Source organism: Halomonas sp. HAL1, assembly GCF_030544485.1.
In the GTDB taxonomy this organism is placed as follows: domain Bacteria; phylum Pseudomonadota; class Gammaproteobacteria; order Pseudomonadales; family Halomonadaceae; genus Vreelandella; species Vreelandella arctica.
Genome location: NZ_CP130610.1, coordinates 2,293,568 through 2,351,238 on the forward strand (window position 1 = coordinate 2,293,568; position 57,671 = coordinate 2,351,238).

Here is a 57,671-nt window from a genome sequence, read left to right on the forward strand (position 1 = left end):
ATCGGCTCTCCGGTGAGCGCGGCACAGTTTAGAGCGCTGGCCCCGGTCGATTTAGTGGTCGGCGATTCCACCAACGCCCCCATGCCAGGCCACTCCGGCAGTGAAGGTGATGTGGCGAGAGCATTGGTAAAAACCCTCGCTAACTGCCAGGGCCGTGTAGTTGTCTCTTGTTTTGCCAGTAACCTTGCGCGGGTATTGGCTATCGGGCGCGCAGCGCATCAGTGTGGCCGTCGCATCAGCTTAATGGGGCGCTCAATGGAGCGAATGGTTAGCGTTGCGCGTGGGCTTGGCTATATGGATGACTTACCGCCGCTGGTACCCAATCACGACCTGGGTTATCTCCCCCCGGATGAAGTGGTCATTATCGCCACCGGTAGCCAGGGTGAGGCGCGTGCCGCGCTTCAGCGCCTTGCTCAGGGCCGCCATCCCTTTGTTGATCTTCAGCCCGGCGATAATGTCATCTTCTCGGCTAAGGCCATTCCAGGCAACGAACGCCCTATTGAACAGCTAAAAAAACGTTTAGCGCAGTTAGGTGTTCGTATTTACGACGAAATCAACCATCCCGAGTTACATGCTACTGGGCACCCCGCGCATGATGAGCTAATCAAACTCTATCAATGGATTAAGCCGAAGCATCTGATGCCCGTCCACGGCGAAGCAAGGCATCAGCAGGCGCATCAGGCAATTGCCAGTCAATTAGGGATTAGCGCACCTTTGTCGCCAGTTAATGGCGATTTAATCAGCTTTGATAACCAAGGGCTGCGCTGCGAGGCACGCTATCCCCAGCCGCCCTGCATCGTCAGTCAAAACAGTGTGGTTCCTCACCCAGGGTTGGAAGTAAAAGACGCCAGTACGGCACGTCGTGGCAGTTTGTACCTAGCACTACCAGTGACCGCGACTGATACGGGCTGGGCGCGCATTGGACGTTTGATGCTGGATGCGACGGGTGCCAGCCCGCTGGATGAAGATAGCTTTAGTGATTGGCTGGATGATCAGCTTGATGAGATTGCCGCCGACACACTGGCCGACCTTCGCCAAGCACTGCAGCCTCGCTTGGTACACTGGCTGGCGGAGCATATGCAGCACCTGCCCGATGTGCATCTTCAGATTATGGCCGCCGAAATGCCAGAGGCCATCACCCTAGACAATGCTGCCAATCGTTAGTGGTGCATCATTGCGGAGTAGCAAGACGTGGCAAACTCACTCCCAGCGTGCCGCGTCTTCTTGATCAGAGTGGCGTTCTTTGACCCAATATTCTCCCTGAGTGGAGTGCTCTTTCTTCCAGAAAGGCGCCTGGGTTTTTAAAAAATCCATAATAAAATCGCAGGCTTCAAACGCCTCCCGGCGGTGGGCGCTAGCCACTAGCACTCTCACGATGGGGTCGCCAGGGCCCAGGTAACCGACGCGATGAATTATCCGCACCGCTTGTAGCGACCAACGCTGCCAAGCCTGCTCGCCAATCTCCGTTAGCGTGCGCTCGGTCATACCGGGGTAATGTTCCAGTGTTAACCCCGTCACATCGGGCGTTTCATTGAAATCACGCACCAGTCCGGTAAAGCTCACCACCGCGCCAATATTGCTGCGCCCGGCTAATGCATCGCTATAGCCGTAGTCCATTGAGAATGGCGCTGCTTGCACCGCTACCTTAATATCCACCGTTACCCCCCTGTGACCGGTGGGAAAAACGCCACTTCGTCATCATCGGTCACTAGCGCATCATCGTTTGCCATTACCTGATTAATGGCGCATAACGTACGCTGATCAGTAAGCAATTTAAACCGATCATCGCGCTCGGCCAGCGCTGCTTTTAAACCACTGATATCGCGACTAGCAAGCTGGTCCAGCCCGACAGTCGCCTCGCTTTCACCTACCCGCTCGCGCAGTTCAGCCAGAAATTTAACCCGCACACAGGGGGAGGGACAGCGCTCACCCAGGCTTACTTCTCCTGACGTGCCTTCGCCCGTCACGATAGGCGACTGCCTATTCACACGCTGATAATCCCCGCGTTGGCCGCCCTGCTTGCTATCGAGCTGGATCGCGTCAATACGCATGCCCTTATCGACCGCTTTGCACATATCGTAGAGGGTTAAGCAGGCGACTGAAACGGCCGTCAGCGCTTCCATCTCAACACCGGTGCGACCATTTAAACGACACAGCGACGTTACATGCACACAGGACTCGGCCATGTCGATCTCGAATTCAACCGACACCTTTGATAGCGCCAAGGCATGGCAGAGCGGAATCAATTCATGGGTGCGTTTTGCCGCCTGAATACCCGCGATACGGGCGGTGGCCAGGACATCTCCTTTCGGTAATCCCCCCTCGCTGAGCAACGTCAGCGTTTCAGGCAGCATTACAATGCGCCCCGAGGCGACGGCTTCGCGGCGCGTTTCTTGTTTATCGCCGACATCCACCATGTTGGCTTCGCCCCGGGTGTTGAGGTGGGTTAGATGCATGTTGGTCACCTTTCCTTTTTTGAAGCCACGGTTTGCTTTTTTGCGTTTATCCAGGTCACTATCCAGCGCGCGATTGCGTCGCTATCATCAAGATTTAACTGCGCTACGCAAGAAGTTAAATCAATAGGCGATGGCGCGCTTAATGCAACCGCCTCGACCCATGGGTCAGTTAAAATGGCCGAGTCACCCACGCCATCGCGATAAAGCACCAGCTTAGGGATCGGCCAGGCTTTAAAGCCTTCGACAATCACTAAGTCGGGATGGTGCGGCACCATCATGGTTATTAACTCGGCTAAATCGGGCTCTTCCTGGTCGGGCGTTTCCTGCATCAGTGCAAATCGTTGCCGTGAAGCGACTAGTACAGGCGCCGCGCCCGCACTGCGCAGTTTATAGCTATCCTTTCCAGGCTGGTCTACTTCAAACGAGTGGTGAGCATGTTTAATCACGGCTACTTTCAAACCGTGCGCAGCTAATAGAGGCAGCAGCTTCTCTAACAGCGTCGTTTTGCCGGTACCGCTCCAGGCAGCAATCCCTAGAATGGGGAAGGATGCGGTTAGTTCGTTACTCATACAGCCTACCCTCCTACTTGCCACTCATACGATGCTCACAGCGTTAAAGAGGATGACTTTACTCGCCCTCTTGCGCCTTGGGTAATAGCCAGTTCAACGCAATACCTACCAGTGCAGCCAAGCTCACGCCTTGCAGGGTAAATTGGCCGCCCCCAAACTGCATACCACCTATTCCAAATACCAGGATGAGCGAGACCACCACTAAATTACGAGGTGCCGTCAGCGACTGCCCTGCTCGCACTAGCGTGTTCATACCCACGACCGCAATAGAACCAAACAGCAACGTCATAATACCGCCCATGACCGGGCCGGGTATGGTTTGCAGCAGCGCACCAAGCTTGGACACAAACGCCAGCACGATGGCAAAAATCGCAGCAACAATCATGTACTTGGGGTTAAACGCCCGAGTCAGCGTTACAGCCCCTGTCACTTCCGAGTAGGTAGTATTCGGGGGGCCGCCTAATAGCGCTGCCACACTAGTCGCCAACCCATCGCCTAGCAGGGTGCGATGCAGGCCGGGTTTTTCCAAATAGTTTTTGCGGGTCACCGAGCCAATAGCGACCATGTCACCAATGTGCTCAACCGCCGGAGCGATAGCGACTGGGATCATAAACAGAATAGCGGCCCAGTGAAAACTGGGGGCGGTAAAGCTGGGCACCGAGAGCCACGCCGCTTCGTGTACCGGGGTAAAATCTACCAACCCCATTAATAACGCCAAACAATAGCCCGTGACGATACCCCCCATAATCGGCACCAGGCGGAGCAGACCACGGCCAAAGACGGCCAGCAACAGAGTCACCAATAAGCTGGTCATTGAGAGAAAAATGGCCGGACCATAGCCGATATTGTCACTGGTTTCACCGGTTGCCATGCTGACAGCCACAGGCGCCAGCGCCAAGCCAATGACCATGATTACCGGCCCGACTACTACGGCAGGCAGTAAGCGGTGCAGCCAAGCGGTTCCCTTTAATCGCACCGCTTGGGAGATCGCGACATATACCAGCCCTGAGGCCATCAGACCGCCCATCGTGGCCGGCACACCAAAGCTTGCTACCGACCCTTGAATAGGCGCGATAAAAGCAAACGAAGAGGCCAAAAAAACGGGCACACTTTGCTTCGTCACTGCATGAAATATCAACGTGCCAGCCCCAGCAGTAAACAATGCAACACTCGGGTCAAGTCCAGTTAAAAGCGGTACTAACACCAAGGCACCAAAAGCCACAAATAGCATTTGTGCACCGGTTAAGACTACTTTTGGCCACGACTCTGCTTGGCTGTTAGCTTCACGCATTAGAGAATTCCTAGTGATTATTAGAGAGTAGCTATGCAAAAAAATGCCCCTAACGCGAAGCGTGAGGGGCTAGTTTAAAAAAGGCGCTTAGCGCGTTCCGAAAATCTTATCGCCTGCGTCACCTAGTCCAGGGACGATATAGCCATTTTCATCGAGCCGGTCATCGACCGAAGCAGTGTAAATTTCGATGTCGGGATACGCTTCCTGCACCCGTTTAATGCCTTCAGGGGCAGCGACGAGCACAATCACCTTCATATGCACACAGCCACGCTCACGCAGCATGTCCAACGTAGCCACCATTGAACCACCGGTGGCCAGCATGGGGTCAATTACGATTGCCATACGCTCTTCGATATCGTTAGCGAATTTGGCGAAATACGGGACCGGCTCAAGCGTCTCTTCATCGCGGTAAAGACCGACAACACTGACTCGAGCACTGGGAATTAAGTCTGTTACTCCTTCTAACATACCCAAGCCTGCGCGCAGAATCGGTACCACAGTAACTTTTTTACCCTTAAGCCGTCGTGTTGCAATCGGCTCGCCGTTCCATCCTTGGATTTCGTGATCTTCCAGCTCAAGACCTTTGGTTGCTTCATAGGTCAATAGCTTAGCGACTTCACCTGCCAGCTCACGAAAGCTCTTAGTGCTCAGATCAACTTCGCGCATCAGTCCCAGCTTATGTTGAACAAGCGGATGGTTAATGGCGTAAACACTCATGGGACTTCCTCACAGCTGGGGATTCAAAATGACAATCTGGGTATGTCACTAGACGCAAAATTGCGCACATTCTACCCGCAACCTAATAGGAGGTTAAGGGGTTTCCGGCAATTGCCACTCGATAGGCGTGCGCCCCTGCGCTTGCAGGAATTGATTTGCTTGCGAAAAATGCCGGGTGCCAAAAAAACCTCGGTGCGCGGAGAGCGGCGACGGGTGCGGGGCTTCAAGTACCAAATGGCGACGCTGGTCAATTAACGCCTTCTTCTGGCGCGCATGGCTGCCCCATAACAAAAACACACATGGCGACGCATGCTGGCTAACGGTTTCAATGGCGCGGTCAGTAAATACCTCCCATCCCTTGCCGCGATGAGAGGCCGCATTGCCCTGCTCCACGGTCAGCGATGTGTTGAGCAATAACACGCCCTGTTTAGCCCATGCTTCGAGATGGCCATGGCGAACAGGCGTAAACCCTACATCGCTAGCCAGCTCTTTATAGATATTAACCAGCGATGGCGGCACGGGAACACCCGCCTGCACGGAAAAGCAGAGGCCATGAGCCTGGTTGGGGCCGTGGTAAGGATCTTGCCCCAAGATAACGACTTTCACTTCATGCAGAGGGGTTAACTCAAAGGCGCGAAACCATTGCGTTGAGTGGGGGTAAATGGTTTTTTTAGCCGCCTTCTGCTGCGCCAAAAACTCCTTTAGCGCGAGCATGTAGTCAGCCTTAAACTCATCACCCAGCCACTGACTCCAATCGTCAGGAAGTGGATTGGCCATCATTACCTCTTCATTTGATCGACGAGTGGTTCAACGTAAGCAACACCCATGTCCCAAGGAAACTGAATCCAGCACTGCTGGGCTACTTCCGTTAGGTATTGGTCCACCAACGGACGACCGTCCGGCTTGGCATAAATGGTCACAAAGTGTGCCTTAGGCAACATTTTGCGAACTGCGCGTGCGGTTTTGCCAGTGTCCACTAAATCATCGACTAGCAGCCAGCCGTCACCGTCATGGTCGACACCCTTCATAATATCCAGGCCACCCTGGTCCATATGGTCGTAGCTCTTAATACACACGGTATCGATCAGACGGATATTAAGCTCACGGGCGATTAGTGCGGCCGGAATTAAGCCGCCGCGGGTAATCGCCACAATGCCCTTAAAATCACGCTCGATCATCTGATGACAAAGCGTACGCACATCACGATGAAGCTGATCCCAGGAGACAGTGAAGTGTTGGTGATAACGATCGCTGCTCATGGGGGTTACTCGTTTTCGTTGAATGAACAAACTGCGAATACGCTGTAACCAGCATCGCGAATTTTCTGTGACCCACCCAGCTCGGGAAGATCAATAATTGTAGCCGTTTCCACTACATGACCACCGCTGCGCTGGATAAGGTTAGCGGCTGCCAGCATAGTGCCACCGGTGGCGATCAAATCATCCATCAGCAGAATACGGTCGTCTTTCTGAAAAGCATCGGAGTGCAGCTCAACTTCCGAATGACCGTACTCCAGCGTATAAGTCTCACTGATGGTTTTAAACGGTAGCTTGCCCTTCTTACGCACCGGCACAAAGCTACACCCCAACTCATAAGCGAGCGGTGCGCCAATAATGAAACCGCGCGCATCGATTGCCGCGATAGCATCCAGGTTCATTTCCTGATAGCGATGTACGAAGCTATCAATCAGCTTGCGAAAGGCCGCGCTATTTTGCAGCAAAGGAGTGATGTCGCGAAAATTCACGCCTTTCTCAGGCCAATCCGGAACCGTGCGAATAACGGACTTAATGTAGTCGCCGTAGATGCTCATCGCGCCTCTCATTGAGTAGTAAAATTAAGTAGTTAGAAAGCGGAAAAGGCCGATCAAACCAAGAAGAGATACCTTACCGCAAACAGCAGCGCCAAAATAATAACGGCCGGATTCAAGTCGCTAAATCGGCCTGATAGCGTTTTGATCGCTACATAGCTGATGAAGCCGAGTGCAATCCCTTCGGCAATCGAGAACGTCAGCGGCATTGCCAGTGCAGCAATCAGTACCGGCGCGGCATCAGTTGGATCTTCCCAATTAGCATGCGCCAAGCTGCCCGCCATTAATACCGCCACATACAGCAGCGCGCCAGCGGTAGCGTAGGCCGGAATGGAGCCCGCCAACGGTGCGAAGAACAGGCTGATCAGGAATAGGCCACCAACGACCACCGCCGTCAAACCAGTCCGGCCACCGGATGCGATGCCCGCTGTTGATTCAATATAGCTAGTGGTAGTGGAAGTACCCAGTGCGGCACCCGCCATAGACGCTGTACTGTCCGCCATCATGGCACGACCAAGGCGCGGCAGCTTGCCATCTTTATCCAGTAGTTTGCCCCGATGAGCAACGCCCACCAACGTGCCAGAGGTATCAAACAGATCAACAAATAAGAACGCAAAAATGACGCTGAGCATCGCTACATCTAGCGCACCCATTAAATCCATCGCCATAAACGTAGGCGCAATCGAAGGTGGCATCGACATTAAACCGCCGTACTCATTATGGCCCAGCACCATGGCAATCACTGTCACGCCCAAAATACCGATCATTACCGCACCGGTGACGCGCAGGTAAGAAAGTGCGGTAATCACAAAAAAGCCTAACAGCGCATATAGGGCCGGCGGCTGAGATAGATCGCCTAACGAAACGAAAGTAGCGGGATTAGCAACCACAATACCGGCATTTTTCAGCGCAATCATCGCCAAGAAAAGACCGATACCAGCAGCGATCCCGAGTCGCAATGTCATAGGAATAGAGTTAATAATCCATTCACGAATTCTAAAAATGCTTAACAGGAAGAAAGTGAGACCAGAGAAGAAGACGGCGCCGAGTGCCGCTTCCCATGTATATCCCATACCCAATACAACGCCGTAGGTAAAAAACGCATTCAACCCCATGCCTGGTGCTTGGGCGATTGGATAATTGGCCCATAGGCCCATCACGAAACAGCCAATCGCTGCGGCGATGCACGTCGCCACAAATACCGCACCGTAGTCCATGCCCGCTTCAGACAGGATGCTCGGGTTAACAAAAATAATGTAGGCCATCGTCAGGAACGTAGTGATCCCGGCGATAACTTCTGTTTTCACATTAGTTTTGTGCTCAGTGAGCTTGAAATAACTATCCAGAAGTTTCATGAATTTTCTTATCCTTAGCGATAACGCAGCACGCGCACGCGTTCTGGTGCTGAGAAAAGCCGCACATACTACCGAAACGCTCACCGTGATGCGAGCGCTTCAGCATGGCGACCCATGTAAGCGAGAGCAGCCCCGCCGCTGTATACCAAGCAATCTTCAGGCCACAACCTAACCGACCGGTCAATTCAATGGCGGATTAAGCTAATGAGTGTTGCTGCGCCCGCTTTTTTGAGAGAGCACGCGCTCTACCGTTTCAACGATCACCTGGGTTTGCGGATCAATTTCAATATTGACTTGGTCCCCTGGCGCTCGATCCTGAAGCGTAGTGCGCGACAAGGTTTCAGGGATTAAATTGACACTAAACTCTACGCTTCCGCTATCGCTTTGACGTACATCACCGATAGTCAAACTGATACCGTCCACCCCGATATAGCCTTTCTCGAACACAAATCGGCCAAGCCTTTCCGGCAAGGAAAACCATAATCGACGGTTATTGGGCGCTTCTTCAATAGCCACTACCTCTGCCATGGAAATGATGTGCCCAGACATAGAGTGCCCACCAATCTCATCGCCAAAACGCGCCGCACGCTCTATATTGACGCATTGCCCTGGCACAATTGCACCAAGATTAGTCAATCTCAGCGTTTCACGCATCAAATCAAAACTAACGCTATCACCATCAATGGCCGTCACCGTTAAGCAAACGCCGTTATGAGCAACAGATGCACCAATCTCAAGCCCCTCGCGCATAGCTGGCGGCATTTCCACAACATGTACGCGAAAATCATCCAGCTCACGCACCGCTACTACCTTGGCGACCCCTTGCACAATGCCCGTAAACATATGGCTCATTCTCCTAATGGGTAAAAACTAAGTATTAAAAAACTAAGTATTAAAAGCGGGGAGGTAAAAATAACCAAAATCACGGGCACAAGCTTACTACTGGCGCCCCCTATGTGTGCACTCTTATGGTGATTTCCATAAGAGCATGAAACGTGAGGCCCTCTATTCTACGTCACTCGTTTTTATAGGGTCTTGCGTTAGCGTGTTTTTCTCTCGTCGAACACGCCCCTCTAAGCCTGTCGACAGCTCTAAAAACCTAAACACTCTTTTCTAATAGAATAAAAGACTATTTTAAGCTCCTAAAACATAAAATCAGACGGCTATAATTGACAAAACACCTACCTATCTCTAAGCTTTTGCCGCAAATGTAATGACGCCGATTTGTACCCAGATTGCGGGCGTCCACCAAGTTTCTAACTCGGTGAAGTGCAGCTAAAAGGGTGTGTCCAGCGTTGATGGCCGCCCATTAGGGTGGCCTTTTTTGTTTCTCATTCGCTGCTGGCCCGCCCTACACTGACCCGCCCAATGCTTGCGCCCCGCACTCCGTCTTCGGCCTACCGTTAAGGCAGACGCTATGATTGAACTTAGCAACGTCAGTAAAACCTATTTCAGCAACAACAAAGGCAACGGCTCCAATGCCATCCATGCGCTTAAAAAAGCCAACCTCATCGTTCCCAAAGGCACCATTCACGGCGTCATTGGCCTGTCTGGCGCGGGGAAATCGACGCTAATTCGCTGCGTTAATCTGCTAGAGCGCCCCACGAGTGGCACCGTGACAGTGGATGGCCAGGAAATGACAAGCCTGAGTAACGCAGCCCTTAACCGGGCGCGTCACCGCATCGGTATGATTTTTCAGCACTTCAATCTGCTAACCACGCGCTCGGTCTTCGATAACGTTGCCCTACCGCTTGAGCTGATGGGACAAAAACGCCATACCGTTCGCGAACGCGTTATTCCACTGCTGGAAATGGTTGGTCTGGCAGATAAAGCGGATCAGTACCCCGCCCAGCTTTCGGGCGGCCAGAAACAGCGCGTTGCGATTGCTCGGGCACTGGCCAGCAAACCGCAGGTATTGTTGTGCGATGAAGCCACCTCAGCACTGGATCCACAAACCACCAGCTCTATATTAGAACTGCTGCGTGACATTAATCATCAATTGGGGATCACCATTCTACTGATCACTCACGAGATGGAAGTGGTGAAATCGATCTGCCACCGCGTCAGCCTGATCTCAGATGGCGAATTGGTGGAGGATTCTGAAGTCGGCGACTTCTTTACTGCCCCCCGCACCCAGCTTGGCCGTGAGTTTCTCAACGACTTTCTTCAGCTGACGCCACCTAAAGAACTGATAGAAAGGCTCGTTGATACCCCTGGCGACAATACACACCCGGTGGTACGCCTAACGTTTTCTGGCGACGCAGTTTCCACACCGCTGATTTCGCGCCTAGCTCGCGAGTGCGGGGTCGATGTCAGCATTTTGCAAGCCAAGGTAGAGTCGATCCAGGAACGCACTTTGGGGCTGATGATCGCTGAGCTACTGGGCACGCCGACGCAAACTCAGCAAGCCATGACCTATCTTGAATCTCATCAACTACAGGTAGAGGTACTCGGCCATGTCCAGCGCAATGATTGATCTTATCTTACAGGCCACGTTGGATACCCTTTATATGGTGGCCGTTTCAGGGCTTATTTCCACCTTAGTGGGCCTACCGCTTGGCGTGATGCTGTATGTCACCCGCCCACGCCAAATATTGGCGAAGCCGGTGCTCAATCAATTGCTGAGCATTATTACCAACATTGGCCGCTCTATTCCGTTCATTATTTTGATGGTGGCCATTATTCCTTTTACGCGCATGTTGGTGGGCACCTCAATTGGTATTAACGCCGCGTCAGTGCCGCTTACTATTGCTGCCATTCCGTTTGTTGCTCGGCTGGTAGAAGCAGCGCTGAATGAAATTTCGCCAGGATTAATTGAGGCCGCCCAAGCCATGGGGGCAACGCCGTGGCAGATCATTTGCAAAGTGCTAATCCCAGAAGCCCGTGGCGGAATCATGACTGGCTTAACGATTACCGCCGTCACGCTGGTCAGTTACTCCGCCATGGCGGGCGCCGTCGGCGGCGGCGGCCTAGGCGACTTAGGCATTCGCTACGGCTATAACCGCTTCAATCCCACCATCATGCTGATTACGGTAGTGATTCTGGTTGTTATGGTGCAGGGCTTCCAAAGCCTGGGTGACTACTTGGTACGCAAGAGTGATCGTAAATAAAAGCGCCACCACGAAACAATTCAATATAACCAAATCGCATTAGACAACCGTTTCTTATTGCCGCATCATTGCATTATTACGTACAACGTTACTGGAGAGACCACATGCAAAAACTCATTATTGGTAGTCTTACCGCCTTAGCCCTTGCGGTTAACGTCGCTAACGCTGAAACGCGCAGCATCAAGATGGGTACCGTTGCCGGCCCTGAAACCGAAGTAATGGAAGTGGCAGCGCGCATTGCCAAAGAAGAGTATGACTTGGATGTCGAAATCATTGAGTTCACTGATTACGTTACGCCCAATGCAGCCCTAGCCGACGGCAGCCTGGATGCCAACGCCTACCAGCACGAGCCCTACTTGCAGTCGATGGTAGAAGATCGCGGCTATGACCTGGCAATTGCTGGTTACACCTTCGTTTACCCAATCGGCGCTTACTCAGAAAAATACGACAGCATCGACGATCTACCTGACGGTGCACAAATCGCGCTGCCCAACGATCCTTCCAACGAAGGCCGCGCGTTGATCCTGATGCACAACGAAGGACTGATCACCCTTAACGACCCAGAGTTTCTGGAATCAACACCTATTGATATCGCTGAAAATCCCCGCGACTTCCGTTTCCGCGAAATTGAGGCTGCCCAGCTTCCTCGCGTACTGCCTGATGTCGATATGGCGTTCATCAATAATACCTTCGCGCAGCCTGCAGGCTTGAGCCTGGACGACGCCTTGATCAAAGAAGGCCCTGAGTCCCCGTACGTTAACTTGATCGCCGTACGTGGCGGTGACGAAGAACGCGAAGAGATTCGCCAACTGGTCGACGCCTATCAGCGTGATGAAGTGATTGAAAAAGCGGAAGAGCTATTTAAAGGTGCTGCGGTACCTGGCTGGACCGAGTAAAACCGAAAATTAGCCATCAATAGATGACATCAGGCCGACACGCATAGGCACCTCTATGCAAAAAGTGTCGGCCTGATGCGTTAGTAGCAAGAGAGGTCTCATGCAAAACAGCGTTGACTATCCACTCCTCAATCGCCAGCTCGAAGCGCTGCTTGACACGCGTGACTGGCTCACCAACAGCGCCCAAACGTGTGCTTTTATTCAGCAGCAGCTCAGCGACCTTAACTGGGTCGGCTTTTATCTCCAGCGCCAGCCTGACGTCTTGGGCCTGGGCCCGTTCCAAGGGCAGCCTGCCTGCCACCCGATCCCATTCAGCAAAGGCGTATGCGGTGCCGCTGCACGCCAGCAAATCACCCAGCGAATCGACGATGTGCATGCGGTGGCTGACCATATTGCCTGCGACGCCAACTCACGCTCCGAGCTGGTAGTACCCATTGTGGCCAACGGCACTCTTTGGGGGGTTCTTGATCTGGACAGCCCTCTTCATGCGCGCTTTACCTCACAAGACCAAGCAGGCATTGAAGCCCTAGTCGCCACCTTTATACGTCAGACAGAGCTTCCCGACTTAATTGAACGCTAAAACGCCCATACAAAAACACCCCGTGCAATAAATGCCGGGGTGCTTTTAGTGTCAGCTGGTAGGACCAGGCGGATTTGAACCGCCGACCTCCACGATGTCAACGTGGCGCTCTAACCAACTGAGCTATGGTCCTAGAAATTGGGGCTGGCTAGCAAATGGTAGGATCAGGCGGATTTGAACCGCCGACCTCCACGATGTCAACGTGGCGCTCTAACCAACTGAGCTATGATCCTATTGCGCGCTGAAACATATAGCGCTAGCTAAGCAACGGATGCGTATTTTACGCTTTCATCACTGAATTGCAAGCTATTTTACACCACTAACGAATGCGCCTTGAGCTGCTCAACGGGATACAGGTCGTCATTTATAGCGCATTTCTATCTTTATAATCCTTATAGCGCTAGGCTGGGTATTTTAATATTCTTGATATTCATTAAGGGTGATTGATCATGCTGGGTATTTTGCTAGGAAGCATAGCCATCGTGTTATTAATAGCGACACTGATTGCACGCATAGAATTACACTGGTGGTGGATCCGCAGCTTTGAATTTCCACGCTTGCAGATTGCTTGTCTGGCGATAATCACTTGGCTTTCAGCTGTTGTCCTGCTGGAAGGGGGAGCATGGCAGTGGGTAACACTACTTGCGTCAGGCCTCACTTTTCTGATTCAAGGCTACTACATTATGCCTTTTACTCGCCTATGGCCTATACAGGTTAAAACAGCGAAGAGTAACGACGACGATAAAACCATTACCCTGCTGATTGCTAACGTGCTGACACCTAACCGGCAAGCTCAACCGTTAATCGATATGATCAAACAGCACCAGCCTGACATCGTATTAACGCTAGAGTCTGACCAGTGGTGGCAAGACCAATTGGATCCCGCGTTAGCTGAGCAATGGCCCAATAGCGTTAAAATCCCGCTAGACAACCTTTACGGCATGCACCTCTATTCTCATCTTGAGCTTACCGACACCTCCGTTGAATGGTTGATTCAAGATGACATACCGTCTATTCATACCAGAGTAACACTAGCTAACGGCGACTCTATTCGCCTATTTGCCCTACACCCTCGCCCGCCAGCACCCAGCGAGAGTGAAAAATCCCTTTGGCGCGATGCAGAGCTGTTGTTGGTAGGCAAACGTATTCATGAAGACCCCCAACCGACGCTAGTCGCTGGCGACCTCAACGACGTGGCATGGTCACGCACAACACGCCTGTTTTGTCGTGTTGGCGGCATGCTCGACCCACGCCGAGGACGCGGGTTGTTCAGCACCTTCCACGCCAAATACCCGATATTGCGCTGGCCTCTGGACCATATTTTTGTGACCGAACACTTCACGCTGGTGGGTATGCAGCGGCTGAAATATTTCGGTTCTGATCATTTTCCTATGTTGGCAACGTTTTGCTATCGCCCTTCGCGCAAAAATGAAGCAGAAACCCCAGAGGCCAGTACGGAAGAGCGAAGTGAGGCCAGCGAAACAATCCAAGAAGGTAAAATTGAAAAACAAGAGACCTGATCGCTGGCTTACTTGCATTGCTTACTCGGGGACGCCTCCCTGGGTAAGCACGGTTGGGTCTAGCAACCGCTCTAACGTTTCGCGATCCAGGTCGGTCCTCTCCTCGGCGACATCAATAATCGCCCGCCCGGCTTGATAAGCTTCTTTAGCAATCGCCGCGGCAGCGTTATAACCAATCACGCCATTTAATGCCGTTACCAAAATAGGATTTTTTGCTAGCGGGCCTTTTACATTCTCTTCACGCACTTTAAAGGTCGCAATTGCTCTATCCGCTAGCAGCCGGGCAGTATTACTCATCAGGCTAATGGAGGTAAGCAGATTGGAAGCGACCAGCGGCAACATCACGTTCAACTGAAAATTACCGCTTTGCCCGGCAACCGTAATGGCCGTATCCAGGCCAATCACTTGCGCGGCAGCTTGAGCGGCTGATTCTGGAATCACCGGGTTAACTTTGCCTGGCATAATGGAGCTACCGGGCTGCAGTGCCTCAAGTTCAATTTCCCCCAGCCCTGCCAGTGGGCCAGAGTTCATCCAGCGCAAATCATTGGCAATTTTCATGATTACACAGGCGAGCCCTTTCAGTTGCCCCGACAGCTCTACCGCTGCATCTTGTGACGAAAGGCTGGCAAAAAAGCTGTCATTGGGTGTGAACATTAACCCGGTCTGTTCACTAAGCTCTTGAGCAACCTGCTCAGCAAAACCGGCTGGCGCGTTAACACCGGTACCTACAGCGGTCCCGCCTTGCGCTAATCTGCAGAGCCTCTTCATTGCGCTGTCAAAACGCTCTATGGCCTGATTAATCTGGCTCGACCAGGCGCCTAGCTCTTGATCCATGCGCAGCGGCATAGCGTCCATAAGATGCGTACGGCCGGTTTTTACCACATGGCTTAGTTCGCTCGCGCGCTGATCAATAGTATCGCGCAGATGAACAAGGGCTGGACGCAGCGATTCGTGAACGGCAATGGCCGACGAAAGATGGATCGCCGTTGGGATTACATCATTACTCGACTGCCCCATATTAACGTGATCGTTCGGGGTTACCTCAACGCCCTCACGGCTCGCCAAGGTCGCCAACACCTCGTTGACGTTCATATTGGTGGAAGTGCCTGAACCGGTTTGAAAAACATCGATGGGGAAATGCTGGTCATGCTTGCCGGTTAATACGTCACGAGCCGCTTTTTGGATAGCTTCGCCACGTGCGCTATCTAACCCTCCCAGGATTTGGTTTGCGCGTGCTGCGGCTAGTTTGATGCGGGTGACCGCATGAATAAAAGCGGTCGGCATAGGCGTATGGGAAACAGGAAAGTTATTGATTGCCCGCTGTGTCTGCGCGCCGTAGAGGGCATCGAAAGGCACTTCCAGTTCGCCCATGCTGTCGCGTTCCATCCGTGTTGCCATTGCTCTTACTCCCATCAGTGAGATTAATAGTGCTGCTTATCTGAGCGCATACTCTCTCTTTCGTTCGCCAGCATAAAACTGCATCGACTCCCTTTAAGCTAGCTGGTTGAGCCATGCGGGTAAACATGACCTTGCCCACATACACTTACTTGCCCTCTATTCTAAGATGCCTAAAGCCAGATGTTGCACTGCACAAAAACAGTTGCTATGCTGCATCGCAAGATAGCTTAAAAAGCTACCCAATCAATAAGCAGCGCCAACCTCTGGATAGCTGCTTTTGGCAAGACTAGACCCTGGAGGGTATGACGATGCGTACTTTAAACACTAACGAAATGACTCAGCAATTTGACAACATGTTTATGGCGCCAGTACGCGCTTATATGGCATTGAGCATCGATTACAGCGAAAAAATGGTCAATGCTCAAATGGATGCCAGCAAAGCCTATTTCGACACAGGCGTTGCGCAGATGCGCCAGATGATGGATGTCAAAGATGCAGAAGGTCTGCGTAGTTACATGGAAGGCCAGCAGAAAGTTGCTAAAGACTTAGCCGAGCGCGCTAAAGGCGACGCAGATAAAGTTGTATCGCTACAGCAGGACTTTATCCAGAAAAGCCAAAAAATTACTGAAGATAACGTCAAGCAGGCGCAAACTGCCGCTAGCAAAATGACGAAAACTGCCTAAACCAACAAGGTTTAAGTAATCCGTAACGCCACCACTGGCCCCGCCAGCGGTGGCGTTTTAGTCACTGCGTCATCAATTTTCATCTACGTTTCACCAGTCCTCTCATCTCAACAACCATCTCATTTCACCAACCATATCACTTCACCACTATCTCAGTTCACCAACTAAGCGCAGATTTCACAAACGGAATGGTTAGTTTACGCTTGGCCGATAAAGACGCTTTATCCAGTGTTTCCACCGCACGGCAAAGCTCGCCTAACTCGCGCGGGCCACGATGCAAAATATAGCGCCCGACGTCATCGGGTAGCTGCATTCCTCTCACGCTGGCGCGCAGCTTTAAAGCTGCCAAACGCTCTTCATCGTTTTCTAAAGGGCGCACGTGGAAGGTTACCCCCCAAGTCAAACGCGAGGCCAAATCGGGCAGTACCACATTTAACTGGCGTGGGGAGGCGCTTGCCGTAATCACCAGTTTTTTACCTGCATCACGCAGCCGATTAAAGGCGTGAAATAACGCTTCTTCCCAACGTTTGCGACCAATCACACACTCCAGGTCATCAATAGCGACAAGATCCAAGCGCTCAATATCTTCCAACATTAATGGCGGAAAGTGGCCTAAATCACTCAGTGGCAAATAAAGCGTGCGCTTGTCAGCGTCCGATGCAGCGTGGCAAGCGGCTTGAAGCAAATGACTACGGCCAACACCAGGTGCGCCCCAGAGATAAAGAAACTGTTCCCCCGTGGGGGTTAACTGCTGGGTAATATGCTCAACCAGCGGCGCGTTTGCCCGCGACGCATAATAGTTATCGAAAGTAGCGTCATCCCGCAGCCCAATCCCCAGTGGAAGCTGTGCCGGTATTCGGCTCATGATGATTCCCCAAAATCTTTACGACCCTGCTTATCGCGACCCAACTCATCATGATATGAAGAACTGGATTCAATTATCGTTGACTGGTTGTCGATGTTTTTATCGTCGTACAACTCACTATGTTGGTAACGAACCTTAACTTCTTTAAGTAGCACTAGGATGACCGCCGCGACGGGCAGTGCTAACAGCACCCCTGTCAGACCAAATAGATTCCCCCCCGCCAGCACGGCAAATATGACGGCGACCGGATGCAGACCGATTTTATCACCTAGTAACTTAGGCTGTAGGATCACACTCTCAGCCATTTGGCCGACACTGAACACCAAAATGACGCCGACCACGGCCCACCAAGTAGCGTACTGGAAAAGCGCGACAACAAGAGCGATTACTAACCCAACGATAAAGCCCAAAAACGGTACGATGCTGACTAGTCCTGATACAAAGCCGATTAGTAGGCCAAAATTTAGGCCCATCAGCGTCAAACCTACCGAATAAATAATTCCTAAACACAGCATAACGAGCAACTGCCCGCGCAAAAATGAGGAAAGCACTTCATCGCAGCGGCGCGCTAAGCGAAAGGTATCATCTGCCCACTGACGCGGAATCAAATTGGCAACATTATCGAGCAGACGGTTCCAATCCAAAAGCAAATAGAAAGTAACGACGGGTATCAAGGCCACATAGGTAATCCAAGAAACGAATGCCATCCCTGAACGGCCAATTTGGCCTAAGGCCTGGGCTAAATAGCCACCGGCATCCTGCCAGTTTTCAGCGAGGGTTTCGCGGACATTGGTTAATTCCGCCGTCACATCGTAGCCAGTCCACTCCTGCACCTGTGGGGCAAGGATATTTTCCACCCAGTTGAAGATGCTCGGGATGGCTTCTCCCAATTGTTTAAGCTGCTGGACAATCAGCGGAATCAATATGAGCAAACTCACCACAAGAATAAGGAGTAACACCAAAAACACACTACTTACCGCTAATGGGCGGTTCATCCCCCAACGCTGGAACTGGTTTGCTAACGGATCGGCTAGATAAGCGAGAATCATCCCAGCAATAAAAGGCATCAGTACTGCATCTAACAAATAAATCAAACCGCCGATCACCACTAAAAACAGGACACCCCACCAAGAATTCCGCATAGTTCCCTCTCAAACGTGGCTTTAAACCAACATTTTCATTAAACGCTACTATTTTTACTTACCACTACTATGCCGCATATGAACAAAAGCTGCTCGTATGCTTTTCATCATGTGTCACAGCGGTGCGACCTGGGCCGCTGAGTGTTACAATCCGCTCAAGTTAAGCCCAGCACTGGCTTTGTCGCCAGCACTACCAGCACCGCTAATTGCTTCACAGGATCTGTCATGACCGAGACCTCCTCTTCTTCGGCTACTCCTTCCCTCAGCTATAAGGACGCAGGCGTCGATATTGATGCCGGTAATGCCCTGGTTGACCGCATCAAACACGTTGCCAAACGCACCACACGCCCAGAAGTCATGGGCGGGCTGGGTGGTTTTGGCGCGCTATGTGAAATTCCGGCGGGCTATCGGCAACCCGTGCTTGTCTCGGGTACCGATGGCGTCGGCACCAAACTGCGCCTCGCGATGGATCTTGGCAAACACGACACGATTGGGATTGATTTAGTCGCGATGTGTGTCAACGATTTGATCGTGGCTGGCGCCGAGCCGCTACTATTTCTTGACTACTATGCCACGGGTAAGCTCGATGTGGATATTGCTGCTGACGTTGTCACCGGCATTGGTGCTGGCTGCGAGCTGGCCGGCTGTGCACTGGTCGGCGGTGAAACTGCCGAAATGCCAGGCATGTACGAAGGCAGCGATTACGATTTAGCTGGTTTTTGTGTCGGCGTAGTTGAGAAAGCAGACATTCTGGATGGCAGCAAAGTGGCCGAAGGTGATGTCATCCTGGGGCTTGCATCCTCAGGACCACACTCCAACGGTTACTCGCTGATTCGCAAAATACTCGATATCAGTAACGCTTCGTTGACCACCGACATCGACGGCAAGTCTTTGGGTGATGCATTGATGGCGCCCACCCGCATTTATGTGAAATCACTGCTCTCGTTAATGCGCGGTAGTGACATTCCTGTGCACGCACTGTCACACATTACCGGTGGCGGTCTGCTTGAAAATATTCCCCGCGTTCTACCGGATGCTCTCGCTGCTCATATTGATATTAATAGCTGGCAGCGCCCTGCCGTATTTGACTGGCTGCAGGCACAGGGCAACGTCAACGAAACCGAAATGCACCGTGTGCTTAATTGCGGTATCGGCATGGTCGTTGTGGTGCCACAACAGCAAGCAGAGCGTGCAACGGCACATCTAGAAGCTGAAGGCGAAACTGTTTACCGCCTAGGTCAGATCACCAAACGTCAAGGGGAAGCCGTTATTCTGGAGAACCTCTCGGCATGACCAATACGGACTATCAAAGCGACACTATCAAAGACGTGACGCCAGACCCCCTCGGGGCCCGCCGTATCGTGGTGTTGGTTTCAGGTAACGGCAGCAATCTACAGGCCTTGATTGATGCCCAGTCCCATGACCGTTTAGGCGGCGGAGAGATTGTCGCGGTCATTTCCAACGTCGCTGATGCCTACGGATTGAAGCGTGCCCACGAAGCGGGCATTGAAGCAGTCGCCCTGCCCCATCGCGAGTACGATAGCCGTGAAGCTTATGATGGCGCGTTGATCAAAGTCATTGAACGTCATGAACCGGATCTTATCGTTCTGGCAGGCTTCATGCGTATTTTGACGCCTCGCTTTGTTCAGCGTTTCTTAGGTCGCATGCTGAATATTCACCCTTCGCTGCTCCCCGAGTACCAAGGGCTTAATACTCACGCCCGTGCCCTGGCAGCCGGGGTTACCAGCCATGGATGCAGCGTGCACTTTGTCACCGAAGAGCTGGATGGTGGGCCCGTCGTGCTGCAAGCTGAGCTCCAGGTCAGCTCTGACGACACGGTGGAAACACTGCAGGAAAAAGTGCGTTCCCGTGAGCATTTACTCTACCCGATTGCAGTGCAGTGGTTTTTGGAAGGCCGACTGCAGTTCAGCGCCGAAGGCGCCAAAATGGACGGTCATCTGTTACCCGAGCATGGAATGCGGCTTTCTCACGCCGACGCTGCTGAAGAGCTAGATGAGGAGCTGGATGACGAACAGCAGGACTAATTAATGCTTTCTAGCCGGAAATGACTGTTCACTCAGCTTGAAACAGAAACGCCTGACGGCTTTATCACCGTCAGGCGTTTTTTGTCAGCAAAGCAGTAAGGCTAGGTGCGCGGCAGAGTAACGCCGCGCTGGCCCATGTACTTTCCTCCGCGGTCTTTATACGAGGTTTCGCACACCTCATCGGACTCTAAGAACAACATCTGCGCAACACCCTCATGGGCATAGATTTTCGCTGGCAGATTGGTGGTGTTAGAAAACTCTAGTGTCACGTGGCCTTCCCACTCGGGCTCCAGCGGGGTCACATTGACAATAATGCCACAGCGCGCATAGGTGGATTTTCCCAAGCAAATAGTCAGCACATTACGTGGAATCCGGAAGTACTCGACCGTACGCGCCAGTGCAAAAGAGTTGGGCGGTATAACGCAAACATCGCCTTTAATATCGACGAAGCTTTTCGCATCAAACGCTTTAGGATCAACAATCGCTGAGTGAATATTAGTGAAGACTTTAAATTCATCTGAGCAGCGTACGTCATAGCCATAGCTTGACGTGCCGTAAGAAATCACGCGTTGGTCGTTCACATAACGCACTTGCTCGGCTTCAAACGGCTCAATCATCGCATCGCTTTTGGCCATGCGGCGAATCCAATTATCAGATTTGATACTCATGTGTTACTTCTTCACTCGCTAAAGGAAATAGTGGGTCCATCGCCTTGATTGGCATTAACCGCTTCGGCTACTTTTTGGGCGATAGTAGCAAAGGTCTGGCTCACCGTCCCCTCAGGTTCAGATATGACACTCGGGCGCCCTGAATCCGTCAGTTCACGGATGGAGAGCGTGAGTGGTAGCCGTCCAAGCACTTGGGTATCGTATTCTTGAGCGATGTAATCTCCGCCACCAGTACCAAAAATAGCCGCTTCATGGCCACAGTTTTCACAGTGGTAAAGGCTCATATTTTCCACTACGCCCAGTACCGGCACGTTAACCTTGCGGAACATCTCGATCCCCTTGCGGGCATCTAAAAGCGCAATATCCTGCGGCGTTGTGACGATCACAGCGCCTGCCACCGGCACTTTCTGCGCCAGCGTCAGTTGGATATCGCCAGTGCCCGGCGGCATGTCGATCAACAGAAAGTCGAGATTGTCCCATTGGGTTTGCGTCAGCATCTGTTGAAACGCCCCCACCACCATAGGACCACGCCACACCATTGGCTCGCGAGTGTTAACCATAAACGCCATCGACATGGCTTGAAGGCCATGCGCTTCCAGCGGCAGAAATTTATCGTTGGCAGCCGCTTGAGGGCGTACACCCTCTTTAACACCCAGCATCTGAGCCTGACTGGGGCCGTAAATATCTGCATCAAGAACACCCACACGATATCCTTGCGCAGACAAGGCTAACGCCAAGTTAACGGTGACCGTGGATTTACCCACGCCACCTTTACCCGATGCCACTGCAATAATATGTTTAACCCCATCCATTCAATGGCACTCCTCATTTAGGCACTTAATTAACGTTGAGTGGATGATACTCCTCGGGGGCTCAATCATAAACCAGCAAACAAAAAGCGGATGCCGGTTGCCCGACATCCGCTCTCGTGTTGCTAGTCTACAGCGTTACCGCTTTTCACTATTAGCCAGCAGCGTTTTGCTGTGCTTCCTCACTACCACCATCGCTATCGTTGGCGCTCTCATCGCCATTGCTAGACGCTTCTTCTGACGAATTCTCTTGTGCAGAGCTGTCATTTGAAGAACCACTATTTGAAGAGCCATCGTCTGAAGCGCCGTCGTCTGAAGAGCTGTCTTCAGACGAACCGCTTTCTGACGAGCCACTTTCTGAACCGCTGCCCTGGGAAGAAGAAGTGGCTTCACCAGCAGACTCCTCAGCGTCGGCCAAACGGCTGTCTAGTGTGGAAAGCTCATCGCGCCATTCACCAAGCTGACTCTCTAAGCGCTCTAGTTGGCTCTCACGCTCTTCAATATCATTCTCAACGCTCGACACTTCCTCACGGCCCATCTCTAAAGCGACCATGACGTCATCGAGCTCGGTGCGCACGTCGCTCAAGCTCTGCTCTTCCTCTTCGCGAAGCGCCGTTAGCGAATCCACTTCATTTTGCAGCTCATCGCGTTCGCTAGTGATGGAATCACGCTCGCTTTTTAGTTCATCAAGCTCGCTTTGGGCAGTTGAGATTTCCTCTTCTAAACCGCTTAGCTGTTCATTTGACTGGCTAATCTGCTCTTCTAGCCCTGACAGCTCCTCTTCCATGCTGCCCAGCTCTTCAACCGCTTGTTGGCGCTGCTCCTCGGCTTCTTGACGGGCGGCTTCAGCCTCCTGACGAGCTTCTTCAGCGCTAGAACGCGCTTCTTCAACTTGCTGGAGAGTACTTTCCGCCTCATCGCGAGTGCTGATGATCTCGTCGCGCTCTTCACGCAGCGCGCTCATCTCACTGTCAGCGCTCTCTATCTGCTCATTAAGAGAGGCGATTTCTTCTTCTAGCGCATTTCGCTCGGATTCAAGTTCTTCTAACCGCGACTGCACATCGCTGACATTGGTTTGAGCACTTTCGAGCGACGAGTTGGCTTCTTGCTGCTGAGCCTCAAGAGACGCCATTTCCTCTTGCAGCGCGGCTAAATTGGTTTCAGCTTCCTCTATTTCGCTAATGCGCTGGCTCATTTGGCTGTTTTCTTGCTCAACGCTAGCGAGCTGCTCTTCTAAGCTATCGACGCGATCCTGGCGAGAGCCTGCGTTAGACTGCGCCATAATCGCCCAGACAACCGCAATAGCAGCGATCCCTGCAATCGCTTTTACTCGGTTATCTTGAAAAAGAGTTTTCATATCCGCCTTTTTAGCTGGCTCTGTTTTTTTGGCTGGCTCCGGCTTGTTGGCCGGCGACGGGTGATCCGTATTATTTGTTTCCGACATTATGCGTTCCTCTTTGGTCTAAGCTAACGTTGGCTCAGCTAACGGTAATCAATTGCATTGGTAATGCGCTAGTCGTGGATGATCTCCCTTTCAGCATACACAGCTCACTGTATCTAGCCAGTTTGTTAGTAACAATCGTATATAAATGTTGCTGTAACGTTACCACCACCTTCTATGATGAATCACGTTAATTTGAAGGGGGGTGTTTCCCCTCATGGAAGCCTGATGCTTGCCCATTGTGCACATCAAACCAACTGAGCGTCGTATGCAGCGACACCACACTTCCCACTATTAGCAGCGTAGGCGGTTTAATGTGACCCGCCAAGAAAGTAGCTGGCAACGCTGACAAACATCCAATATGGGTTAGCTGTTGGCGCGTTGTTCCTTGCTCAATCAAGGCAAGCGGTGTTTCTGGCGCTAAGCCATGCTTTATCAACGCCTGACTAATGACGTTCACGCTACCCAATCCCATATAAAACACCAGCGTCTGCCCTGGCCGCGCAAGCGCATCCCAATCAAGATCACACTCGCCTTGCTGCAAATGACCGGTCACAAAACGCACCGACTGAGCATGATCGCGGTGGGTCAGCGGTATTCCCGCATATGCCGCACAGCCCGAAGCCGCGGTTACTCCCGGTATAACTTCCACACTAATGTTCGCCGCCACCAGAGCTTCAAGCTCTTCACCACCGCGGCCAAAAATAAACGGATCGCCACCTTTGAGGCGAACAACGCGCTTACCTTGCTGCGCCCATTTTACTAGCGCTTGATTAATGCCATCTTGAGGAACGCTGTGCTGCGAGCGCGCTTTACCGACATAAAAGCGCTGCGCTTGCGCGGGTATAAATGCAACAATCTCATCGCTGACTAGGCGGTCATACAGCACGACTTCAGCGGCCTGCAGTCGCTTGTAAGCTTTCAGCGTTAATAACTCCGGATCGCCAGGCCCTGCCCCCACTAGACTGACAAAACCATACGGGCGAGACATTTGCTCTCGTGCTACTTCCAAGAAACCACCTCAGGAATAAAAAAGTTATTTAATATGCAAAAAAGTAATTAATTTTATCATTAAATGCCACTAACGCCTCGACTATTGCTTAAAATTCAACCTTTTATATAATATATAATAATATATATATTCTTAAACAATATAATTTATAACCATATTGTCTGCAATTACTTACATACTGATTACGTAAATAGCGCTAATCTTCACGACCAAAATTAAATTGGCATATGCTTGGAGATTCACGCATGCCCGTGAATGATATAGACACACCCCAGCGAATCAGTGCAGACCACTTGATACCCCACATTCCTGGCGTCATCTTTCAATTACACCGCGCTCGTAACGGTCATATGCGCTTCCCCTATATAGAGGGTGGCGGTGTGGCTCTCAAACATGTTGACCGAGACCTGCTCGCACAAAATGCTGGCGAGTTGGTAGAACAATTAACCGGCAATGATCATCCCAAAATTATGTCAGCGATCGAACGCTCAGCACGCTGGATGCTGCCGCTGACGACCCGCTTCTTACTACCGTTCCCGAAAGAAAAACCACACTGGATTGCGGTAAGCGCAAGGCCAAAGACGGTCGTAGATGGAGTGCAATGGAACGGCATAATGATGGACATTAGCGACCAGGTCTCCGAGGAGCAGCGGCTTCGCAAGCTATGCGATACAGACCCGCTCACCGAGTTACCCAATCGGCGCAAATTGATGGTGCACTTAACTAATATAGCCTCACTTAGCACCCGCCATGGCACACCGCTCTCCATCATGATGATCGATATCGATCATTTTAAACGCCTTAACGACCGCTGGGGCCATTTGCACGGTGATGACGTGCTCAAACAGTTGGCGATGCAAGCGCAGTCACTACTGCGCTGTGAAGACATGATCGCCCGCCTGGGTGGAGAAGAGTTTATGGTCGTGCTGCCGCTCACATCGCTGCAGCATTGCCATACACTTGCCGACCGAATACGCCATGCCATCAGTGTGTACGACTTCGGCATGGGCGCTGGCCAGGTAACGCTAAGCATCGGAATTGCCGAATTTCGTTGTGGCGAGCCTCTTACGAGTTTGATCGAACGGGCCGACCAGGCGCTGTATAACGCCAAGGATATTGGTCGCGACTGCGTTTGCCTTCTACGCTAGTAAGAAACACCCCGCTAGAGGAGCAAAAAGATGGCAACGCTCGCTGAATCTACCTGCGAACCCTGCGGTAAAAATGCTCAGCCGCTAAGCTTAGGAGAAGCCCAAGAGCGGCTAAAAAGCCTCAGCCAGTGGCAGATTGTCGAGCACGATGGCATCATGAAGCTGTCACGGAGTTTTACATTTCGCGACTTCGCCAGCGCATTGGCATTCACCCAACGCGTTGGTGATATTGCAGAGCAGGCTGGCCACCACCCCGTTATTACCACAGAGTGGGGCAAAGCCACCGTCACGTGGTGGTCTCATGCTATTAAAGGCCTGCATCTAAATGACTTCATTCTTGCCGCCAGAACCGACGAGGTAGCCGAATAAATGTTTGAGCATATTGAGCGAGTCCCAGGAGACGCCATTCTCGGGCTGATCGAAGCTTTCAAAAAAGATACCAACCCACAAAAAGTGGATTTAGGTGTCGGTGTTTACCGTGATACCCAAGGCAATACGCCGGTAATGCGCGCTGTTAAGGAAGCAGAAGCTCGCCTGCTCAAAAACGAAACGACAAAAACCTATATCGGTTCTCACGGCGCGCCTAGCTATGGCGAAGTCGTGCTGCCCATGGTTTTTGGCGCTGATTCATCCGTCTTAAAAGCCAATCGTGCCAGCGCCACCCAATCACCAGGCGGTACCGGCGCGCTGCGCTTGGCTGCAGATTTTATTGCCACACAGCTGCCGGGTAAGGGTATCTGGGTAAGTGACCCGACATGGCCGAACCACCACGGCATTTTTACGGCAGCTGGTATTGAGCTGCACAAGTACCCTTACGTTGACCCCGACAACCGTCTCGACTTTGACGGCATGCGGTCAGCGCTGAAAAGCATTCCTGAAGGTGATGTGGTGGTGCTACACGCCTGCTGCCATAACCCTACCGGTTTTGATCTTTCCCATGACCAGTGGCAGGAAGTGCTGGAAATCGTGCGTGAACGCAAGCTGCTTCCGCTGATCGATTTCGCCTATCAAGGCTTTGGCGAAGGTCTGGATGAAGATGCTTATGGCGTGCGCCTGCTGGCAGAGAACCTTGATGAAGCGATCATCACCAGCTCATGCTCTAAAAACTTTGGTATTTACTGCGAGCGTACCGGTTGCTTGATCATGGTGGCCAAAAATAACGAGCAGATGGACAACATCCGCTCTCAAGTCGCCATCGTTGCCCGTGAGAACTACTCGAACCCGCCCGCTCACGGCGGCTCTATCGTCAGCGAAATTCTCCACGACGCCGAACTGACCGAGATGTGGCGTGAAGAACTCACCGAAATGCGTGATCGCATCAATACCCTGCGCCGCGACTTTGTGGAAGCGCTGAAGCCCTACGGACTGGACGAGAAGTACGCCTGCGTTGCTGAGCAGCGTGGCATGTTCTCCTACACCGGCTTAACGCCGGAACAGGTCGATCGCCTGCGTGACGAGTTTGGTATCTACATGGTGCGCTCGGGTCGCGCCAACGTAGCGGGCTTCTCCCACGAGAATCTCCCCTACCTTGCCAAAGCGATTGCCGCTGTTAACGACTAATCGCCAAGCAGCAACGCAGTAACAAACGCCCAGGCAACGCCTGGGCGTTTTCATGTATTAGGCACTTGACCGATTAGTCAACACTTCGGCACACTCAGTATAGCCTTGTATACAACACACCATAATCAAGAGGCATAACATGGCGGCTGCCAGCACTCACTATCCGTGGTACAAAAAAGAAGACACTGACGCATTCTTCGCTCTCTTCCAAAACAACATCGCCAACTTTGTCATTATCGCCATCACTATGCTGGGCATGGGGTTTCCTGCCTCCATTGTCTATGGGCAAGTGCTGCCCGGTGCAGCGGTAGCGGTGATGGTTGGCAACTTCTACTATGCATGGAGCGCAGCAAGGCTGGCACGCAAAGAGAACCGAGCGGATGTGACAGCGCTCTCTTACGGTATCTCGACGCCGGTGATGTTCGTATTCCTGTTCGGCGTATTGCTACCCGCCAAACAGCTCACTGGCGATGCGGAAATGGCTTGGAAAGTGGCTGTTGCCGCCTGCTTTATAAGCGGTGCTATTGAAGCCGCGATTAGCGTCATTGGCCGCTGGGTGCAATACCACCTACCAAGAGCCGCCATGCTTGGCGCGGTGGCTGGCGTTGCACTGACGTTTATCGCCGGAGAAATGCTGTTTAAAACACTCGAAATGCCGATTATCGGCCTGCTGGTGTTAGCGATTATTATTGTTGGCTTAGTGGCCCGCGTCAGCATGCCCTTTAAGCTTCCAACCTCGCTATTTGCCATTATTGTCGGTACCGCCATGGCCTACTTGATTGGCGACGCTGGCACCGAACGGTTTAGCGATGCCTTTACCCACCTAGGCTTTTATCCATTACTTCCCAATCTGGCCTGGTTTGAGGGGCTGGGGCTACTGCTGACCAGCATGCTTGCAGTGCTAACCGTGGTGCTGCCCATTACGCTGTATAACGCTATTGAAACCATGAACAACGTGGAAGCAATGGAGGCGGCAGGCGACAAATACGATGTGCGCGAATGCCAGGCAGTAGATGGCGCAGGCACCATGATTGGCGCGCTATTTGGCGGCGTCTTTCCAACTACGGTTTATATCGCAACGGTAGGCGCTAAATGGATGGGCGCGGGCCGGGGATACAGCCTGCTGAATGGCGCTGTATATGCCTTAGCCACCATGTTCGGTCTCATTGCTGCGCTGGCAGCAATTATTCCCGTTTCTGTAGTAGCGCCCATTCTAGTCTTTGTTGGCATGTCGATGATTGCGACCGCCTTTCAAGCCAACGACACGCGCTACTACCCGGCCGTGGCGCTGGCCATGCTGCCCTACTTTGCTAATTACGTGATGACGCGCTTTAATCGCGGGGCTGGCGAGGTGGTGACCGATATCTCTAGTGCCATCGTAGTAATGGGCCAAGGGGCCATGTTTATGGCGATCCTGCTGGGCGCTATGACGGTTTCAGTGATTGATCATCAGTTTAGGCGTGCAGCCGCCTTCGCGGCGATTGCGGCGGGGTTTTCGTTTTTCGGACTAATGCACGCCCCTAAACTCTCTTTCAATGCAGCGCCTGAGTTTGTCATAGGCTACTTGGGTATGGCACTACTGTTTATGTATTTTTCCTATCAGGAAGCAGCACGCAAGCGTTAATTGATGAATCCCGCCTGCCGATGCGGGCGGGATAAAATACGCCGCATAACGAGCCATGCCATAAAGCCTGCCAGCAGATTCCCCACGGCGGCACCCGCCGCGAGGCCCCACCAACCGAAGAACTGCGAGCCCAACCATAGGCAAGGCAAATAACAAATAAACAGCCGCGCACTGGATAACAGCATGGCTCGTAATGGCCAACCTAACGCATTACCTGCCGAGACGACTAGCATGCAAACACCTAGTGCCGCATAGCTAGGCAAGAGAAAACGAATCAGCAGCGTCAGCTCGCTTTGCACATCCGGGTTGCCTGCCAACGCCATCGCTAGCCAGGGCGCTCCCAGTGCCAATACTATGCCGAGACCCAGTTGCCAAAATAGCGCGACCTTAATAGCTAACGTCATAAGCTGCTGAATTTGCCCCCAATCACCGGCACCGTAGCAACGCCCTAACCACGGCGGCAGCGACATGGTCATGGCCAGAATGACCATCAGTGAGAGTGTCTCCAAACGGCTTGCCAAGCCCCAGGCGGCCACTTCGCTTTCACCCAGGCCCGCCACAACAGAGATTGCCAGCATCGCAGCCAAGGGCGGCATCAGCTGGCTGACCATGGCCGGTGCGGCAATACCCGTAAATGGCCGCCACGACTGTTTGGCCTCTTGCCACAGTCCCTGCTGAGCGGCCCACTGGCGTTTAAGTAATTTACGCGTGGTCACCAATAGACCTACTGAAAAAGCAATCGCGGTTGCCCAGGCTGCGCCAGGTAGACCCCAGCCTTCCCAATCACCAATGCCAAAGATTAGCAGTGGATCGAGAACAAGGTTCACAAGACTACTCAGCACCATCATTTTGCCTGGTAGACGGGTGTCACCGTGGGCACGAAAAACGCTGTAGCTGAAATAAAGCAGTGCCCCCAACCATGCGGATAGCAGCTGAGGTGCCCAATAAATGCGGATATAGGAAAGCGTCGTTTCATCCGCGCCCAGCAGTCGAAAGATAGGCACATAAAATATCCATAATGCGATCGCCAAGAGGCCGATGACGCCGCCACCCGCCATAAGTACCAAACTGCTTAAGCGTCTCGCCCGGGCTTCTTCACCCGCCCCCAATGCCCGCGAAATAAGCGCGGCAATCGCAATACCCATCCCTACCTGAATGCCGATAATCAGAAACGACAACGGAAAGGTAAATGATTGCGCGGCCAACGGCGCAGTACCCAAACGAGCAATAAATGCGCTATCAACAAGTTGAAAACCCAATAGCGCCAACACCCCAATGGCCATAGGCCACGTTTGACGCCATAGGGTTATCGCCAACTCTTTTTGTTGCATGACAGCAGCCAAGCACTCTCTCCTTAGGTGATGGATAATTATTTATCGGTTGTAACGTAAAACGCCACCGCCCTTAAAGGGCAGTGGCGTACTTAGCTCAGTAAGTTCTTACTGACGAATACCTTCAAACGTCACATATAGCTCAAGTTCATGCATAGATTCAGGGAAGTCACTCATATTAATACCGTAATCGCCCAAGGTCAGCGTAGTGCTGCCTTCAAAACCAGCGCGGTAGTTGCCCCACGGGTCATCGCCTTCACCCATCAGGGTAACCGGCATTTCAATCTCTTGAGTTTCGCCGTGCAGGGTCAAATCACCGGTCAACACGCCTTCATTATCACCCGTTGACTCAAAGTCTGTTGAGGTAAAGGTAGCTGTCGGGAATTCACTGGCATTCAGGAAGTCGCCGCTCAAGATATGACGGTCACGCTCAGCATGGTTGCTGGTCAGGCTATCAACTTGGACTTCGATTTCTGCCGAAGATGCATCAAGGTCTTCAGGATCGTAAGCGAACTGGCCCTCAAACTCTTCAAAGCTACCTAGAATGTAAGAGAAGCCCAAGTGAGAAATTTTGAATTGAACAAAGGCGTGCTGGCCTTCAGTATCGATTTGGTAATCAGCTGCCTGTGCTTGGCTCAATGGTACCAGTGCTACAGCGGCGATCGCGGATGCAAATGCTGTTTTCTTGAACATATTGAATTGCTCCTTGCTTGACTTAATGGGCACCGCGGGAAGTCAATTATCTTACGCGCGATGTTTAGAAAAAGTGTAAACGGCTAACGTGATGACTTTGTTGCACTATGATCGCCAGCTCGGCTATGCGCAGGGTTTAGCATACGTACCAATGTTGAATGCCGGTCTAGCCAGTGATGCTTAAACGCGGCAAGCGCGTGACCTGCCGATAAAATCATCAATGCCAGGGCGCTATACCAATGTACGTTACCTGCCAAGCTTGCCTGGTTGGGGAAGTCATATACCAGTGCAGGCACCTCAAACCAACCAAATACACTGATGCCGCTCCCGTCAGCGGTAGAAATTAAGTAGCCACTCACCATGACCAGTAATACAAGCACATAAAGAGCGATATGCCCCACATGGGCAGCAATAACCTCTAGGCGGCCGCCTTCTGCCTTAGGCGTTGGCTGAGCAAAACGCCATACTAATCGCGCCAGGGTGGCAAATAGTAGCAACATACCAATCGAGCGATGTACCCATGGGCCCTGATTGTACCAGGGGTCATAATAGCCAAGGTCCGTCATCCACCAGCCCAGCGCAAACAGACCGATAATAGCCAGCGCGCTTAGCCAGTGAAACAGAATACTGATCAACCCCCACCCGCTGCGACTATTACTCCACATCATTCTTTTCCCTTATTCGTCGCTACCCGTTAGCGAATACGTCAATAACGCAAGCATATCGTGTAACCGCGTTAGGAACCGCTGAAAAAAGCAGAACACACCATTCGTAAAAACCACTGTTTGAAGATAGCGTGCTGATTGAGATTGGCGCAGAAAAAAACCGGCCAACTAACTGGGCCGGTTTTGCTTATCAAGCGGCTAGTTAACTCGCAGCCAGGGCATCCAGCCCACGGGCTAAATCACGCTGAATATCTTCCTGGCTTTCTAACCCTACCGCGACTCGGATCAAGCCTGGGGCAATACCGGCAGCGGCCTTTTGGTCATCAGAAAGACGCCCATGAGTAGTGGTGGCCGGGTGGGTGATCGTGGTTTTAACATCACCTAAATTACCCGTTATCGAAAGCATGCGGGTCGCATCAATTACCTGCCACGCGCCTTCCTGACCGCCCTTCACTTCAAAGCCCAATACGGCGCCGAACCCCTTTTGCTGCTGTTTGGCCAAGGCGTGCTGTGGATGATCCTCCAGGCCGCTATAGAACACGCGGTTCACCGCCGGATGTGCATCTAACCAGCGGGCAAGGATCAAGGCATTTTCACAATGCGCTTTCATACGCAGTGATAGTGTTTCCAACCCCTTGGTGAATATCCAGGCATTGAAAGGGCTCAAGCACGGGCCGCAGGTACGTACCACACCGAACACTTCTTCAAGCAGCGCATGGCTCCCCACCACTGCCCCGCCAATGGCACGGCCCTGTCCATCCAAATACTTAGTCGCCGAATGGATGACTAGGTCAGCACCTAGCGCCAACGGCTGCTGAAGTGCCGGTGTGAGGAAGCAGTTATCAATTGCCAACAGCGCGTCGTGGCGTTTGGCCAACGCGGCCAAGGCCGGAATATCGGCAATTTCAGACAGCGGGTTCGAGGGTGTTTCGGCAAACAATAGGCGCGTTTTGGGCGTGATCGCCGCTTCCCATGCAGCGGCATTGGAAAGCTCGACATAACGCGTGGTAATACCAAACTTGCCTAAATACTTATCGAACAGACTAACCGTTGAGCCAAATAGCGACCGGGAGGCCACAATTTCATCCCCTGCTGAGAGCAATGCCAGCGCGGTAGACAGAATGGCCGACATACCCGAGCTGGTGGCAACACAGCGCTCGCCGCCTTCAAGCGCCGCTAGGCGACGCTCAAAGGTATGCACTGTCGGGTTGGTGAAGCGCGAGTAAACGTTACCCGGCTCTTGCCCACCGAACTTACGCGCCGCTTCGGCAGCGCTTTCATAGACAAAGCTTGAGGTCGGAAAAATAGGCTCCGAGTGCTCCTGCTCAAAGGTGCGCTGATGGCCTGCCCGGATCGCCAGTGTCTCTAATGACCATTCATCCTGGTGACCGTCTTCCTGGTGATTGTCATCATGCATAAGGCTTCACTCCTAATCGTCCAGGTCATCGTCTTGATTGTGCATATCGACAAGAGCGTGATCGCCAGCGCTCTGATCCTTGGCAGAATCATTACGGCTAGCTTCAAGCGCGGCCAAATAAGCGTCGTCGATATCGCCGGTGACGTAGTTGCCGTCAAACACCGAGCAATCGAACTCTTCCATTTCAGGATTCACTTCACGACACGCCGCTTTTAAATCTTCCAGGTTTTGATAGAAGATGCGGTCAGCCCCAATTAAATCACCGACCTCCTCTTCGCTACGGCCATGGGCAATCAGCTCAGACGCAGCGGGCATATCGATGCCATACACATTGGGGAAGCGAACCGGCGGCGCTGCCGAGGCAAAATAGACCTTACGTGCACCCGCATCACGGGCCATTTGAATAATCTGCTTACAGGTCGTGCCGCGCACGATGGAGTCATCCACCAGCAGCACGTTCTTGCCTTTAAACTCAACGTCGATAGCGTTGAGCTTTTGACGTACCGATTTCTTCCGCTGAGTCTGCCCAGGCATAATAAAGGTACGGCCAATGTAGCGGTTCTTCATGAACCCTTCGCGATAGGTCACCCCAAGGTGCTGTGCCATTTCGAGGGCAGAGGTGCGCGACGTATCGGGAATAGGAATGACCACATCAATATCGTGATCCGGCCATTCATTGAGGATTCGATCCCCCAGCTTACGGCCCATCTGCATCCGGGTACCGTAAACATAGGCACCGTCTAGCAACGAGTCTGGGCGCGCTAAATAAACGTGTTCAAAAATGCACGAGCGAAGCAGCGGACGATCAGCACAGACTTGAGTATGAATATTGCCTTCGATATCGACAAAAATAGCTTCACCAGGCGACAGATCACGCTCAAGCTCAAAGCCACCGACGTCCAACGCAACGGATTCGGAGGCGATCATGACCGCTTGACCGTTTTCCTCTTCGCGGGTACCGAAGACCACCGGGCGAATACCGAAGGGGTCGCGGAACGCCACCATGCCAAAGCCATTGATAATCGCAACGGCGGCATAGCCACCTTTACAGCGACGGTGAACGCGACGCACGGCATCAAAGATATCTTCCGCTTCCAGGTGTAAGCCTTGCTTACCCAGCTCATGAGCAAACACGTTGAGCAGCACTTCAGAATCGGAACTGGTATTGATGTGGCGTAAATCGGTCGAGAATAGCTCCTGTTTCAACTGCTCGGAGTTGGTCAGGTTGCCGTTATGCGCCAGCGCAATACCATAAGGCGAGTTGACATAAAACGGCTGCGACTCTGCTTCACTTGAAGAGCCTGCCGTCGGATAACGCACATGACCAATGCCCAGGTTGCCTTTCAGGCGAGCCATGTGGCGGGTGTGGAATACGTCACGAACCAGTCCGTTACTCTTGCGCAGTAAGAAGCGTCCCTCGCTCCATGTCATCATGCCGGCAGCGTCCTGGCCACGATGCTGAAGTACGGTCAGTGCATCGTAGATTCCCTGATTTACCGCCTGTTTGCCTAGAAGGCCCACTATACCGCACATTCACGTTACCTCGCTTAATGCCATGGCTTACCTAAGTCACTTACCTAAGCAAGCCCGTACGTTCGTAGAATCGACTTCAGTAACAGGTCAATCACCTGTCGGGATAACTTCACGTTCCGCTGCACCAGGCAGGCGCAACGCAGGCAGAGAAATGTCTCGTAGTGACGACGGCGCATCAGGCAGCTCGCGATCCCACTGGTTTAACTGACTCACCGCCCAATCGCGCAGCTGGATAAAGGTAGGACGCAGCTCGGCCTGTTGCCACGCCTGTAACTCAGATAACGGGGTGAGCGTAATCAGCACCGTCGCCACAAGCAAAACAACCGCCCCGCGGGCAACACCGAAAGCGGCCCCCGCCACGCGGTTCAACAAGCCCATGCCGACCCACTCTACGGCAGCGTGCACCAATCGGATCACGATGCCACAGAGTAAAATGACGGCAAAAATCACCAGCACGAAAGCGAGCACCAGGCGGGCATCAAAGCTTTCAATAAACCCGCTCATCAGTTCCGCCACCGGCTCGGCGAGCACCCGGGCCACCATTAACGCGACGACCCAGGCGGCCAAGCCCAATGCTTCGCGTACAAATCCTCTTACGAAACCGGCTAGCATTGATAACGCCAGCACGGCCAAGAACACCGCATCAATCCATGTTAACGCCATGGTTTAGTCTCTTACTCGAACAAGAAGGCCCTGAACATTGGCGCGTTCTTTGATCGAGGACATGGCGGATTCACCGTCTTCGGAGGTGGCATAAGGGCCAACAAATACAGTGGTCATATTGTTATCACGCTCACGTTGATAAACGCTAAACCCCTCTTCTGACAGTTGTGCGCTGAGTCGCTGGGCATTCGCTGGCTCACCGAAACTGCCCACTTGCACCGCCCACTCCCCTTGGGCGCTGGAAGAAGGACTAGAAGCGCTTTGTGACTCGCTTCCAGAGCTGCTTTGACCGTTACCACTATTGGTGGCAATTAAATCAGCGATGGGGTCGCTATCAGGAGTCGACGCTGCTTCGTCGGGCTCACTGGAGCCTGCCGCTTCTGCGCTAGAAGGTGACTGGTTTGAAGCAGCGATTTGATCGGTTTGCGGCGCTCGCGGGTTGGCATCAATAGGGATAGAGCCGTCGTCACTATCGTCACTGGGTGCTGAAGATAATGCGGGCTCATCAATGGTTGAGGGCCTTTCTGGCGCGGGTACATTACGACGCTCCACCTCAACCGGCTGCTCAATGACAAAGCTCGGCTGGGGGCGCTCTTCTCTGGGTGCGGGGTCACTCATTAGCCACGGCACAAAGATCGCCAGCAGTGCGAGCAAAATTACAATACCGCTAATGCGTTCGGTTTTACCGTATTTCATTTCCGTCTCCATCAAGCGACGCGGCGCCTGTTGGCAGTGGCCGAGCTAGCAGTGCCGCTACAGTAAAGAACGACCCGGTGGCCAAGACACGATCATTGGGCGTTAACACCTTAGCGAGCCAATCGGCGCCAGCGTGCGGCGACTCTGCGCAAAAGTGCACCCGCCCTCCCTGAGCTATAATACGTTGCGACAACTCACTTGCTAGGCAACCTCGTTCGCCTGTCAGCGACACGCACACCCAATCGCTAATACGGACTGATAATGCCTGTATGACACCGTCAATATCCTTATCATTCAACATACCGATAAGGCCCCACTGTTGGCCCTCTTCGGGTGGAGACGGCAAATGGCGAGCGACGTACTCGGCGGCATGAGGATTATGCCCAACATCCAAGCACCACGGCCCAATCCATTGTAGCCGCCCAGCCAGTTGCACCGTCGCGAGCCCTACTTTTACATGAGCGGAAACCAACGCCATTCCGGCTAGTACGAGCGCTTGTAATGCAGTCGCCGCATTATCGATAGGCAGCCCAGGATCAGGAAGCTCGTCGACAACGATGCTCGTGCCATCCGCTTGCTGCCCCTGCCAACGCCAATTGGAATACTCTTCACCCATGGTTTGGTGGGTAAACTGCTGCCCTAATGCAAACTTAGGCGCTGCTAACGACTGCGCGCATTCGGAAACGCTTACAGGTAGCGCTTGACTGCCTAAGACGACTGGCTTGCCAGCACGGAAGATGCCGGCTTTTTCGCGCCCAATCTGAGCCAGATCGGTGCCTAAAAAGTTAGCATGATCCTGAGCAATCGTAGTGACGATGGCTACATCTGCATCAATGATATTGACCGCATCAAGCCGACCGCCAAGACCTACTTCAAGTACCGCAAGATCAAGTTCTGCGTTGGCCAAGCACCACAGCCCACACAGTGTGCCCGCCTCAAAATAGGTCAGGCTGATGTGATCATCCTGCAAGCGTGCTCGCTCAACGTGCTCAAAACCTTCTACGAGCAGTTTATCCTCAGCTTCCTGACCGTCGATTTTAACGCGTTCGTTGTAGCGCAATAAGTGGGGTGATGTATAGGTACCCACCCGCCAACCGTGGGCACGGGCAATGCTCTCGATCATGGCAAGGGTTGAGCCCTTGCCATTCGTTCCCGCCACGGTAATAACTCGGGGAGCAATCGGGCTTGAAAGCAGCCCCATACGCCTTGCCACTTTGGAAACCCGCTCCAGGCCCATATCAATTCCGACCGGGTGCAACGTTTCCAAATGTTGAAGCCATTGATTTAAAGACAAGGGCGACAAGGAGTCTGGCTGCAAAGAATCAGGCATTGCGTGTATGGTCGTCACTCTTAGCGGTAGAGGAAGTGTCCTTCTTAGCCGGCTCAATGCTTTCAAAAGTGACGTCAGCAGTGTCCGCTAACGCTGCCTCTTCGACGATAGGTTCTGAAACGTCCGCATCATCAGTCGACAACGAACTAACTGGCGTAACATCGTGATGAGTCAGTTTACGCAGCACACTGCCCACGCGGGCACGCATTTCATGGCGATGCACGATCATGTCAACGGTGCCGTGTTCAAGCAGAAACTCACTGCGCTGAAAGCCTTCTGGCAGCGTTTCACGTACCGTTTGTTCGATGACCCGTGGGCCAGCAAAGCCAATCAACGCATTGGGTTCGGCAATGTTTAAATCACCGAGCATAGCCAAAGAGGCTGAAACGCCGCCAAAGACAGGATCAGTAAGCACTGAAATATACGGCACTCCCGCCTGTTTGAGCTTCTCAAGCGCCGCGGATGTTTTGGCCATCTGCATCAGCGAGAAGAGCGCTTCCTGCATGCGCGCACCACCCGAGGCCGCAAAGCACACCAGTGGGATATTTTCCTCCAGGGCCAGGGTAGCGGCGCGCACAAATTTCTCACCGACCACCGCCCCCATAGAGCCGCCCATAAAGGTGAACTCAAAGGCAACCGCTACTACCGGCAAACCATCCAACTCACCGCGCATGACCACCAGTGCGTCTTTCTCACCAGTGTCTTTTTGCGCTGCAGTCAGGCGGTCTTTATATTTTTTAGAGTCGCGAAACTTCAATCGATCATTGGGTTCGATTTCCGCCGCGATCTCTTCGCGTCCTGCTTTATCCAAGAACCAGTCCAAGCGTTTACGCGCTGTCAAGCGCAGGTGATGATCGCACTTGGGGCAGACGCTATTGTGTTTCTCTAACTCAGGAAGATAGAGAACCGCTTCGCACTTGGGACATTTACGCCAGAGGCCGTCGGGAACGCTAGCGCGACGGTCTTTACGCTGGATACGACCCATGGAGGGTACGATCTTGTCTAACCAGCTCATATCAAAAAGGCTTCCGTTATACGTCAACGCCTGGCAAAACCAGGCTTGATGAGTGTCGTCAAACTGTTAAGTATAGGCGATAAAGCATTTAGCTTTAGGCATCCATCGCCGTACGCATTTCTGCTAATACACTTTTCAACTGGCCCGCAATGGTTTCCGGTGCATCCAAGCTTTCGGCGATACGGTTAACCAAGGCGCTACCTACAATGACACCATCGGCGACTTTAGCCACTTCCGCGGCCGTTACGCCATCACGAATGCCAAAACCAACGCAAAGCGGCAAATCGGTCATCCCCCGTAGTGGAGACAAGTGCTCGGCTACGTCTTCGGCATTCAGGGTGGCGGCGCCTGTCACGCCTTTCAGCGAAACATAGTATAAGTAGCCCTCGCCATGGGCGCATATTGTAGCGGCACGCTCGTTAGAAGTGGTAGGCGCAACGAGAAAAATCGCTGCCAAATCACGAGATTTCAGCAATGGGCCAATTTCATCGGCTTCTTCCGGCGGCATATCGACAATCAACACGCCGTCGACGCCGACACTGGCAGCTTGGTCAGCAAAGTTCTCGTAACCAATCCGCTCAATAGGATTTAAATATCCCATTAACACGACCGGCGTCGTGGTATCGGTTTGGCGAAACTCTTTGACCATTTGCATCAGGTCAACCAGCCGAGTGCCCTGCTTTAACGCACGTTCACAGGCTTTCTGAATCACTGGGCCATCGGCCATTGGGTCGGAAAAAGGCACGCCAAGTTCAATGACATCGGCACCGGCGTCTACCAGTGCGTGCATAAAGCCCACCGTATACTGCGGTGCTGGGTCCCCCGCGGTGATGTAAGGGATCAGAGCCTTGCGGCCCTGCTGTTTAAGTTCACTGAAACGCTGATCAATACGGTTCATGCTCGCCCTTAAAAAGCTGACCTTAAAATTCGATGCCATCAATCTTAGCAACGGTCATGATGTCTTTGTCGCCACGCCCAGAAAGGTTGACCACGATATGTTGGTCAGGTCGCATGGTCGGCGCCAATACCTTGGCATGGGCCAGCGCATGAGCCGACTCAAGAGCAGGCATAATACCTTCCATATGCGTTAACTCACGAAACGCTTCCAGCACTTCGTTGTCGTTAGCCACCACATATTTAACACGGCCAACATCCTTCCACAGGGCGTGCTCCGGGCCTACGCCCGGGTAATCCAGGCCGGCTGAAATGGAGTGTGTATCTGACACCTGGCCAGCTTCATCGGACATTAAATAGGTGCGGTTACCGTGCAGGACGCCGCGCGGTGCGTTGGACGCCAGCGGGGCAGCGTGACGCCCGGTTTCAACCCCATCGCCACCGGCTTCTACGCCGTACATAGCAACGTCATCATCTTCTACGAACGGATAGAACAGCCCCAGGGCATTCGAGCCGCCCCCAACACAGGCAATCAGCGCATCTGGCAAACGGCCGATCTGCTCCAACGACTGGCGACGCGCTTCACGGCCCACGACCGCGTTAAAATCACGTACGAGCAGCGGATAAGGGTGTGGGCCAGCCACGGTACCGATGATATAGAAAGTGTTATCAACGTTGGTGACCCAGTCACGCAGCGCTTCGTTCATGGCATCTTTAAGCGTACGCGTACCGGACTCTACCGGAATCACCCGTGCGCCCAGTAAGCGCATACGATAGACGTTCAGTTTCTGGCGTTGGACGTCTTCCGCCCCCATATAAATATCGCACTCAAGCCCAAGGCGAGCAGCGACAGTGGCCGAGGCAACGCCATGCTGACCCGCCCCCGTTTCAGCAATAATGCGTGGCTTACCGGTTTTCTTTGCCAGTAGCGCCTGGCCGATGGTGTTGTTGACCTTATGAGCGCCGGTGTGATTCAGGTCTTCCCGTTTCAACCATATCTGTGCGCCACCAAGGCTTTCGGACCAGCGTTTAGCATGATAAAGCGGCGACGGGCGCCCCACATAGTGGGCAAGATCATAGTCAAACTCAGCTTGGAAGTCGGGGTCATCACGTAAGCTGAAATATGTGTTTTCCAGCTCTTCCAAAGCAAAGCTGAGGGTTTCTGACACAAACCGACCGCCGTAGGGGCCAAAATGACCACGGGCATCCGGCATTCGGGTCAGGTCACTGAACTTTGTTTTCAGTACAGTGTTAGAAACGGTTTCAGAAGCGGTCACAAAGACACCTCACAAGATCACCAGAACAGGCAACCAATAAATGAATCAACTTAACAACGTAGCTCGATAAAATACCCATAGGCAACATACATGAACTGCGTCTATCTAAACGTGTGCAAAGAGCGCTAACGGGCGTCGGCTAACGCCACATGACGAACGAAAGACGCCATCTTATCGGCATCTTTGCAGCCGTGGGAGGCTTCAATACCGCCGGATACATCCACCGCATAAGGCGCTACCTGACGCACAGCGTCAGCGATATTATCAGCACTCAACCCACCGGCGAGGATAACAGGTTTTGCTAGATTTGCGGGGATTCTCGACCAATCAAAGGTCTCCCCTGTGCCCCCCGGCACTCCCGGCCGGTAAGCATCTAACAGCAGCGCCTGAGCTCCATGATAGCGTTCAGCTTCATGCGCTAAATCTATTTCATCGCGCATGCGTAGCGCTTTCATCCAGGGCAGCGAATAGCGCTGGCAGGCATCAGGTGTTTCGCTGCCATGAAACTGGAGCATATCTAAATAGGGCAAACAGCGCTCAATCAGCTCATCATCCTGATCTACAAATAGCCCTACGCGGGTCACAAATGCTGGCACGCGCGCTGAAAGCACCGCCAGTTGTTCGACATCCACACTACGGGCACTGTTCGGCCACATCACAAAGCCTAAGGCATCCACCCCTAGCGCCACGGCACGATCAATATCCTCGCCACGGGTGAAACCACAAAACTTAATGCGCGTACGGAGTAACGGCAACGTACTCATAAAGACGCCTCCTGTTCAGGGTTAATTGCCGTATTGCTTAGCGAACGGTTGCGACGATAGGCGACCCGGGGCGTATCAGGGAGCTCGCGTTCGCCTGTCCACTCGCCGGTAAACGCGAGTAATTGCGGCCCTAACGGCTCTTTAGGCAAATCAAAGCGCTCATCATATACCGTATCAACAAAATGCAGCCCGCAGGCGGGCGCCGTGACATCGCCTTTGCGACGGTTTTGAAGCGCTAAAAGTTCACCAATATAGGCTTCTTGTTGAGCACCACGGCCAACGCTCACCAGCGCACCGGCAATATTGCGGATCATATGGTGCAGGAACGCATTGCCTTGAATATCAATCATGACTAGCTGGCCGTAGCGCTTTACGTCGACAAAGTGCATATGCCGCCAGGGGGTTTTTGATTGACAGCCAGCGGCACGGAAGCTCGAAAAATCGTGCTCCCCTACCAGCGCCTGAGCGGCTCGATGCATGGCATCGGCGTCTAACGGATCTCGGCACCAGGTCACATTGGCGCGCTCCAATACGGGGCGGCTAATCTGGTTCAACAGCACGTAGCGGTAGCGTCGCCCCAGGGCGCACAGGCGTGAATGAAAGTCGTCGCCCACTGGTTTCACCCAGCGCACGGCTATGTCGCGAGGTAACTGGGTGTTGGCACCAAAAATCCAGGCTTTCTCAGAACGCCCCGCGGTGGGGTCAAAATGCACGATTTGCCGAGTGGCATGCACTCCCGAATCGGTGCGCCCACTGGCATGCACCTGAATAGGCTCATTGGCCACCTTGGACAATGCAGCCTCTAACGAAGCCTGGACAGAGGCGGCGTGCTTAAGGCGCTGAAAGCCGCAGTAATGGGTACCGTCGTACTCGATACCCATCGCCAAACGACCCGTAAGCGGAATTTTCTCATCGAAGTGATAGAACAGCGTCATCAAGCCACATCATTTTGAAGATTTTGAAGGTTCGCTATTATCCAGGCCTCGCGGCTTGAATGCTACCTCTTCAATTTCCCACTCCTCTTCAATCGGCCGACGCGGTTGTTTCGCAGGCGAAACAGTTTCGGCGTCAGGCTGACTGGCGAACTCTACCGTAGGCTGCATTGGGGTTTCGGTACGCAGGGCTTCTTGGCTACTTGGCGTGTTCATTAAAGTGGGCGGGTGGTAATCGATAAAGCGATGCCCGGCATCCTCAGACCCTTTGGGGGCGCGTTCGGTTGGCTGTACATGATCAACAGGTGCCGCTGGCTCAGCCGATTTTAAGTCAGCACTGAGAGAAGCCAGCAACAAACGCATGGGCGCTGGGCTTAGTGGCGGCGCTAATGACAAGTGATCAGAACCGTAATCGGGGACAACATGCAGACCTAAGCGACGCTGACGCCCCTGCTCAGCCAACCCGGATGCCTGGCTTTTTTCATAACTATTCTCATAGCTATTTTCATAGCGAAGCGTGTCATCTTGCTCGGGCGTTTGCGCTTGCTCATCAATTAACCACTGTTCGGACGCTGCGCTGGCGTATGAAATCTCGGGTTCGTCTTCGGTTGCGACCTGTGGCTCGCTTTGATGATGCGGCTCTTCCACGTCGTCATCATTTGCCTGGATTGGGTATGCAATAGGAACAGCCTCAGACATCGGCGCTGTCTTTGAGGCTGCTTTAGGTGCAGCACCAGGCGTGACTGTTGGCTTTGCTACTGGCTCAGCAAGCGGGACATCTTCCCAGGTCTCTTCACGTCGCTTGCGCAGCCACACCAACACTCCCAGAAGCAGCGCGATGGCAGCTAACGCGAGCGGCCACTGATAACGCTCCACTAAGGCAGCCACTCCCGGGCTGCCCATCTCGTCCATGCTGGCAATGAGTGGTTCTGGTGACTGCTCTTGAGCAGCCAACGCATCGCTCAACGCCTGAGTTAGCGAGGCCACTTCGCTACGCAGCGCATTAAGCTCGGCACGCATTAACGCGCGCTCTTCCATTACCTGCTGAAGCGTCGCTTGGCTTAGCCGCAGCTGCTCGGTTAATTCTGCCCGCGTCAACGCCTCGGGCTCGTCGGCAGCCTCTTCCAGCGCAGTTGGGTCGTTTACTGCGGGCTCGCTTGCTTCTCGCTCATTTGGTTCAGCGCCACCCGCGGCAAGCGCGCTGTCGGGCCCAGTTGCACCAGTAGCCTCAAGGGTTTGGGTCACGGCTATAGCGAGGTTTGAAACTGTATCGGCTTCAACGTCAGGTATCGGCACTGCCTCCAATGAGCCGTTGCGGCGAGCGCGCCAGGCTTCATTCATCGCTTTGATAGCGGCGTCAGCATCAAGATGGGAGCGCGCCAAAATTCGCTCAGCATCAGGGACACTCAGCGTTTGGCCTGCACGCATATCATTTATATTGCCGCTAGGAAAGACGTCTGGATTGGCTTCCAGTAGCGCCACCATCATCTGCTGAACGCTGGCTTGAGGGGGTTTAACGCGCTCTGCGACGCCCCATAGCGTATCGCCGCTACCCACATACGCGCTGCTGCCATCTCCACGTTCGCTTACCACGGTTGGCGCCGCTGATCTGGCTTCAGCCACCGGAGGAGTCGCTGCGTTACTCGGTGTTGGCGCAGCGTTGGGAGCAGCGCTTTGCGCCTGCCCTTGTTGGGAATAGCCCTGGGGATCAAACAGCAAGGTGATGTCACGAAATTGCTGGCCGCCCGGAAACTCAACCGCCAGCAGCAGGTCAAGCCAAGGCTCCTGCATCGTTTGACCGGAGCTTAAACGCACTTGTCGTTGCCCTTGCTGCTCTACAATCTGGGCACGAACACTTGCGGCTAGAGGCGTCCATTCAAGGCCCGCCGCGGCAAAATCTGCCGGTTCGGCAACGCTGACTCGGATATCGTCAAGGGTGTAGTCACTGCTTTCCAGCAATGGAATGGAAGCATTTAGAGGCGCATTCAGATACGAGCCGACACTCGCCTGCCCCAGCCCAACGGCTAGTGCAAAAGGACTCACTGCACTCAATGAGAGCCATGTAATCCATGTCAGTGTCTTTTTCATGAATGATCCCTGATCGCCTACTTACTTTTTTACCATGGATGCAAGCTTATTGTATTACGTCTTTTTTATCATAACTTAACGAAATAAAGCCGTATTTCCCACTACCGTAATTATTAGCAGCGCAAAAAAACGGGAAGCTGCGAACAGCTTCCCGTTTTCGACTGGCCTACAACAATAAACAATTACTGTTCGCGCAGAATCTTCAACATACGCTTAAGGGGCTCTGCTGCGCCCCACAGCAGTTGGTCACCGACGCTGAATGCGGAGAGGTATTCACCCCCCATTTGCAGCTTACGCAGGCGGCCAACCGGCACCTGTAGCGTACCAGTGGCAACGGCAGGTGTTAGGCCAGCAATGGTCGCATCCTTATCGTTCGGGATCAGCTTGACCCATTCGTTGTGCTTGGCAATGCGATCTTCGATCTCATCCAACGGCACATCGTGCTTCAGCTTGATGGTGAATGCCTGGCTGTGCGAGCGCATTGCGCCGATACGAACACAAAGGCCATCAATGGGGATCGGATTGTTGCCGAGCCCAAGAATTTTATTGGTCTCAACACTGGCCTTCCACTCTTCACGACTCTGACCGCTTTCCAGCTTGCTATCGATCCACGGTAGCAGGCTACCTGCCAATGGTGCGGCGAAGTTATCGATCGGGAAATCGCCACCGCGCATTGCGGCGGTTACCTTGCGATCAATATTCAGAATCGCACTGGAGGTGTCCTTCAGCTCTTCACCAACACTGTCGTGTAACTGCCCCATTTGGTTGAGCAGCTCGCGCATGTGCTTAGCGCCTGAACCAGAAGCCGCCTGATAGGTCATGGAGGTCATCCATTCAACCATATCGGCTTCAAACAAACCGCCCAAGCCCATCAACATCAGGCTTACAGTACAGTTCCCGCCAACAAATGTTTTGGCGCCTTTGGCTAGCTGGTCATCGATAACTTTGCGGTTAACCGGATCCAGCACGATCGTCGCTTCATCTTCCATACGCAGGGTGCTAGCGGCATCAATCCAGTAGCCTTTCCAGCCTGCACTGCGCAGGTCTTTGTAGACCGGCTTGGTGTAGTCACCACCCTGGCAGGTGACGATAACATCCAGCGCTTTGAGCGCTTCAATATCGAAGGCATCTTTAAGCGGAGGCACATCTACACCGATATCGGGGCCGGGCTGGCCAACCTGGGAGGTGGTGAAGAACACCGGCTCAATGCCGTTAAAATCACCATCGTCCAGCATGCGCTGCATAAGTACAGAGCCCACCATACCGCGCCATCCCACGAAACCGACTTTCAACATATGAAGTCCTCCTGCAAAAAATGAGTCTCTATATTATACACACTTCTTTACGCTGATTTTGAAACCAGGAGATAGGTTAAGGGCTACCCCTGCGACAGTCCTAGGAGGGGGCGCTGTGAACCCATCCCTGGGCGCTACATTTGCCATCCCTGGCAAATGACCCCCTCTACGGCCTGCCCCAGGCGCCCTTAACGCAGTCACACTGCCATTACTTTACTGCTTGGCAAACGCCGCCAACACTGCATCACCCATGGCATCGGTGCCGATGGTCTGCATGCCTTCTGAGGCGATATCCGCAGTGCGCAGGCCATCATCCAATACGCTGCCCACAGCAGCTTCAATACGCCCCGCCAGGGCATTTTCATTCAGTGAGTAGCGCAACATCATGGCCACTGAAAGCATCATGGCTAAAGGGTTTGCTACGTTCTGACCCGCGATATCCGGCGCGCTGCCGTGGCACGGCTCATACATGCCTTGCCCACTTTCGTTGAGCGATGCTGAAGGCAGCATGCCGATAGAACCGGTGAGCATAGCGGCGGCATCAGAGAGAATATCGCCAAACATATTACCGGTGACCACCACGTCAAATTGCTTCGGTGCACGTACTAGCTGCATAGCGGCGTTATCCACATACATGTGGGTAAGCTCTACGTCCGGATACTCCGGCGCCAAACGCTCCATGACTTCCCGCCATAGAATGGTGACTTCCAGCACGTTGGCTTTATCGACAGAACAAAGCTTCTTGCCACGCTTCTGAGCCATTTCAAACGCAACGCGACCAATGCGTTCAATTTCGCTTTCAGAATAAATATAGGTGTTAAAACCTACGCGCTCGCCATTACGGACTTCAATGCCACGAGGCTGGCCGAAGTAGATCCCGCCCGTCAGCTCGCGAACGATCATAATATCCAGCCCGGCAACCAGCTCAGGCTTGAGGCTGGAGGCGCTGGCGAGCTGCGGATAAAGCATAGCTGGGCGCAAATTACCGAATAAACCCAGGTTTTTACGCAGGCCCAACAGCCCTTTTTCAGGACGCTTGGAAAGATCTTCGATTTTATCCCACTTGGGGCCACCTACCGCGCCCAGCAAAATAGCGCTGGCCGCTTTGGCTTTTTCCAGAGTTTCCGCGGGCAGCGGCTCCCCATGAACATCGTAGGCAGAACCACCCACCAAGCCCTCTTCTACTTCAATATCCAAGCCCGCTTCTTGGCAAGCTTTTAACAAGCGTGCCGCCTGGGCAGCAATCTCGGGGCCAATACCGTCGCCCGGCAGAAGCAATACTTTATGGGTCATGCTGAATCCTTAGCGTTTAATTATAGAAGGCTGGCTTACGCAGACTGCCGGAACAACCACGGGCGCGCGGCTTTATGTTTCTGCTCAAAGGCGCGAATGGCGTCTTCGTCTTTTAGCGTCAAGCCAATATCGTCCAACCCTTCCAATAAGCAGTGTTTGCGGAACTCATCCACTTCAAACTCTAAAATCTCGCCGCTGGGGGTAATGACGCGCTGATGCTCCAGGTCGACATCCAACTGGTAGCCTTCATTGGCGTCCACTTCGGCAAACAGGCGATCTACTACGTCTTCTGGGAAAGTGATTAGCAGAATGCCGTTCTTGAACGAGTTGTTGTAGAAAATATCGGCAAAGCTAGGCGCAATCACCACTTTGAAACCGAAATCTTCCAGCGCCCAAGGCGCGTGCTCACGAGAGCTCCCGCAGCCAAAATTGCGCCGCGCCAGCAATACTTCAGCACCTTTAAAACGCGGCTGATTCAAGACGAAATCTGGGTTCAGCGGGCGCTGCGAGCAGTCCTGACCCGGCTGGCCTTCATCCAAATAGCGCAGTTCGTCAAACAGATTAACGCCGAAGCCGGTACGCTTGATCGACTTCAAAAACTGCTTGGGGATAATCAAATCGGTGTCGACATTGGCGCGATCAAGAGGCGCTACTACACCTTCCAAACGTTCAAATTTTTTCATGGCTTAGGCCTCCTGTGCGTGAGTGGCGTCGTTGGCGGGCAAGGTACGAACATCAACAAAGTGACCGGCGATCGCCGCTGCCGCTGCCATGGCCGGGCTGACCAAGTGCGTACGGCCACCGTAGCCCTGACGACCTTCAAAGTTGCGGTTAGAAGTAGAGGCACAGTGTTCACCGGCCCCCAGCTTATCCGCGTTCATGGCCAAACACATGGAGCAGCCTGGCTCACGCCACTCAAAACCAGCCTCAATGAAGATTTTATCCAACCCTTCGGCTTCTGCTTGGCGCTTCACCAAGCCAGAACCCGGCACCACCATGGCGAGCTTGATGGAGTCAGCCACCTTTTTGCCCTTGGCGACTTTGGCGGCTTCACGCAAATCTTCGATACGCGAGTTTGTGCAGGAGCCGATAAAGATTTTATCCAACTTGATATCGGTGATTTTCTGGTTGGCGTGAAGGCCCATATATTCCAGTGCGCGAGTGTGGCTGCGCTGCACAGTTTCATCCAGTGCAGCTAGCGGGTCGGGCACTTGACCCGAAATACCGGTGACCATTTCAGGGCTAGTCCCCCAACTCACCTGTGGTTCGATCTCATCAGCCTGCAAAGTAACCACTTTATCGAACTGCGCATCGTCGTCGGAGACAAGATTGCGCCAGTCTGCCACGGCGGCTTCCCACTGCTCTGCGGTAGGCGCAAAGGGGCGCTTGCCCAGGTAATCAATGGTGGTCTCGTCGACTGCAATCAACCCCACCCGAGCGCCCGCTTCGATGGCCATGTTGCAAACGGTCATGCGTCCTTCCATCGAAAGCGAAGCAATTGCACTGCCGGCAAACTCAATGGCGTAGCCGGTACCACCCGCGGTACCGATCTTGCCGATAATCGCCAGCACGACGTCTTTTGCGGTAACGCCAAGGCCAAGCTCACCGTCCACAAGTACCTGCATGTTCTTCATTTTTTGCGCCAGCAAGCACTGGGTTGCCATGACGTGCTCGACTTCCGAGGTACCGATACCGTGGGCCAACGCACCAAAGGCACCGTGGGTAGCCGTGTGGGAGTCGCCGCACACCACGGTCATACCCGGCAGCGTTGCACCCTGCTCGGGGCCGACTACGTGGACAATGCCCTGACGCGGGTCGTTGATTTTAAACTCTTCAATGCCGTACTCAAGGCAGTTGTCGTCCAGGGTCTGTACCTGAATCAGCGATACCGGATCTTTGATACCGCTGTTGCCTTCAGCGCGCTCTTTAATCGTAGTGGGCACGTTATGGTCTGGTGTTGCCAAGTTGGCATCCAGGCGCCACGGCTTACGGTTTGCCAGGCGAAGTCCTTCAAACGCCTGGGGCGAAGTCACTTCATGAAGCAATTGGCGATCAATGTAGATTAACGCGGTGCCGTCATCGCGCTGTTTCACCAAGTGCTGATTCCAAAGTTTGTCGTAAAGCGTTTGGCCTGACATGTGGCTCTCCCGGGCGATGCCCATTTCTTGCTAGTTAGTTGTGCTGGCGTCTTCGCACCAGTAATGCAGCGAGTGTTACTCGGCTCGCGCATAAAAGCAATTCATGTTATTCATACTTTAGATTCCAATATGGAATACGTTAAGGATAAGTAAATGGATACCCAAAGCTTACAAGCTTTTGTGGCGGTGGCCGATACGCAAAGTTTCTCACGCGCAGCCGAGCAGCTTCACCTTACTCAGCCCGCCGTTAGCAAACGTATCGCCACTCTGGAGTCCCAGGTGGGCACAAGGCTATTTGACCGAATTGGTCGACGCATCGCCTTAACCGAGGCGGGTAACGTGCTACTGCCACAAGCACAGCGCATACTTTTTAGCGTTGAGGATAGCCGGCGGGCGCTCGCCAATCTCTCCGGCCAGGTAGGCGGCAAGCTCACCCTGGCCACCAGCCACCATATTGGCCTACACCGCTTACCGCCACTATTAAAGCAGTACACCCAACGCCACCCAGAAGTAGAGCTCGATCTTCATTTTTTGGATTCAGAGCAGGCTTACCAAGGCGTACTGGATGGCACACTGGAAATGGCGGTGGTAACACTGGCGCCCCACCCTCATGAGCAGCTGCAGGTTATTGAACTGTGGCGTGATCGGCTCTGTTTTACCTGTGCTATTGACCATCCACTCGCCTCTCATGCCAAACCCCAAGCTCACACTCACATTCACACTCACCAAGAAGCGTTATCGCTTTCCGCGCTGTGTCATTTTAATTGTGTGATGCCAGGGGCCAAAACGTTTACCGGTTCGTTGATTGCACAGCGCTTCACTGAAGCAGGGTTAAAACTGCCGGTCAGTATGACAACCAACTATTTAGAAACACTCAAGATGATGTGCAGCGTTGGCTTAGGCTGGAGCCTGCTGCCGGAAAAGATGGTCGATAGTGAGCTAGTAGAGCTTAACGTCGATACTGCCCCTATCCATCGCCCGCTGGGGTATTTAGTACATACCAATCGAACGCTCTCCAATGCAGCGCGCCGGATGATTGAGCAGCTAGAGGCAGCACGGGAGAACAAAGAGGCTCAATAAAAGTGCCTTATTCATCAAATGTTACTGCCTCAACCAAGATTATTGCTCGTCGTACTGCGCAAATGCTTCTTTACCGGTTAGCTGCTTGGTTTTTTCCGCCAAAGAGTAGTAAGCAGGTTTTTGCTCTATAAATATCTGCTCGGTTATTTTCCACGCATCAGTGCTATCCAGAAGGCCAACGGGAAGCGCGTAGTGCCCATTCTGCTTTAACCGATAAAACAGGTGCGTACCACACTGCCGACAAAAACCACGCTCAGCCCAATCTGATGAACTGAACGTCGCTATGTGCTCTGCGCCTTTAAAATCCACATCCTCTGCAAAGTCAACGGCAAACATCGGGCCACCTCCCCACTTTCGACACATCGAGCAGTGACAAACGCCGACATGGTTGCTTTTGGTGGTAAGAGTGACGCTAACAGCGCCGCAGAGACAAGCTCCCTGATGAGAAATAGCCATTATCACAGCTCCCTCTAGATTTGTAACATTGTGTAAATAAAATAGAATTTTCTGATGAATAAGCTGTCGGAAAACTCATCAACACAAGATAGCCTAAAAGTGACTGGCACTATTTTAAGAACCAAAAAAATCTTTTAGAGAAAGATATCAACCTCTTTAATCACCCCCACAAGGGCCGATCTCATAGGGGTGTAATGGTTTTTCTCAGCTGTTTTCCTGATGATATCCCTCTTCAAGTTCACGTTTTATTCCAATATTTACTTAAAGATACTCCTATACACTAGAAATATACATTTGATTACAAATCTGTGGTCATTAGCTTTCTGGGTAGGAGTATCACCATGCAAAATCGCCCTAGCTCCCTACTGCCGATTTGCCTGCTCGCCTGCTTAACGTCGGGTGTAGCATATGGGCAAACGACGACCGATGCGCAACGCGAAGCACTCGTTATCCAAGCACGCCAGGGAGCTCTAGAAACATCAATCGACGGCTTAAAAACGCTTTATTACCAAACACGCGATATTCGTGTTCGTGAAGATTTGGTAGCACTACTGGTGCGAGCCGGGCGCCACCAGGAAGCACTCGCCGTTTGCGATTGGTGTCTAACAGAAAATTACAGCGATTCAGAACTCGCCAACCTAGCAGGGGCGGCACGCAGTGCAGGTGATTACGAGCAGGCGCTGGAACTGTTTCGAGCGCTCACCTACCGTGACCCTTCCAACGCTCAGGGATGGCTAGGGCAGGCGTTAGTCCATACGGATATGGAAAATTATACCTTGGCGGATATCTCTCTACAGCAATACAACCAAGTAGCGGGTATAACGACGGCGGGCCTTGAGGCAAGGGGCTATTTAGCAGCAAGAACCGCCAATGCCACACAAGAACTGGATGCCCGCCAATCGTTGATAGCGGAAGACCCCAGTAACACGAGTGAACTAAATGCCCTTTATCGGCTGGCGGTAGGCTTGGGTGCTAGCTCTGCAGCACGCCGTATTATGGAAACGAACCCCGAGGTTTTCAGCGATAGTGACCGCCTATGGCTTACTTATTATGAAGGGGTAACCGATATACGCCTGGGTATTCACACTGACCAACCCTCAAGAACCCGCAGCGGCCTAGAACAGCTGAATATTGTTCTGAGCACGCCGAATGCCCCCCAGGAACTCATTACCATTGCCGAATACGACAAGGTAGTAGCTCTAGCTGAATTAAGGCGCTTCTCTGAAGCTGAAGCGCTGGCGATGAGGCTAGAAAATCAACACGGCCAGCTACCCAGCTACGTTGCTCGCGCCAGAGCCCATGCGCTTAATGGTATGGGCCGCCCAGATGAGGCCATCACGCTTTACGAAAACCTGATTCGGCTATCTCCCAAGCAGGCCACAAACCCTGACGACCCTCTCAACGAAGGGCTGTTTTACAGCTATGCCGACGCCCAACGTTTTCGCGATGCTGACAAACTATTAGAAGAGTGGCGCGCCAATGAACCCGAGCAGCGCCTGGACTTCACCCAAACCGTACGTATAGATAACCCTAACTATCAGAAAGTATTGTTGCTGGAGGTGCTACTTGATTCTTGGCGCGGCCGCACTGATGAGGCCAGCGAACGCCTCGCCGCGTACCAGGCTCAAGCGCCTGCTGACCCTTATTTATGGATCATCAAAGGCGACATAGAACGCGACAGAGGCTGGCCAAGAAAAGCCGAGGAGTCTTATCAGCAAGCGATGCCCTTATTACCCCCTGATCGGCAAGAAGCCGCCGAACATGGCGTATTACTTTCGCGGTTACAGCGTGGCCAATGGAAAGGCACGACCAGCGAGATCGCCACCGAAATTGCAACCGCACGACCAAGCGCATCACGGGACGATATGGCCCGCGAGTGGCGCGAACAGCGTGCGCCGCAACTAAGCTCCACCGTCGAACGTAGCAAAGGCCAAGGTAGTGGCACGCAGGCATCTCGTGAGTGGCGCTATGAAGTACTTTTGGAAGGGCCCCGTAATGACAACGGTTCCCGCCCTTTTGCTCAGCGCATTGGCCAGTATGGGGAGTTTGAAGATGAGGATCTTTATGCTTCTTACAACGTGGCGGGTTACGAATGGAACCTGCACCCCGCCACGGTAACGCTGGCGGCAGGCCATGGGTCTCAGCTTAACGAGGACTTCCTGGCGCTCGCCGAACTGCAGTACGCCCCAACGGATCACATCACCACGACGCTGGGTGTCGAAATCAACACCACCGATACACCGCTGCGGGCGCTGCGGGACGGCGTCAACGCCGACCGCTACCGGGCTGAAGTGGCCTATCGAAAAGACGAGCGCGGCGCTGGTGCGATCGGCGTCATGGCCACCGACTTTGAAGATAGCAACCTTCGGCAGTCTGTTTACGGTTACTGGAATCAAACGCTCTACCACCTGGACCGTTGGCAGGTTAATGGCGGGGTTCAAGCTTCTGCATCACGCAACGATGACGTTGAAGCCAGCTATTACAATCCAGAGCGCGATGCCAGTTTAGCAGGCGTTTTGTCAGTTAATTATGAGATCCCGATCGATTACCGGCAGTCCTTTATCCAAACCGTTTCCCTAGGTTCAGGCCGCTACTGGCAAGAAGATTTCGACAGCGAAAACACTTGGTCAATTGGTTACCAACATAGCTGGGAGTTAGCCCCCAACGTGAACTTTGAATACGGCATCGCCCGCGAAAGAGCCGTCTATGACGGCGTTCCTGAATACGACAACGTTATTTCAGCCGGTTTTGTATGGAGATTCCTATGACACTCTGGCGCGTCATTATGATGAGCGCGGTTCTGCTGGTGATCGTCAATATTCAGCAGGCTCAAGCCGCACGCTCAGCGGATGATTATGTGGTGATCAGCTACCACGATGTCGTGGACTCCACGGTCACTCCCGATCTAGATATTTATTCACAGACGATTACACGTGGCCGACTAGTCGAACACTTCAACCTGATTGCCTTAGGCGGCTATCAGCCAGTGAGCTTACAGCAGATCATCGATGCCAAAGCGGGCGGGCAACCCCTACCTGAAAAAGCGGTGCTGCTAACGTTCGATGACGGTTATCGCAGCTTTTACGATATTGTTTTCCCGCTGCTCAAGCTATACGACTTCCCTGCGGTGCAGGCAGTGGTAGGCAGTTGGCTGGATGTGCCAGCAGGCGGACAAGTGCCCTACGGCAAAATCAACCTCCCCCGCGAACGCTTTCTATCCTGGGAACAAGTTAAAACCCTAGATGAATCACCACTGGTAGAAATTGCCTCCCACACTTACAACCTTCACTACGGCGCTGTCGGCAACCCGATGGGCAATGAGCAAGCAGCTGCGGTGACTAGCATTTGGAACGCGGGCAATGGTTATGAAAGCGAAGCGGACTACATCGAACGCATACGCAATGATATGGCACGGACGCAGCAGCAATTCCAAGAAAAAATAGGCAAGGGTCCGCGCGTGATGGTATGGCCCTACGGCGCTTACAGTGAAGCGACGCTCAATATCGCCTCCGAATATGGCATGAAGTACACCTTCAGCCTACTCGGTGAGCCCAACCGGCTTAACGATTCCATGCGCAGCATGAACCGCTTCCTGATTGACCAGGAAACCACCCTGGAAACAATTGAGGAGATTCTTTCTAACCGCTTATGGGAGACAGAAGAGCAACGCATTGTGCACGTTGACTTGGATTACGTTTATGACCCGGACCCCATCCAGCAAGAACAAAATCTGGACCGATTAATTGAACGTATTTCACGTTACGGCGTCAGCACCGTTTACCTTCAGGCCTATTCTGACCCGGATGGCGACGGTGTGGCCGATGAACTCTACTTTCCCAACCGCCACTTACCGGTCAGAGCCGACCTTTTCAACCGGGTTGCTTGGCAGTTAAAGAAACGCGCCAATGTAAAGGTGTATGCATGGATGCCGGTACTATCGTTTGATCTAGGGGATGGTTATCAATACGTCACCGATGTAAGAACCGGCAATGAATCTCCAGACCACTACCGCCGACTCTCGCCCTATGTGATTGAGAACCGCAACACCATTCGTGAGATCTACCTAGACCTTGGCCGCCTGACCAAGTTTGATGGCCTGCTATTTCACGATGACGCCTTCTTTACCGACTTTGAAGATGCCAACCCCGAGGCATTGGACGCCTATGAGCTGGCGTCGTTACCCCGCGATATTAACGCCATTCGTAACGACGAAAACTTGATGGCCACCTGGGCCCGCTTTAAGGGAGAACACCTGACCGACTTCACGCTAGAGCTAGAGAAAGCAGCTAACTACTATCGCCAGTCCGACAACAAGGTATTCACGACCTCTCGCAACCTGTATGCCGTCACGGTAATGGAGCCGCGCAGCAAGCGTTGGTTTGCCCAAGACATGCAGAATTTCGCCTCGGCTTACGACTTCGTTGCCGTGATGGCCATGCCCTATATGGAAAAAGCCGAGAACCCCAACCAGTGGCTGAGAAGCCTAGCCCAGCGTTCACTGGAACAGGTGAGCGCTGACCAACTGGTGTTCGAGCTACAAGCTCAAGATTGGAACACCCAAACCCCCATTCCCAGTGCAGAAATAGCCCAGTGGGTACGCATACTGCGCGAAGAAGGCATTAAAAACATTGGCTACTACCCGGATGATTTTCTTCAAAACCATCCTGATATCAATGTGATGAGACCGGTATTTTCCATCGGACGTCGATTCAGGGCCATCCCATGAACATACTCGACCACCTAGCCATCTTTACCCTCGGCTATCCCAGCCTGATGGCAACCATATGGATATGCGGGGGCATCTACTTCTACGTTCATTGGGAGCGCAAGCAGCCCTGGCCCACCACCTTCACGTGGGATGAAAATGCCCCGAAAGTATCTGTGCTGTTGCCCTGCTATAACGAAGAGGCCAATGTGGATGAGACCATTTATCACCTCTTTAAACAGAATTACCCGTTCATGGAAGTTATTGCCGTTAACGATGGCAGCAAAGATGACACTGCCAGTCGGCTTGACGCCTTGGTGCTTCAATACCCCGCCTTAAAGGTGCTGCATCAAGCCAACCAAGGCAAGGCCAGCGCCATGAACAACGGTTTGAGCCACGCCACCGGCGATATCATCGTGGGCATCGATGGCGATGCGATACTCGACTACGATGCGATTGGCTATATGGTCAGTCACTTTCTCAGTAGTCCAAAGGTCAGTGGGGTTACCGGCAACCCACGGGTCAGAACCCGCTCGACCGCCATTGGCAAGATCCAGACCGGCGAATTCTCCGCCATCATCGGCCTGATCAAACGCGCACAGCGCATCTATGGAATGGTGTTCACCATCTCAGGGGTCATCTGTGCGTTCCGGCGCAAGGCGCTCGAAGAAGTCGGTGGCTGGAATACCGACATGATCACCGAAGACATCGATGTCAGCTGGCGCTTACAGCTGGCAGGTGGCCAAGTTCGCTATGAACCCAGGGCCATGTGCTGGGTACTGATGCCGGAAACGCTACGCGGGCTTTTCAAGCAGCGGCTGCGTTGGGCGCAAGGTGGCGGCGAAGTGTTCCTGCGCTACTTCTCGCAAACCATCCGTTGGAAAAACCGCCGCTTCTGGCTGCTGATGCTGGAGTACATCGTCAGCGTGGTGTGGTGTTACTCGGTGATCACTTTGCTTTTTGCTTGGCTGGTTTCTCAGTTCTTTGTGCCCATGTCGTGGCCTATCACCGCTACGCTGCTTTCCTATTTTGGCAGCATCCTGATCGCCATTAGCTTCATCCAGTTCACCGTCAGCTTCTATATCGACAGCCGCTACGACAAAGAGATATTCCGCTGCGTTTACTGGAGTATCTGGTACCCGTTCGCCTATTGGATTCTCAATATGGCGACCGTTGTAATTGCCTTCCCGAAAGCTATGCTGCGCCAAAAAGGAAGGCTCGCCACATGGACTAGTCCTGACCGAGGGGAGCAATTCAATGAACAATAAACTGGTGCCCGTCATCATCGACAACCCTTGCCAAAAAGGCTGGGGCTATCGGACACGCGATATCTTAATCACACTCGCCACCCTCGTGCTGTGGATGTTGGTAATAACCAGGATGTATATGTTCTTCATCGTGGAAGAAGCAATTCTGGAACAGCTCTACTCCTCGGTCATGATCAAGGTGGTATTAATCGGCTTTGTCGTCACCTTCCTAACCTTTCACTTCTGGGCGGTTTACAACCGATACCTCTACACCAGCTACCTAAAACGCCAGCTGCGCCACGTCCAGCAGCCAACGCTGACAATAGAGAACGACACGGATAAAGGCATGGGCAACGAAATCGAAAGCTACCAAATGCGCAAACAAGAAAAAGTCGGCATATCCAACCAAGCAACCAGCTAAGAACGCCAGCTTCCATTCAGGCCGCCTATGGCCTGAATGGAACATACTTCCTTCTTCGCGTGGGCAGGCGACTCAATCTTCCCGCTTATGCATCTCCGCATTTGTTAGTACAAAAGATGAGGACTTAGAACCTACTGACCCTAGCGCAGAATTACGTGCTCATCATATGCGCCTACCGAGTAAGCCCAACACAACCATTAAGGTTATAATCACGGGCTAAGCCAAACCCACTTTACTAATGAAAGCCAAGCCCCAGGCCTATGATTGTGAACCCCCCCAATGGAAGTGAAAAAAGCCGCGCTAGGCCTGTTCGCAAAGGCCTGCACCCGACGAATCTGCACAACCAAGGCTATGACTTCCCTGCTCTCGTAAAAAGCCACCCAGCACTAGCCCCTCATGTGAAACCGCACGCTTATGGCGAACTTTCCATCGATTTCGCTGACCCATTGGCCGTCAAAACGCTCAACGCCGCGTTATTAAACCAATACTACAATATCGTCGATTGGGACATTCCTGAGGGTGCGCTTTGCCCCCCATCCCAGGCAGAGCCGATTATATCCATCACATGGCGGACTTAATTGGGCTTGGACGTGAAAAGCCCAGCATCAAGCTGCTCGATATAGGGACGGGTGCCAATGGCATCTACCCGCTACTAGCCTGCCAAATATACGGCTGGCAGTGTGTGGGGAGTGACATTAACGCTCAGTCGCTTGAGAACGTCGCCACGATTATCGCCAACAACCCCACGCTTAAAGATCGCTTCACGCTGCGCACGCAGCACGATAAAAACCACATTTTTGAAGGGATCATTCAACCGGAGGAGTTCTTTGACGTCAGCGTATGCAACCCACCCTTTCATGCCTCGCTCGATGAAGCACTTAAAGGTAGTCAGCTTAAACGCAATAACCTTGCGCGTAATCGCGGTGAACAAAAAGCAAACACCAAATCGCCTACGCTGAATTTTGGCGGGATGGGAGCAGAGCTCTGGTGTAAAGGCGGCGAACAGCTGTTTCTTAAAAAGCTAATAAGAGAAAGCCAAGTG

General features: G+C 52.9%; 54 protein-coding genes, 2 tRNA genes and 1 pseudogene (2 of these 57 running past the window's edge). 19 read left to right on the forward strand and 38 right to left on the reverse strand.

Features of this window, described 5'->3' with window-relative positions; genetic code table 11:
* Positions 1-1,164, forward strand: the 3' portion of a protein-coding gene (locus Q3Y66_RS10730) for a ribonuclease J (RefSeq protein ID WP_008956236.1). Its footprint begins 447 nt before the window's first position; the window shows 1,164 of its 1,611 coding nt (coding positions 448-1,611); its start codon lies beyond the left edge, outside the window; the stop codon is at positions 1,162-1,164.
* Between the two features lie 36 nt (positions 1,165-1,200).
* Here the strand turns inward: Q3Y66_RS10730 and moaE are convergent, their stop codons facing one another.
* The 10 genes from moaE to Q3Y66_RS10780 form a co-directional block, all read right to left on the reverse strand.
* Positions 1,201-1,656, reverse strand: coding sequence for a molybdopterin synthase catalytic subunit MoaE (gene moaE, locus Q3Y66_RS10735; RefSeq protein ID WP_008956235.1), 456 nt, complete (start codon positions 1,654-1,656; stop codon positions 1,201-1,203).
* Between the two features lie 2 nt (positions 1,657-1,658).
* Positions 1,659-2,456 carry a cyclic pyranopterin monophosphate synthase MoaC gene (moaC, locus tag Q3Y66_RS10740; RefSeq protein WP_008956234.1) on the reverse strand — a complete coding sequence of 266 codons (798 nt, stop codon included), beginning with the start codon at positions 2,454-2,456 and terminating at the stop codon, positions 1,659-1,661.
* Positions 2,457-2,461: 5 nt separating this feature from the next.
* Entirely contained in the window at positions 2,462-3,025 is a 564-nt protein-coding gene (mobB, locus tag Q3Y66_RS10745) for a molybdopterin-guanine dinucleotide biosynthesis protein B (RefSeq protein ID WP_008956233.1), read from the reverse strand.
* A gap of 58 nt (positions 3,026-3,083) precedes the next feature.
* Entirely contained in the window at positions 3,084-4,316 is a 1,233-nt protein-coding gene (locus Q3Y66_RS10750; protein WP_008956232.1) for a uracil-xanthine permease family protein, read from the reverse strand.
* An 87-nt stretch (positions 4,317-4,403) separates the two neighbouring features.
* Entirely contained in the window at positions 4,404-5,033 is a 630-nt protein-coding gene (gene upp / locus Q3Y66_RS10755; RefSeq protein WP_008956231.1) for a uracil phosphoribosyltransferase, read from the reverse strand.
* A gap of 93 nt (positions 5,034-5,126) precedes the next feature.
* On the reverse strand, positions 5,127-5,810 hold the full coding sequence (gene ung / locus Q3Y66_RS10760) for a uracil-DNA glycosylase (RefSeq protein ID WP_193365441.1): 684 nt from the start codon (positions 5,808-5,810) through the stop codon (positions 5,127-5,129).
* A gap of 2 nt (positions 5,811-5,812) precedes the next feature.
* Positions 5,813-6,292, reverse strand: coding sequence for a xanthine phosphoribosyltransferase (gpt, locus tag Q3Y66_RS10765; RefSeq protein WP_008956229.1), 480 nt, complete (start codon positions 6,290-6,292; stop codon positions 5,813-5,815).
* 5 nt (positions 6,293-6,297) lie between these two features.
* Complete coding sequence (locus Q3Y66_RS10770; protein WP_008956228.1) at positions 6,298-6,843, reverse strand: adenine phosphoribosyltransferase; 546 nt, start codon at positions 6,841-6,843, stop codon at positions 6,298-6,300.
* A gap of 53 nt (positions 6,844-6,896) precedes the next feature.
* Entirely contained in the window at positions 6,897-8,195 is a 1,299-nt protein-coding gene (locus tag Q3Y66_RS10775) for an NCS2 family permease (protein ID WP_008956227.1), read from the reverse strand.
* 201 nt (positions 8,196-8,396) lie between these two features.
* Entirely contained in the window at positions 8,397-9,038 is a 642-nt protein-coding gene (locus tag Q3Y66_RS10780; protein ID WP_008956226.1) for a riboflavin synthase, read from the reverse strand.
* Positions 9,039-9,612: 574 nt separating this feature from the next.
* Between Q3Y66_RS10780 and Q3Y66_RS10785 the strand changes: the two genes are divergently transcribed.
* The 4 genes from Q3Y66_RS10785 to Q3Y66_RS10800 all read left to right on the forward strand — a co-directional run bounded on the left by Q3Y66_RS10785 (position 9,613) and on the right by Q3Y66_RS10800 (position 12,781).
* Positions 9,613-10,671 carry a methionine ABC transporter ATP-binding protein gene (locus Q3Y66_RS10785; protein WP_008956225.1) on the forward strand — a complete coding sequence of 353 codons (1,059 nt, stop codon included), beginning with the start codon at positions 9,613-9,615 and terminating at the stop codon, positions 10,669-10,671.
* Positions 10,652-11,305, forward strand: coding sequence for a methionine ABC transporter permease (locus tag Q3Y66_RS10790; protein ID WP_008956224.1), 654 nt, complete (start codon positions 10,652-10,654; stop codon positions 11,303-11,305). Before Q3Y66_RS10785 ends, Q3Y66_RS10790 begins: the two co-directional genes overlap by 20 nt.
* 104 nt (positions 11,306-11,409) lie before the next feature.
* Complete coding sequence (locus Q3Y66_RS10795) at positions 11,410-12,201, forward strand: MetQ/NlpA family ABC transporter substrate-binding protein (RefSeq protein ID WP_008956223.1); 792 nt, start codon at positions 11,410-11,412, stop codon at positions 12,199-12,201.
* 100 nt (positions 12,202-12,301) lie between these two features.
* Positions 12,302-12,781, forward strand: coding sequence for a GAF domain-containing protein (locus tag Q3Y66_RS10800; RefSeq protein ID WP_008956222.1), 480 nt, complete (start codon positions 12,302-12,304; stop codon positions 12,779-12,781).
* 56 nt (positions 12,782-12,837) lie between these two features.
* Here the strand turns inward: Q3Y66_RS10800 and Q3Y66_RS10805 are convergent.
* Both Q3Y66_RS10805 and Q3Y66_RS10810 read right to left on the reverse strand, forming a co-directional pair.
* Positions 12,838-12,914: transfer RNA gene (locus tag Q3Y66_RS10805), tRNA-Val, on the reverse strand.
* A gap of 23 nt (positions 12,915-12,937) precedes the next feature.
* Positions 12,938-13,014, reverse strand: a tRNA-Val gene (locus Q3Y66_RS10810).
* Positions 13,015-13,230: 216 nt separating this feature from the next.
* Between Q3Y66_RS10810 and Q3Y66_RS10815 the strand changes: the two genes are divergently transcribed.
* Positions 13,231-14,301, forward strand: a complete 1,071-nt coding sequence (locus Q3Y66_RS10815; protein WP_008956221.1) for an endonuclease/exonuclease/phosphatase family protein — start codon at positions 13,231-13,233, stop codon at positions 14,299-14,301.
* A 21-nt stretch (positions 14,302-14,322) separates the two neighbouring features.
* Here Q3Y66_RS10815 and Q3Y66_RS10820 read toward each other — a convergent pair whose 3' ends face one another.
* Positions 14,323-15,699 carry a lyase family protein gene (locus Q3Y66_RS10820; protein ID WP_008956220.1) on the reverse strand — a complete coding sequence of 459 codons (1,377 nt, stop codon included), beginning with the start codon at positions 15,697-15,699 and terminating at the stop codon, positions 14,323-14,325.
* Positions 15,700-16,007: 308 nt separating this feature from the next.
* On the opposite strand from Q3Y66_RS10820, the gene Q3Y66_RS10825 reads away from it, so the two are divergent.
* Complete coding sequence (locus Q3Y66_RS10825) at positions 16,008-16,382, forward strand: phasin family protein (protein ID WP_008956219.1); 375 nt, start codon at positions 16,008-16,010, stop codon at positions 16,380-16,382.
* A 157-nt stretch (positions 16,383-16,539) separates the two neighbouring features.
* Here Q3Y66_RS10825 and hda read toward each other — a convergent pair whose 3' ends face one another.
* Complete coding sequence (gene hda, locus Q3Y66_RS10830; RefSeq protein ID WP_008956218.1) at positions 16,540-17,247, reverse strand: DnaA regulatory inactivator Hda; 708 nt, start codon at positions 17,245-17,247, stop codon at positions 16,540-16,542.
* Entirely contained in the window at positions 17,244-18,389 is a 1,146-nt protein-coding gene (locus tag Q3Y66_RS10835; RefSeq protein WP_008956217.1) for an AI-2E family transporter, read from the reverse strand. Before Q3Y66_RS10835 ends, hda begins: the two co-directional genes overlap by 4 nt.
* Positions 18,390-18,614: 225 nt before the next feature.
* On the opposite strand from Q3Y66_RS10835, the gene purM reads away from it, so the two are divergent.
* Both purM and purN read left to right on the forward strand, forming a co-directional pair.
* Positions 18,615-19,682, forward strand: a complete 1,068-nt coding sequence (gene purM / locus Q3Y66_RS10840) for a phosphoribosylformylglycinamidine cyclo-ligase (protein ID WP_008956216.1) — start codon at positions 18,615-18,617, stop codon at positions 19,680-19,682.
* Positions 19,679-20,434, forward strand: coding sequence for a phosphoribosylglycinamide formyltransferase (gene purN, locus Q3Y66_RS10845; RefSeq protein ID WP_008956215.1), 756 nt, complete (start codon positions 19,679-19,681; stop codon positions 20,432-20,434). The genes purM and purN overlap by 4 nt, the downstream gene beginning before the upstream one ends.
* A 101-nt stretch (positions 20,435-20,535) precedes the next feature.
* Here purN and dcd read toward each other — a convergent pair whose 3' ends face one another.
* The 4 genes from dcd to cobA form a co-directional block, all read right to left on the reverse strand.
* Positions 20,536-21,102: a dCTP deaminase gene (gene dcd, locus Q3Y66_RS10850; protein WP_008956214.1), complete on the reverse strand. Its 567-nt coding sequence runs from the start codon at positions 21,100-21,102 to the stop codon at positions 20,536-20,538.
* An 11-nt stretch (positions 21,103-21,113) separates the two neighbouring features.
* Positions 21,114-21,914 carry an iron-sulfur cluster carrier protein ApbC gene (gene apbC, locus Q3Y66_RS10855; protein WP_008956213.1) on the reverse strand — a complete coding sequence of 267 codons (801 nt, stop codon included), beginning with the start codon at positions 21,912-21,914 and terminating at the stop codon, positions 21,114-21,116.
* A 151-nt stretch (positions 21,915-22,065) separates the two neighbouring features.
* Positions 22,066-23,355: a hypothetical protein gene (locus tag Q3Y66_RS10860; RefSeq protein ID WP_008956212.1), complete on the reverse strand. Its 1,290-nt coding sequence runs from the start codon at positions 23,353-23,355 to the stop codon at positions 22,066-22,068.
* Positions 23,356-23,542: 187 nt separating this feature from the next.
* Positions 23,543-24,343: a uroporphyrinogen-III C-methyltransferase gene (gene cobA, locus Q3Y66_RS10865; RefSeq protein ID WP_008956211.1), complete on the reverse strand. Its 801-nt coding sequence runs from the start codon at positions 24,341-24,343 to the stop codon at positions 23,543-23,545.
* A 266-nt stretch (positions 24,344-24,609) separates the two neighbouring features.
* On the opposite strand from cobA, the gene Q3Y66_RS10870 reads away from it, so the two are divergent.
* From Q3Y66_RS10870 to Q3Y66_RS10885, 4 genes are all read left to right on the forward strand, one after another.
* On the forward strand, positions 24,610-25,512 hold the full coding sequence (locus Q3Y66_RS10870; protein WP_008956210.1) for a GGDEF domain-containing protein: 903 nt from the start codon (positions 24,610-24,612) through the stop codon (positions 25,510-25,512).
* A 30-nt stretch (positions 25,513-25,542) separates the two neighbouring features.
* A complete protein-coding gene (locus Q3Y66_RS10875; protein ID WP_008956209.1) occupies positions 25,543-25,881 on the forward strand; it encodes a 4a-hydroxytetrahydrobiopterin dehydratase in 339 nt (112 codons plus the stop codon).
* Complete coding sequence (locus tag Q3Y66_RS10880; RefSeq protein WP_008956208.1) at positions 25,882-27,072, forward strand: amino acid aminotransferase; 1,191 nt, start codon at positions 25,882-25,884, stop codon at positions 27,070-27,072.
* A 139-nt stretch (positions 27,073-27,211) separates the two neighbouring features.
* Positions 27,212-28,696, forward strand: a complete 1,485-nt coding sequence (locus Q3Y66_RS10885; protein WP_008956207.1) for a uracil permease — start codon at positions 27,212-27,214, stop codon at positions 28,694-28,696.
* Here the strand turns inward: Q3Y66_RS10885 and Q3Y66_RS10890 are convergent.
* The 18 genes from Q3Y66_RS10890 to leuC all read right to left on the reverse strand — a co-directional run bounded on the left by Q3Y66_RS10890 (position 28,693) and on the right by leuC (position 48,720).
* Positions 28,693-30,039, reverse strand: a complete 1,347-nt coding sequence (locus tag Q3Y66_RS10890; protein WP_008956206.1) for an MATE family efflux transporter — start codon at positions 30,037-30,039, stop codon at positions 28,693-28,695. The two genes, Q3Y66_RS10885 and Q3Y66_RS10890, sit on opposite strands and share 4 nt — an antisense overlap.
* A gap of 96 nt (positions 30,040-30,135) precedes the next feature.
* On the reverse strand, positions 30,136-30,720 hold the full coding sequence (locus Q3Y66_RS10895; protein ID WP_008956205.1) for a YceI family protein: 585 nt from the start codon (positions 30,718-30,720) through the stop codon (positions 30,136-30,138).
* An 83-nt stretch (positions 30,721-30,803) separates the two neighbouring features.
* Positions 30,804-31,385, reverse strand: a complete 582-nt coding sequence (locus Q3Y66_RS10900; protein ID WP_008956204.1) for a cytochrome b — start codon at positions 31,383-31,385, stop codon at positions 30,804-30,806.
* 202 nt (positions 31,386-31,587) lie between these two features.
* Positions 31,588-32,802, reverse strand: coding sequence for an O-succinylhomoserine sulfhydrylase (locus Q3Y66_RS10905; protein WP_008956203.1), 1,215 nt, complete (start codon positions 32,800-32,802; stop codon positions 31,588-31,590).
* Positions 32,803-32,814: 12 nt separating this feature from the next.
* Positions 32,815-34,335 carry an amidophosphoribosyltransferase gene (gene purF / locus Q3Y66_RS10910; protein WP_008956202.1) on the reverse strand — a complete coding sequence of 507 codons (1,521 nt, stop codon included), beginning with the start codon at positions 34,333-34,335 and terminating at the stop codon, positions 32,815-32,817.
* 87 nt (positions 34,336-34,422) lie between these two features.
* Complete coding sequence (locus Q3Y66_RS10915) at positions 34,423-34,998, reverse strand: CvpA family protein (protein WP_008956201.1); 576 nt, start codon at positions 34,996-34,998, stop codon at positions 34,423-34,425.
* 3 nt (positions 34,999-35,001) lie between these two features.
* Positions 35,002-35,694, reverse strand: coding sequence for an SPOR domain-containing protein (locus tag Q3Y66_RS10920; protein WP_008956200.1), 693 nt, complete (start codon positions 35,692-35,694; stop codon positions 35,002-35,004).
* Complete coding sequence (gene folC, locus Q3Y66_RS10925) at positions 35,681-37,024, reverse strand: bifunctional tetrahydrofolate synthase/dihydrofolate synthase (RefSeq protein WP_008956199.1); 1,344 nt, start codon at positions 37,022-37,024, stop codon at positions 35,681-35,683. Before folC ends, Q3Y66_RS10920 begins: the two co-directional genes overlap by 14 nt.
* Positions 37,017-38,039: an acetyl-CoA carboxylase, carboxyltransferase subunit beta gene (gene accD, locus Q3Y66_RS10930; protein ID WP_008956198.1), complete on the reverse strand. Its 1,023-nt coding sequence runs from the start codon at positions 38,037-38,039 to the stop codon at positions 37,017-37,019. The genes folC and accD overlap by 8 nt, the downstream gene beginning before the upstream one ends.
* Positions 38,040-38,133: 94 nt before the next feature.
* Positions 38,134-38,937 carry a tryptophan synthase subunit alpha gene (gene trpA, locus Q3Y66_RS10935; protein WP_008956197.1) on the reverse strand — a complete coding sequence of 268 codons (804 nt, stop codon included), beginning with the start codon at positions 38,935-38,937 and terminating at the stop codon, positions 38,134-38,136.
* Between the two features lie 22 nt (positions 38,938-38,959).
* Entirely contained in the window at positions 38,960-40,147 is a 1,188-nt protein-coding gene (gene trpB, locus Q3Y66_RS10940) for a tryptophan synthase subunit beta (protein WP_050805273.1), read from the reverse strand.
* 188 nt (positions 40,148-40,335) lie between these two features.
* A complete protein-coding gene (locus tag Q3Y66_RS10945) occupies positions 40,336-40,974 on the reverse strand; it encodes a phosphoribosylanthranilate isomerase (protein WP_008956195.1) in 639 nt (212 codons plus the stop codon).
* The gene (gene truA, locus Q3Y66_RS10950) at positions 40,971-41,909 is read right to left on the reverse strand and encodes a tRNA pseudouridine(38-40) synthase TruA (RefSeq protein ID WP_008956194.1); all 939 of its coding nucleotides are present in this window, start codon (positions 41,907-41,909) and stop codon (positions 40,971-40,973) included. Before truA ends, Q3Y66_RS10945 begins: the two co-directional genes overlap by 4 nt.
* A 9-nt stretch (positions 41,910-41,918) precedes the next feature.
* The gene (locus Q3Y66_RS10955) at positions 41,919-43,994 is read right to left on the reverse strand and encodes a FimV family protein (RefSeq protein ID WP_008956193.1); all 2,076 of its coding nucleotides are present in this window, start codon (positions 43,992-43,994) and stop codon (positions 41,919-41,921) included.
* 182 nt (positions 43,995-44,176) lie between these two features.
* Positions 44,177-45,289: an aspartate-semialdehyde dehydrogenase gene (gene asd / locus Q3Y66_RS10960; RefSeq protein ID WP_008956192.1), complete on the reverse strand. Its 1,113-nt coding sequence runs from the start codon at positions 45,287-45,289 to the stop codon at positions 44,177-44,179.
* 213 nt (positions 45,290-45,502) lie between these two features.
* A complete protein-coding gene (gene leuB, locus Q3Y66_RS10965) occupies positions 45,503-46,582 on the reverse strand; it encodes a 3-isopropylmalate dehydrogenase (protein WP_008956191.1) in 1,080 nt (359 codons plus the stop codon).
* Positions 46,583-46,617: 35 nt separating this feature from the next.
* Positions 46,618-47,265 carry a 3-isopropylmalate dehydratase small subunit gene (leuD, locus tag Q3Y66_RS10970; protein WP_008956190.1) on the reverse strand — a complete coding sequence of 216 codons (648 nt, stop codon included), beginning with the start codon at positions 47,263-47,265 and terminating at the stop codon, positions 46,618-46,620.
* 3 nt (positions 47,266-47,268) lie between these two features.
* A complete protein-coding gene (gene leuC / locus Q3Y66_RS10975) occupies positions 47,269-48,720 on the reverse strand; it encodes a 3-isopropylmalate dehydratase large subunit (RefSeq protein WP_008956189.1) in 1,452 nt (483 codons plus the stop codon).
* A 153-nt stretch (positions 48,721-48,873) separates the two neighbouring features.
* On the opposite strand from leuC, the gene Q3Y66_RS10980 reads away from it, so the two are divergent.
* The gene (locus Q3Y66_RS10980) at positions 48,874-49,800 is read left to right on the forward strand and encodes a LysR family transcriptional regulator (protein ID WP_008956188.1); all 927 of its coding nucleotides are present in this window, start codon (positions 48,874-48,876) and stop codon (positions 49,798-49,800) included.
* A 39-nt stretch (positions 49,801-49,839) separates the two neighbouring features.
* Here Q3Y66_RS10980 and Q3Y66_RS10985 read toward each other — a convergent pair whose 3' ends face one another.
* The gene (locus Q3Y66_RS10985) at positions 49,840-50,256 is read right to left on the reverse strand and encodes a GFA family protein (protein WP_035586089.1); all 417 of its coding nucleotides are present in this window, start codon (positions 50,254-50,256) and stop codon (positions 49,840-49,842) included.
* Positions 50,257-50,597: 341 nt separating this feature from the next.
* On the opposite strand from Q3Y66_RS10985, the gene pgaA reads away from it, so the two are divergent.
* The 5 genes and pseudogenes from pgaA to rlmF form a co-directional block, all read left to right on the forward strand.
* A complete protein-coding gene (gene pgaA, locus Q3Y66_RS10990; protein ID WP_008956186.1) occupies positions 50,598-53,024 on the forward strand; it encodes a poly-beta-1,6 N-acetyl-D-glucosamine export porin PgaA in 2,427 nt (808 codons plus the stop codon).
* Positions 53,021-54,982 carry a poly-beta-1,6-N-acetyl-D-glucosamine N-deacetylase PgaB gene (pgaB, locus tag Q3Y66_RS10995; RefSeq protein ID WP_008956185.1) on the forward strand — a complete coding sequence of 654 codons (1,962 nt, stop codon included), beginning with the start codon at positions 53,021-53,023 and terminating at the stop codon, positions 54,980-54,982. The genes pgaA and pgaB overlap by 4 nt, the downstream gene beginning before the upstream one ends.
* Complete coding sequence (gene pgaC, locus Q3Y66_RS11000; protein ID WP_008956184.1) at positions 54,979-56,229, forward strand: poly-beta-1,6-N-acetyl-D-glucosamine synthase; 1,251 nt, start codon at positions 54,979-54,981, stop codon at positions 56,227-56,229. Before pgaB ends, pgaC begins: the two co-directional genes overlap by 4 nt.
* Positions 56,219-56,629, forward strand: coding sequence for a hypothetical protein (locus tag Q3Y66_RS11005; protein ID WP_008956183.1), 411 nt, complete (start codon positions 56,219-56,221; stop codon positions 56,627-56,629). The genes pgaC and Q3Y66_RS11005 overlap by 11 nt, the downstream gene beginning before the upstream one ends.
* 260 nt (positions 56,630-56,889) lie before the next feature.
* Positions 56,890-57,671, forward strand: a pseudogene (gene rlmF, locus Q3Y66_RS11010) (23S rRNA (adenine(1618)-N(6))-methyltransferase RlmF); it runs 162 nt beyond the window's last position.

Excerpts from the sequence above, each read along its gene's own strand:
- Q3Y66_RS10795 (WP_008956223.1), top strand. The coding sequence starts at position 11,410 with ATGCAAAAACTCATTATTGGTAGTCTTACCGCCTTAGCCCTTGCGGTT.
- Q3Y66_RS10835 (WP_008956217.1), bottom strand. The coding sequence starts at position 18,389 with ATGCGGAATTCTTGGTGGGGTGTCCTGTTTTTAGTGGTGATCGGCGGT.
- hda (WP_008956218.1), bottom strand. The coding sequence starts at position 17,247 with ATGAGCCGAATACCGGCACAGCTTCCACTGGGGATTGGGCTGCGGGAT.
- Q3Y66_RS10945 (WP_008956195.1), bottom strand. The coding sequence starts at position 40,974 with ATGAGTACGTTGCCGTTACTCCGTACGCGCATTAAGTTTTGTGGTTTC.
- pgaC (WP_008956184.1), top strand. The coding sequence starts at position 54,979 with ATGAACATACTCGACCACCTAGCCATCTTTACCCTCGGCTATCCCAGC.
- Q3Y66_RS10980 (WP_008956188.1), top strand. The coding sequence starts at position 48,874 with ATGGATACCCAAAGCTTACAAGCTTTTGTGGCGGTGGCCGATACGCAA.
- Q3Y66_RS10785 (WP_008956225.1), top strand. The coding sequence starts at position 9,613 with ATGATTGAACTTAGCAACGTCAGTAAAACCTATTTCAGCAACAACAAA.
- cobA (WP_008956211.1), bottom strand. The coding sequence starts at position 24,343 with ATGTCTCGCCCGTATGGTTTTGTCAGTCTAGTGGGGGCAGGGCCTGGC.
- accD (WP_008956198.1), bottom strand. The coding sequence starts at position 38,039 with ATGAGCTGGTTAGACAAGATCGTACCCTCCATGGGTCGTATCCAGCGT.
- Q3Y66_RS10820 (WP_008956220.1), bottom strand. The coding sequence starts at position 15,699 with ATGGCAACACGGATGGAACGCGACAGCATGGGCGAACTGGAAGTGCCT.
- Q3Y66_RS10750 (WP_008956232.1), bottom strand. The coding sequence starts at position 4,316 with ATGCGTGAAGCTAACAGCCAAGCAGAGTCGTGGCCAAAAGTAGTCTTA.
- trpB (WP_050805273.1), bottom strand. The coding sequence starts at position 40,147 with ATGCCGGATGCCCGTGGTCATTTTGGCCCCTACGGCGGTCGGTTTGTG.
- pgaB (WP_008956185.1), top strand. The coding sequence starts at position 53,021 with ATGACACTCTGGCGCGTCATTATGATGAGCGCGGTTCTGCTGGTGATC.
- Q3Y66_RS10800 (WP_008956222.1), top strand. The coding sequence starts at position 12,302 with ATGCAAAACAGCGTTGACTATCCACTCCTCAATCGCCAGCTCGAAGCG.
- Q3Y66_RS10985 (WP_035586089.1), bottom strand. The coding sequence starts at position 50,256 with ATGGCTATTTCTCATCAGGGAGCTTGTCTCTGCGGCGCTGTTAGCGTC.
- ung (WP_193365441.1), bottom strand. The coding sequence starts at position 5,810 with ATGGCCAATCCACTTCCTGACGATTGGAGTCAGTGGCTGGGTGATGAG.
- purM (WP_008956216.1), top strand. The coding sequence starts at position 18,615 with ATGACCGAGACCTCCTCTTCTTCGGCTACTCCTTCCCTCAGCTATAAG.
- moaC (WP_008956234.1), bottom strand. The coding sequence starts at position 2,456 with ATGCATCTAACCCACCTCAACACCCGGGGCGAAGCCAACATGGTGGAT.
- folC (WP_008956199.1), bottom strand. The coding sequence starts at position 37,024 with ATGCCTGATTCTTTGCAGCCAGACTCCTTGTCGCCCTTGTCTTTAAAT.
- Q3Y66_RS10770 (WP_008956228.1), bottom strand. The coding sequence starts at position 6,843 with ATGAGCATCTACGGCGACTACATTAAGTCCGTTATTCGCACGGTTCCG.
- Q3Y66_RS10780 (WP_008956226.1), bottom strand. The coding sequence starts at position 9,038 with ATGTTTACGGGCATTGTGCAAGGGGTCGCCAAGGTAGTAGCGGTGCGT.
- Q3Y66_RS10790 (WP_008956224.1), top strand. The coding sequence starts at position 10,652 with ATGTCCAGCGCAATGATTGATCTTATCTTACAGGCCACGTTGGATACC.
- Q3Y66_RS10955 (WP_008956193.1), bottom strand. The coding sequence starts at position 43,994 with ATGAAAAAGACACTGACATGGATTACATGGCTCTCATTGAGTGCAGTG.
- trpA (WP_008956197.1), bottom strand. The coding sequence starts at position 38,937 with ATGAACCGTATTGATCAGCGTTTCAGTGAACTTAAACAGCAGGGCCGC.
- dcd (WP_008956214.1), bottom strand. The coding sequence starts at position 21,102 with ATGAGTATCAAATCTGATAATTGGATTCGCCGCATGGCCAAAAGCGAT.
- apbC (WP_008956213.1), bottom strand. The coding sequence starts at position 21,914 with ATGGATGGGGTTAAACATATTATTGCAGTGGCATCGGGTAAAGGTGGC.
- gpt (WP_008956229.1), bottom strand. The coding sequence starts at position 6,292 with ATGAGCAGCGATCGTTATCACCAACACTTCACTGTCTCCTGGGATCAG.
- Q3Y66_RS10915 (WP_008956201.1), bottom strand. The coding sequence starts at position 34,998 with ATGGCGTTAACATGGATTGATGCGGTGTTCTTGGCCGTGCTGGCGTTA.
- Q3Y66_RS10775 (WP_008956227.1), bottom strand. The coding sequence starts at position 8,195 with ATGAAACTTCTGGATAGTTATTTCAAGCTCACTGAGCACAAAACTAAT.
- Q3Y66_RS10815 (WP_008956221.1), top strand. The coding sequence starts at position 13,231 with ATGCTGGGTATTTTGCTAGGAAGCATAGCCATCGTGTTATTAATAGCG.
- pgaA (WP_008956186.1), top strand. The coding sequence starts at position 50,598 with ATGCAAAATCGCCCTAGCTCCCTACTGCCGATTTGCCTGCTCGCCTGC.
- asd (WP_008956192.1), bottom strand. The coding sequence starts at position 45,289 with ATGTTGAAAGTCGGTTTCGTGGGATGGCGCGGTATGGTGGGCTCTGTA.
- Q3Y66_RS10875 (WP_008956209.1), top strand. The coding sequence starts at position 25,543 with ATGGCAACGCTCGCTGAATCTACCTGCGAACCCTGCGGTAAAAATGCT.
- leuD (WP_008956190.1), bottom strand. The coding sequence starts at position 47,265 with ATGAAAAAATTTGAACGTTTGGAAGGTGTAGTAGCGCCTCTTGATCGC.
- Q3Y66_RS11005 (WP_008956183.1), top strand. The coding sequence starts at position 56,219 with ATGAACAATAAACTGGTGCCCGTCATCATCGACAACCCTTGCCAAAAA.
- Q3Y66_RS10885 (WP_008956207.1), top strand. The coding sequence starts at position 27,212 with ATGGCGGCTGCCAGCACTCACTATCCGTGGTACAAAAAAGAAGACACT.
- leuC (WP_008956189.1), bottom strand. The coding sequence starts at position 48,720 with ATGTCAGGCCAAACGCTTTACGACAAACTTTGGAATCAGCACTTGGTG.
- Q3Y66_RS10860 (WP_008956212.1), bottom strand. The coding sequence starts at position 23,355 with ATGTCGGAAACAAATAATACGGATCACCCGTCGCCGGCCAACAAGCCG.
- Q3Y66_RS10870 (WP_008956210.1), top strand. The coding sequence starts at position 24,610 with ATGCCCGTGAATGATATAGACACACCCCAGCGAATCAGTGCAGACCAC.
- truA (WP_008956194.1), bottom strand. The coding sequence starts at position 41,909 with ATGACGCTGTTCTATCACTTCGATGAGAAAATTCCGCTTACGGGTCGT.
- purF (WP_008956202.1), bottom strand. The coding sequence starts at position 34,335 with ATGTGCGGTATAGTGGGCCTTCTAGGCAAACAGGCGGTAAATCAGGGA.
- mobB (WP_008956233.1), bottom strand. The coding sequence starts at position 3,025 with ATGAGTAACGAACTAACCGCATCCTTCCCCATTCTAGGGATTGCTGCC.
- Q3Y66_RS10895 (WP_008956205.1), bottom strand. The coding sequence starts at position 30,720 with ATGTTCAAGAAAACAGCATTTGCATCCGCGATCGCCGCTGTAGCACTG.
- Q3Y66_RS10880 (WP_008956208.1), top strand. The coding sequence starts at position 25,882 with ATGTTTGAGCATATTGAGCGAGTCCCAGGAGACGCCATTCTCGGGCTG.
- Q3Y66_RS10825 (WP_008956219.1), top strand. The coding sequence starts at position 16,008 with ATGCGTACTTTAAACACTAACGAAATGACTCAGCAATTTGACAACATG.
- leuB (WP_008956191.1), bottom strand. The coding sequence starts at position 46,582 with ATGACCCATAAAGTATTGCTTCTGCCGGGCGACGGTATTGGCCCCGAG.
- upp (WP_008956231.1), bottom strand. The coding sequence starts at position 5,033 with ATGAGTGTTTACGCCATTAACCATCCGCTTGTTCAACATAAGCTGGGA.
- Q3Y66_RS10920 (WP_008956200.1), bottom strand. The coding sequence starts at position 35,694 with ATGAAATACGGTAAAACCGAACGCATTAGCGGTATTGTAATTTTGCTC.
- Q3Y66_RS10905 (WP_008956203.1), bottom strand. The coding sequence starts at position 32,802 with ATGCATGATGACAATCACCAGGAAGACGGTCACCAGGATGAATGGTCA.
- Q3Y66_RS10900 (WP_008956204.1), bottom strand. The coding sequence starts at position 31,385 with ATGTGGAGTAATAGTCGCAGCGGGTGGGGGTTGATCAGTATTCTGTTT.
- purN (WP_008956215.1), top strand. The coding sequence starts at position 19,679 with ATGACCAATACGGACTATCAAAGCGACACTATCAAAGACGTGACGCCA.